Origin of the sequence: Blautia argi (genome assembly GCF_003287895.1) — a bacterium.
Taxonomy (GTDB): domain Bacteria; phylum Bacillota; class Clostridia; order Lachnospirales; family Lachnospiraceae; genus Blautia; species Blautia argi.
Genome location: NZ_CP030280.1, coordinates 1,838,600 through 1,895,990, shown reverse-complemented (window position 1 = coordinate 1,895,990; position 57,391 = coordinate 1,838,600). Strand labels below are relative to the sequence as shown.

The window sequence follows — 57,391 nt, the reverse complement described above, 5'->3', positions numbered from 1 at the left end:
GGAAGAAAGTTCCCGGATTACAACGGAAAAAGAGAAGAGACAGAAAAGAAGCTTCAGAAAGTATATGCGGAGATTTCCCGCCTGGAAGCGCTGGTGAAAAAGGGAGAAGAAAAAGCCGGGGAGACTATGGGGAGCCTGCAGCTTTTAAATAAAAAATGGTTAGAAGAAAATCTGCCGAAGCTGGAAGAGGGACTGCTGGAAAGAAGAAGATTGAGGACTTTCCTGGAAGAGCAGCTTCTTTTAAAGGAAAAGAGCCGTGAAAAACTGGAAGAGGCACTGTTGGATTTACAGACAAAAAAAACAAGGGCAGAAGCGGAACAGGTACATCAAACAACCAGGGAACAGGAAATGCAGGAAGAAATTCGTCTTTTGAAAAAAGAGGAAGAGCAGGAAATTCAAAAGCTTTCAGAATTAAAGAAAAAAAGCCAGGTGCAGGATTTTGAAATTGCCTATGAAAATTTACAGGAGAAAAATCGTATCCGGGAGGAAAAACAGCAGCAAATAAAGCTTTTGGAGGCTGCCATTACTGCCCGGGTACAAAATAAGGAAAAGGGGGAGGGACTGATTCAGGGGATAAAGGAGGAAAAAGCCCGTCTGGAGATCACGCTGGCAAAGCAGACAGAGAGAATCGAAGAGCTGGAAAAACAGGTACAGGCAAAGGCCGGTTCCTGCAAAGAACCTGAAAAGCGGTGCAGAGAACTCCGGGAAAAGACGGAGAAAATTCGGAAAGACTATGCAGAGGTTCAGAAGCGGGCAGAAAGCCTGACAAGAGAGCTGGAAGCCGTCAGCCGTGACTTTGCAGCCGGAGAAGCACTTTTAGAAGCTCTGGAGGCGGAGTTTTGTAGAAAACAGAAGATTTTACAGGAAAAAATGCAGGAATACGGCATCGCAGAGGAAAGCTGGATTGTGCTGTATCAAAGAGAGGAAGACCAACTGCTGCAGCTGAGAAAGCAGATAGAAACGTATAGAGAAACCTGTATGAAGCTGCAAGTGCGCTTAGAAGAAATCCAGAAGCAGAGGAGAGTTCTTCCCACTTTGGAGATACCCCTTAAAGTTCTAAAAGAAAAGGTCAGGAGTCTGGAAGAGGAAAATGCCGGGGGAAACCGGGAACTGGGAAGTCTGAAACAGCAGATTTGCCATTTGACTAAAGCATTGAAAGAAAAGGAAAAGCTGGAAACAGAACAGAAAGAAATTCTGCATAAGCTGGATATTCTGGCAGAACTGGAAGGGCTGTTTCGAGGAAAACGTTTTGTGGAATATGTATCCCGGTATTATCTGGAATATGTTTCCAGAGAGGCAAATGTGCAGCTAAAAGAAATGACAGGGGGCAGCTATGGTTTGGAAACAGACGGAAACGGTCTGTTTATTATACGGGATTACAAAAATGGTGGAGTTTCCAGACCGGCTTCTACCTTGTCGGGAGGAGAAACGTTTATGGCTTCCCTTGCCCTTGCTCTTGCTCTCTCATCCCAGATTCAGATGAAAGGAGCAGCTCCTCTGGAATTCTTCTTTTTAGACGAGGGCTTTGGTACACTGGACGAATCGTGTCTGGAAGTGGTGATGGAAGCGTTGGAAAAAATCAGAAATAGAAAAAGAAGTGTGGGAATCATTACCCATGTGGAGGAGATTAAGGCAAGGATTCCCATGCATCTGATTGTAGAGCCTGCAAGGCTGGGAGAAGGCGGCAGTAAGGTACGGATAGAAGAAGCCTGAGTTCCATGGATTAGCGAAACAGTCGACGTATCTGCCGTTTGTCAATGTCTGTGATTCGTTTTAGAGGAATTCCCGCAGCAGCAAAGGCTTTGTTTTTTAAGTGATCCCTTCTTTTGGCGTCTTTTGTTTCGTGGGTGGTGTCGTCCAGTTCAATGGCGAAAAGTACATACAAGTCCTTATCACAAATGACAAAATCTACATGCTTCTGGGCGATTTTGTGAAAATATTTCATATATTGCTTTTTGTCCGTGACAGCCAGCAAATCTTTGACACCAACCTTGGGACATATGATATAATGGTATTCATCTGCAACTTCCTTTAAGAGGAGGTAGAAACGATATTCTCTTTTGGTAAGCAGGTGTTTTGCTGCATAGGGGTAATAATTTCTCTTGTGCAGCAGGACAAAAAACAGGATCAGTAGCAGCAACAGAACGCTGCCCAGTATATAAGAAAGTGGATTCATCTGTAAGTACCTCCGTAGAATAAAGCGAATGTATGTTCGATATATTTTATTATAAAGGATTCCAAAGAAAAATGCAAGGAGAAAAGAAAAATGATTACACATGAGGAAATTGAAGAATTTATCTGCCAGTATCCGGTATACCAATACGCCTTTTTTGACCCGAAGGAAATTGCCTTTTCTTTCCGGGTGAGGTGGATTTGCGAAAAGGAATGTGAACGTTATAATTCCACCTGGGCCTGTCCACCTGCAGTGGGAACCGTGGAGGAGTGTCGGAAGCGCTGTCTGAGCTACAGAGAATGTTTTCTCTTTTCCACCATTGCCGAAGTTTCAGATGTGATTAATTTTGAAGAAACATTGGCTACCAGAAAAGAGCATGAGGCTATTACGGCTGCCATAGAAGGATTTATCCGACAGCAGGGCAGTGCCTGCATGGCATTGTCCACAGAATCCTGTGATATCTGCGAAGAATGTACCTTCCCTAAGGGACTCCCCTGCCGGTTTCCTGAGAAAATGCACCCGTGTGTAGAGAGTCATGGGATTATTGTGTCAGAATTGGCAGAAAAGTATGATATGGAATTTACCTTAAGTGCAAATCAGATTCTGTGGTTTGGTATTCTTTTTATAAAATAGACATATGTTGTAAGGAACAGAACTTCCGGGGGCATGAAGATGAAAGGAAAACTGCATGAACTTGCAGGAAAGCTGGGAGATTCGCTGCAGATTCCAAAGGACTTGTCTTATCAGGATCCTGTGTTGACGCTTACCGGCGCCAGGGAACTGTATATTGAGAATTATAAGTGTATCCGCCAGTATCAGGATACCTGTATTATCCTGCTGTCCGGACATCATAAAATTCAGATAGAGGGAAAAAATCTGGTGATTGCCTATTATACAGATGTAGAGATGAAAATAACTGGAGAAATCAGCGGAATTTTATTTTTATGAGGAGGTTGCACCTTGCAGGACTGGAAAGCTTACCGCAAAGGGTATGTACGCATTTGCATCTGTGCGGACAGCCCGGAGCGGTTTTTGAATTTATGCGCTTATCACAAAATCAGGGTCTGGAATCTGATGCAGAAAGGAAATAAACTGGAAATGAACTTGTCCGTAAAGGATTTTTACGGGTTGAAGAAAATATGCCAAAAGACACACACCAGAATCAAAATTACAGGAAAATATGGACTGCCCTTCTTTTTTTACCGCAACAAAAAAAGAAAGGCATTTTTTATCGGGATTTTTATAGGCTTTTTTCTGCTGGCAGTTCTTTCCCGGCATATCTGGAACATTCATGTAGAGGGAAATATACATAACAGCACCCAGAGTATTCTCCGTTATCTGGAACAACTTGATATTGAACACGGGGTTTTGAAAAAAGAACTGGACTGCGGAGCGATTGCAGAAAAGCTGAGAGGGGAGTTTCCCAATATTACCTGGGTGTCTGCACGGATTTCTGGCAGCAGACTGATTCTGGAAATCCGTGAGAATGACAATATTTATCAGGGAAAAGACAAAAAGGAGGGGAGGGCCTGCGACCTTGTAGCCTTGCGGAGCGGACGTATTGTTTCTATGATAACCCGTAGGGGAACTCCGGTAAAAAAGGCAGGGGATATCTGCACAAAAGGAGAAGTGCTGGTTCGCGGAACGCTGGATATCCAAAATGACAGTAAGGAGCTGGTGCGCCAGGAATATACACAGGCAGACGCTGATGTTTTTATTGAATACGAGTTAGAGTATTATCAGGAATTTCCCATGAAATACAGAAAACCGGTTTATACAGGAGAAAAAAAGAAGGGATATGTATTGCAGATAGGGGATTACTGTTTGGATACAAAAAGGAAAGCCTCCTGGAAGGAATTTGATACCATTACGAGCCTCAAGCAGGTACGTCTTACGGAAAATTTCCAGCTGCCTGTTTTTTATGGTACCAGTACGGATTATGCCTATCAGACAGAAATTTTCACCTATACGCCAGAGGAGGCAAGAGAGAGGGCAAAGAAGCGTCTGAACCTGGTTTTGGAAAGTTTCCGGCAAAAGGGGGTTCAAATATCTGCAAATCATGTTAAAATAGGAATACAGAACGGAATTTGCAGGGCAAAAGGCAGTATATCCGTCATTGAAGAGGCAGGAGAGGAAGTCCCGATACAGATTCCGGAGCAGCCGACAGAAAGGAATACAGACTTAAATGAGTAATATTTGTGAAGAAAAAATGGAATTACCTGCAGAGCATGAGAGAAATGTGTTCGGTCAGTTTGATGAACATGTAAAAAAGCTGGAGAGAGCTTTAGGAGTTACTGTAATTTCCAGAGATGGACAGATTAAGATTTTAGGCCCCAGACCCTCCTGTGACCAGGCAGTAAAAATACTGAAGGAATTTCTGGAATTATCCCAGAGAGGAAACACTATTACCCAGCAAAATGTCAATTATGCACTTTCTCTTGCCATGGAGGAGAGAACCTCTGCTATTACAGAGATTGACAAAGACTGCATCTGCCATACTTTAAGCGGCAGACCGATTAAGCCAAAAACTCTGGGACAGAAGACATATGTAGACGAGATACGAAAGAAAATGATTGTATTTGGCATGGGACCTGCGGGGACAGGAAAGACCTATCTTGCTATGGCAATGGCGATTACAGCCTTTAAAAATGATGAGGTGGGAAGGATTATCCTTACCCGCCCGGCTATTGAGGCAGGGGAAAAATTAGGCTTTCTGCCAGGAGATTTACAGAGTAAGATAGATCCGTATCTGCGTCCTCTTTATGATGCCCTGTACGAAATCATGGGAGCAGACAGTTTTGCCAAAAACATGGAAAAGGGGCTGATAGAAGTAGCGCCTCTGGCCTATATGAGAGGAAGAACCCTGGATAATGCCTTTATTATTCTGGACGAGGCCCAGAATACCACTCCGGCGCAGATGAAAATGTTCCTTACCAGAATTGGTTTTGGTTCAAAGGTAATCGTGACAGGCGACCTCTCCCAAAAAGACCTGCCATCAGGAACCCGTTCCGGTTTGGACGTTGCTCTGCGTGTGCTTCGCAAGGTAGAGGACATTGCTTTTTGTGAACTGACAAACAAAGACGTGGTGCGTCACCCTCTGGTGCAGAAAATTGTACAGGCTTATGATGAATACGAGAAAAAGGAGAAGCCGGAGAAAAAAGAGGTCCGAAAAGAAAAGTTCGGCAGAAATGACAGGAGAAGATAAGTATGACTTTAAATATTGAAATGGAATACGAAACCCCTCTGGATTTTGATTATGAGGAGCTGGCAAAAAAGGTAACAGAGGCGGCTCTGGATTACGAGAACTGCCCTTATGAGGCGGAAATCAATCTGGTTTTGACCGGAAATGAGGAAATTCAGAGAACAAACAGGGAATTTCGGGAGATCGACCGTATTACCGACGTGTTGTCTTTCCCCATGTTAGATTTTGAAACTCCGGCAGATTTTTCCCATGCAGAGGAAGACGCCTCCTGTTTCCATCCGGATACCGGGGAGCTTTTGCTGGGAGATATTATGATTTGTGTTCCCAGAATGCAGGAGCAGGCAGAAAGCTATGGACACGGACAGGTGCGGGAGTTTGCCTTTCTCATTGCTCACAGTATGCTGCATCTTATGGGATATGACCATATGACTCCAGAGGAAGCAGCAGTCATGGAAAAGAAACAGGCAGAAATACTGGAAGGTCTGAGAATTACCAGATAAGGAAATGAATAAAAGAGAAGAAAACAGTCGATACTATATTCTGAACAGAGGGAAACAACCATTCAGATAAGGGAGGTTCTTATGAAAAGAATAATCTACGGTGTCGGCTTTTTTCTTGCTGTGCTGTTTTTCAGTACAGGTTTTATGCTCAGCTATCAAGTGGCAGATTTAAAAGACAGAATTTATGATTTGGAGGAGAGCAGCGCCCAGGTGCAGCAGCAGGTATCCGCCTCTGTAAATCCAAAAGGGCAGACCTTTGTTTTTCAGCGCTATGACCAGGGAACATTAAAGGAGGAGCGCTACCGCATGATGTCTTATGGAGAGAAACGGGTGGTGTTGCAGCAGGAAAGAACAGAAGAAACCAGGAAACATGCAAAAGAGGGGTATCAGCTTCGTCTGGAGGAAGGCTGTGTGGTTGTGTATGAAAAGCCCGGAAATACGGTTTTTGAATATACGGATATCCCGTTGGAAGCTTTGCCAAAAGAACTGCAGTCCGAAGTGCTTTTGGGAAAGGATATAAAGACACAGGACGAGCTGTACAGCTTTTTAGAGAATTATTCCAGCTAAATGCTATGTTCCGTAAACACTGTCTGGACGAATTTTTTAAAATAGTGTACTATATACAGGACAGTATACCATAAGAAAAAGGAAAGCTTCAACGAGGTAGCATACACATGAATATTCGGGAAAAACTAAAGGATAAAAAAAGAATTGTTATCAAAATCGGCTCTTCTTCCCTGACTCATCAGGAAAACGGAAGACTGGATTTGATAAAAATGGAGATTCTGGTAAGAGAGCTGGCAGATTTGCACAACCAGGGGAAGGACGTGATTGTGGTATCCTCTGGTGCCATTGCCGTGGGAAGAGCGGTTATGGGCATACAGGAAAAGCCCACAGAGCTGGCGGAAAAACAGGCATGCGCGTCTATCGGACAGGCGCGTCTTATGATGATTTATCAGAAACTGTTTGCAGAATATAACCAGACAGCAGCCCAGGTTTTAATGACAAAATACACGATGATTAATGACATCACAAGGGAAAATGCCAGAAACACCTTTAACAGTCTTCTGGATATGGGAGCCATTCCTGTGGTAAATGAAAACGATACCGTTTCCACAGATGAAATCCAGTATGTAAATACATTTGGAGATAACGATACCCTGTCCGCTCTGGTAGCAGCGCTTACAGGAGCAGATATGCTGATTCTTCTTTCAGATATAGACGGACTGTTTACAGATGACCCTAATGTGAATCCAGATGCACAGTTCATTGATGTAGTGGAAGAGCTGGACAGACACTTTCTGGAAATGGGAAAGGGGTCTTCCGGCAGCAAGGTGGGAACCGGGGGAATGGCTACCAAGTTGGCAGCAGCTCAGATTGCAGCAGCAGCAGGCACGGACATGGTCATTGCCAACGGCAGTGATTTCCATGTGATTCATAAAATTATGCAGGGAAGAAAGCATGGAACGTTGTTCCTGTCGCGCGACAGAGAGGACGCAGAGCTTCGTAGAATGTTTGAAAATCTGTAGGACTTTTAGAAACGAAAATGGATAGGATAAAAAGGAGAAATTACATAGCATGAATCAGGAAAAAATTAACAGAATCAATGAGCTTGCGAGAAAATCCAAAGGAGAAGGACTTACACCCGAGGAAAAAGAAGAGCAGAAAAAGCTTCGTACAGAATACATTGCCAATATCCGTATGAATTTAAGGGCACAGCTTGACAACATCAGTGTACAGGAAGATGATGGAAGCATTACGAATTTAGGAGAAAAATATGGACTCAAAAAAGGAAATTAGAAAATATATTTTTGGAAGAAGAAAAGAAACTTCTGTAGAGGAAGTGGAGGAAAACAGCAGGGTTATTTGCGAAAAGATTCTTGCTCTTCCGGAATTTCAGCAGGCAGACTGTGTGTACGCTTATGCGGATTATAATAAAGAGGTTATTACAAAAGGCATTATAGAAGCTGCGTGGAAGGCGGGAAAGCGGGTAGCGGTTCCAAAGGTCACGGGAGCCCATGAAATGAAATACTACTATATTACGTCTTTTGACCAGCTCTCTCCCGGATATTTTCAGATTCCGGAGCCGAGTGAAGGAGAAGAGGCTTTAGAGGAAACGGCGTTTCTTGTGGTACCGGGTGTTGCTTTTGACATTAACCGCCACAGAGCAGGCTATGGGCAGGGATTTTATGACCGCTATTTAAGTCAGCACCCAAAGCATAAAACCGTTGCAGTTGCCTTTGAATTTCAGATTGTGGAGGAGGTTCCGGCAGAAGTAACGGATATTTTTCCTCAGAAAGTTGTGACAGAGGCGCGGGTGATTGAGTAGGCATGCAAAGCTATAAACATGAATTTATATCCCCCAATGAAATGTTGGAGGTTTATCTGGATTTTCGCATAGATACAGGAAGTGTTATAAATAAACATTTTCATGACTGGATTGAAATCGTATATCTGATTCATGGGGACTTGGAATTTCAGGACAATAACCAGGTACGTCAGTTAAAAGAAGGCGAATTTGTAGTGGTAAATCCCATGAGCATTCATTCCACAAAGTGTTTGTCCGGAAATACCGCAATTTTATTACAGATTCCGGTGACATTTTTGGAAAAACTGGTGCCGGATATTCGGCAGTATGTATTTTCTATTGATTATCATTCAAAGGATCCGCGGGTACAGACAAAGCTGCGTGAAATCGGAAGCACCTTACAAAATCTGTGGATTGCTTATCAGTTTCAGGTAGAAGGATATCAGTTCCGATGTTATAGTCTGATTTTTGAATTACTTTATATTTTGATTCATTCTTTTTCCTATAAAGTGAACCAGAAAGAATTGTATCGAAATCAGAAGAATATGAAACGGATTCAGTTTATTATGGAATATGTTACACAGCATTATACAGAAGCTATCAGTATTTCAGAAATTGCGGATAAGGTTGGATTGAATGAAATCTATTTTTCGCGCTTTTTTAAAAAGAGTATGGGAATTACATTTTTGGAGTACTTATACAGAGTGCGATTAGAAAAAATATATACAGATTTGCTGAATACGGATTTGAATATACGGGAAATCTGCGAGCGTCACGGATTTTATAACGAAAAGGTATTCCGACGTATGTTTCGGGAGTTATATGGCTGTTCTCCCAGGGACGTGTACAGAAAATAAGAGAAAACAGGTCAAAACAAATTGAAAAAGTTTGTTTTGACCTGTTTTTTGGTTTGTAAAAAGACTGTTTTCCCGAAGCTGACTGGTATATAATAAGGCTATCAAAAGAATTCATGAATTCTAAAATATCTGGATAAATCACAGTATAAATGTTTGAATGATTAGGAAATAAGAGGAGAAGAAAATGAATATCAAAGGTGTTAATTTGGGGAATTGGCTAGTGCTGGAAAAATGGATGAGTCCGGCATTATTTGAAGGAACAACTGCCGAAGATGAATATTATCTGCCCAGACAGCTGTCAAAAGAAGTTTATGAAGCCAGAATAAAGCTACATCGCAATTCCTATATTACGGAGCGCGATTTTGCAGAAATTAAATCATTTGGTCTGGATATGGTACGCATTCCCATACCGTACTTTATCTTTGGAGATTGTCTTCCATTTCTTGGCTGTACAGAAGAACTGGATAAAGCATTTGCATGGGCAGCAAAATATGGATTGCAGATTTTAATTGACCTTCATACTGTTCCGGGAAGTCAGAATGGATTCGACAATGGCGGTCTGTCCGGAGTTGTTAAATGGGCCCAACAGCCAGAAAGTGTAGAATTCACCCTGCAGGTTCTGGAAAAACTTGCGAAAAGATATGGGGAAAAGGAAGCACTGTGGGGAATTGAGATTTTAAACGAACCTTTGACAGAAAAAGCATGGGATACCTTTAATAGCTTAGAGCGATATCCGGCAGTGGATCCGGAAATGGCAAAGGGAAGCGCACCGGTACAGATAAAATTTTTGAAAGCGTTTTATAAAGAGGCATATGGACGTATGCGTAAATATATGCCTAAAGAGAAAGCAGTTGTTTTTCACGACGGATTTGATATTTATGCCTGGAAAGACTTTATGCAGGAGGAAGAATTCCAAAACGTAGTACTGGATACCCACCAATATCTTATGGTTGCAGAGATGGACGGCTGTCAACAGAACCTGGAGGCGTATACAACCTATGTAAAAGAGGTATTGGAGCCAATGATAGAAGAGATGGAGCAATATTTTCCTGTGATTTGCGGCGAGTGGTGCCTGTTTAATTCTTTGGCCTGCGGTCATGATACCAAGGGAGGACGTTCAGTGTTAAATGGTATGGAAGGCATTGCAGAAGAAGCCTTTACACCGGAAGAAAAGAAGAAAATTTACAGAACCCTGGCAGATGTACAGCTTGCCGCATGGGAAAAGGGAAGCGGATATTTCTATTGGAATTATAAACTGCTTCTTGATACGGTAAATGATTCCAACTGGATAGGCTGGGACGCCTGGGATTTGGGAAAATGTGTTGCGCAGGGGTGGTTTCCGGTGCAAGAGAATACAGAAAGCTGAGGAATGAGAAATGGAAAGAAAAAATAAACAGACGTTTGCAAGACTTGCAGAACGATTTTCATATGGCTGCGGTGACTTTGGCTGTAATATTATTTATACGGCAATGTCAGCATTCCTGTTATTTTATTATACAGATTATGCTGGAGTAAACGCTGCTGCAGTGGGAACGATTATGCTGATTTCCAGAGTGTTTGACGGAATCAGTGATATCATTATGGGGGTGATTGTAGACAGAACAAAATCAAAATTCGGTAAAGCAAGACCCTGGCTCCTTCGCATGTGTATTCCCTTTGCTATTTCCGGAATTTTGCTCTTCTCCGTCCCCACAGACTGGGCAGAAACACCAAAGCTAGTGTATGTATTTATTACCTATAATTTAGTATCGACAGTTATTTATACAGCTATTAATGTACCGTATTCGGCATTGAATGCCTTGATGACACAGGACGCGTATGAACGCTCTGTGCTGAGTATTTTCCGAAACCTTCTGGCAACGGCAGGAACCCTGCTTATCAATACATTCACTCTTCCATTAGTCGAAAAATTTGGAGATAACGCATCTGCATGGACAAAGACCTTTTGTGTATTCGGTGTGGTAGCAGTTGCAGCATTTTTAATTAATTTCTTTGGGACAAAGGAACGTGTAAAACCGGTTGCTCAGGAAAATGGGCAGGTAAAAGATGTTCCGTTTAAGGAAGGAGTTAAAGCTCTGTTTCAAAACAAATATTGGATTATGATGACAGGAATGTTGGCCTTGTTCTTTTTGATGTATTCGGTAAATGGAGGCGCTACTGTCTTTTATGCAAAAGATATCCTGGGAAGCAGAGATCTTGTGGCAACCATTAATGGTATTTTTAATGTAGTACAGATTGCGGGAATGTTTTTTATTGCCATGCTGGTAAAAAAACTTGGTAAGAGAAATGTGTTTGCGGTAGGGCTGGTTCTCGATATTGTGGGAATGCTTATTTTAAATTTTTCCGGAGGTTCTATGACGCTGATTGTTGTATCCAGTATTATCAGAGGGATTGGCAATTCCTGCGGAGGAGCAACCATGTGGGCAATGGTATCCGATACCATTGATTATGGTGAGTGGAAAACAGGATATCGTACAGAGGGCCTTGTAAACAGCGCATGCAGCTTTGGCTATAAAATCGGAAATGGCATTGGTTCTGCTTTATTAGGTGTCATTCTGGAAGCAGGAGGTTATGTGGGAGAAGCATTGGTGCAGACACCGGAAGCTCTGTTCTCTATTAAAATTTGCTTTGTGTGGATTCCGATTGTCGTTTATGTAATTGGTTTGGTTATTATGAAATTCTGGAATCTGGATAAAGAATTTGATGGAATTCTTGCAGAGCTTCAGGCGCGTAAAGCAGGAAACAGAAAATAACGGAGGAGGTTTAGCAAAATGATTCAAAATCCAATTTTACCGGGGTTTAACCCTGATCCTTGTATTTGCCGGAAAGGAGAAGATTATTATCTGGCGGTTTCTACCTTTGAGTGGCTTCCGGGAATTCCCATATATCATTCCAGAGATTTAAAAAACTGGGAATTATATACCCATGTGTTGACAGAGGAACAGGTGGATTTGAAAAAGCTGCCGAGTGCAAAGGGTATCTGGGCGCCATGTCTGACCTATTGTGAGGCAGAGGATCTGTTTTATGTGGTATATGGAGTTATGAATTCCATGAATGCGCGTTACTTTGACGTGGATAATTATTTAATTACGGCAAAGGATATTAAAGGGCCATGGAGTCAGCCTGTATACCTTCATTCTTCCGGTTTTGACGCTTCCATTCTTCATGATACAAATGGGAAAAAATACATTGTTTCTTTAGATTGGGAAACAAGAGAAGGGTATGAAAAACCGGGCGCTATTTGTATGGTAGAGTACTCTTCAGAAAAGAAGGAAATCCTGGGATACCCGAAACGTATTTGGAGAGGTGGTACAGACAGAGGCTGTATAGAGGCGCCCCATTTGTATAAAAAGGGTGAATATTATTATATTATGTGCGCGGAAGGAGGAACCGGATACAATCATTGTGTGACCATGGGGCGTTCCAAAAACGTCTGGGGACCTTATGAGAAAGACCCGCTGAATCCCATTGTAACCAGTGTGCCGGGAGAATCTTATGAGCGTCATGACCCGGATCATCTGAAGCCTAAATACTATAATCCTGAATCCATTCTGCAGAAATCCGGTCATGGAAGTTATATAGACCTTCCTACAGGGGAAACTTATCTGGTGCATCTTTGTTCCAGACCCTTTGCTCCGGAGCTTCGCTGTACCCTTGGACGGGAAACGGCAATTCAGAAGATGGTATGGACAGACGATGGTTGGCTGCGTATGGCAGACGGAAGTAATCTGGCAAAAATGGAAGTACCGGAATCCTCCCTGCCGGACTATCCGGTGGCACAGATTCCGAATATGGATCATTTTGATGAGTCAGAGCTGAGAAATTGTTATTATGCGCCGCGGATTATGCCTCAGAGTTTTGCTGATGTAAAAGCGAGACCCGGATACGTAAGAATCCGCGGACAGGAATCCAGAACCTCTCTGAATAAAGTCAGTATTCTGGCAAGAAAGCTGACAAGTGTGTATGCACGAATTACGACGAAAATGGAGTTCATACCAGAGGTTCATCAGCATAGCGCAGGACTTATCTTGTATTATGATAACATGAATTATATTAATCTGAGAAAATATTACAGTGAAACTCTCGGAGGAAGCGCCTTATCCATTATTCACCTGGAAAATGGGGAGAAAACAGAATTTCTAAATACCAGAATTCCAGTAGAGGATAAGCCTGTGTATTTAAGGCTTTATATACAGGGAAGAAAATCCTGGTTTGAATGGAGCTATGATGGAAAAAATTATGAAAAAATCGGTCGTGTCTTTGATACGACAAGATTCTCAGATGAATATTGCAAATATGGAGAATTTACCGGTACCATGGTGGGAATTACCTGTGCAGACAGGGTAAAGCATCAGCATTATGCGGACTTTGATTTTTTCGAGTATGTGGCAGATGAGAAAAAAGGGGTAGACTAAGAAAAATCGCGGAGCATTTTTATTTTATGGAACAAAAGTGATAAAAAAACGGCTAAAATCTTAATGTTTATAGAGATTTCAGCCGTTTTTTGCATTTAAGCTGAAAATGGGACTCGAACCCACGACCCCTTCATTACGAGTGAAGTGCTCTACCAACTGAGCTATTTCAGCATTACTTACAATTGATAATTTTACCGAATTTTCATCTCAATGTCAAGATTTTTTTCTCTAATGGCGTAAAGTTTTCTGTAAAGCCCAAGGTTCATTGACAGCATATGGTATTTGTGCCATTATAGAACTTGAAAATTGCATGATAACTCAAAAACTTGCACATACTATCTTTTGTACACTATATGGTTGTGCTATCTCGAGATAAGGAAAGGGAAAAGGCAATGAAAAAAAGAGTTTTCATGATTTGGTTTTGCACAATTCTGGCAGGAAGTCTGTTGGCAGGCTGTGATGAGAAAAAGCAAGAAAGCAGCACAGAACTGGTACAGCAAAGCATCAGTCATCAATTTGTTGATGGGCTTACAGATGAAACAGAGTTATAAGAAGAACAGGACTGATTTCGGAGGTGGAGGTTATGGAAAAGAACGTGAAAATTACAGTTGTGGGAATTGGAGGCGTAGGGGGATATATAAGCGGTATGTTGGCAAAAACATATGAAAATGTAACCCTGGTAGCAAGAGGAGCGCGCAAAAAATCTCTGGAGAAAGAAGGAATTTGTCTGCACAGTCAGTACAATGGGGAAATCACTGCAAAAGCAAAAAGAGTGGTAGAAAGCGGACGGGAAATAGAGGAGATTCAAGACTTCATTTTTCTCTGTGTGAAAAATTATTCACTGGAAGAGGTATGCCGGGATTTACAGAATTGTATAGATTCTCATACAGTCATTTTGCCCATTATGAATGGAGCCGATACGGCAGAACGGACGAAAAACTTTTTGAAAAACGGAATAGTAGGAGAATCAGTTATCTATATTACCGCCTTTTTTAACGAAGACTATTCCATTACACAGATTGGAAACTATGCTAAAATTCTGGTGGGAAAGACACAGGCAGACGCAGAGGAAACAGAAGGCATCAGGCAGGTTTGCAGGTGTCTTTTGGAGGCTGGTATGGACTGCAGATATGTGGTGGACAGTCAGGCGGCTGTCTGGGAAAAATACATATTTAACTGTGCTTACAATGTGCTGACAGCCTATTACATGGAGATGACGGATAGTCTGCATACCTCAGAGAAAAAATGCAGGGAATTTATGGAACTTTTAAAGGAGGCTTATGCAGTTGCTATGGCAAAGGGAATTTCCATTCGGGAAGGCTATACAGAAAGCGAGTATGGGCGTTTTATGAAGCTGGATAAAGGCTCTACCAGTTCTCTGAAGCGAGATATGGAAGCAGGCAGGAAAAGTGAATTGGAAACTTTCAGCGGATATCTTATGAAAGAGGCGGAAAGATTGCAGGTTCCGGTTCCTCTGTCAGAAAAAATGTATAAAAAATTAAAAGCAGAATATGTGACCTCCGAATCCTGATGTTGGGCTTGAAAATTTGGTATATATCAAAAAAGAATAATAAATTATCGAAAAACGATAAAAATATATTAAAAAACAGTTTCATCTATGTTATCCTGTGAAAAAGGAAAACAGATGAAGCTGTTTTTTAAATGGAGAAAGAGAGGTTTTAATATGAATTGGAATCTATGGCGTTGGTTCTGCGGGTGATAAAGAATGTATTTGCACAGGCAGAAAAAATAAAAGAAGAAAATGATTACACCATATAGAAAGGGAGTGGCAACATGCCTATTGTAGTAAATTTAGATGTGGTTATGGCAAAGAAAAAAATCAGCGCCGGGGATTTGGCAAAGGCCATTGACATTACACCGGCGAATCTGTCTGTCCTGAAAAACGGTAAGGCAAAAGCCGTTCGTTTTACAACCTTAGAGGCTTTGTGCAGAGAACTTCAGTGTCAGCCGGGTGATATTTTAGAATATGTAGAAGAGGAGTAAAACCTTTTATTTTAAAGAAGAAAAGAGGCTTGTATATGGAAAATTATGTGAAAATAGACCCGGAAATAGAGTCACTTTGTGAAGAAAAAGCTGTCTTTGAGAAACCCATGAGCAGAATGGGTATGTATATTTTTGCCTATGGATTCACTGTAAAAAGAATTCTGACCAGCGTTTTTACAGGAATTTGCGTATTGCCAATGGAAGCTTTGTTGTAATTAAATTTATAGAAAATTTCAGAAAAGAATTTCTTGAAGTGATAGAGCAAACAATGCTACAATTTGAACACAACAAGACAAGGAGGAAGCTTATGACAACAATGAAAAAGCAAAAAGCAAGCAAAAAAATCCGTTACTATGAAAATGAAAACGGACCGAAGATTGGTGTTGTATATCAACAGGTTATTTGTGAAGAAGGACTGTATTTCAGAGATATTAATGGAGATGGGAAATTAAACACATACAAGGATTGGAGAAAATCCCCGAAAGAAAGAGCCAAAGCGCTGGCAGCAGAGTTATCTGTAGAGGAAAAAATCGGTCAGTTGTTTTTGAGCTCCTGGAAAATGGGAATTGAGCAGGAAGACAAAGGGTTTGTAGATGAAACCGGGTTGTTAGACGAGAAACCTGTGGAAAAGGGAAGCTCTATTTTTGCAGTTAATTCTACAGTAGGGACAACAGAAACCATAAAGGACTGGAAAGTTCGCCATTTTATTTTAAGAGGAAATCCTAAGCCGGAGGAACTGGCAGACTGGATCAATGAGATGAATAGTGTGGCAGAAGAAAGCGAGTATTTTTTACCTGTATTGGTCATTTCTAACTCCAGAAATGAAAACGGAGAAGTTGTGTTTGGTATGAATGACGCTTCCGGTGTGTTTGCTGCATGGCCGGGGACACTGGGAATTGCAGCAGCAGTAAAGGGCGCCGGAACAGGGTTGATTGATGATTTTGCTTCCTGTATCAGAAGGGAATGGGACGCAGTCGGTATGAAAAAGGGTTATATGTATATGGCAGACTGTATGACCGATCCCAGATGGCAGAGAACTTATGGAACTTTTGGGGAAGATTCTCAGTTAATTAGCGACATTTTAGAACGTCTGATTCCGGGAGTTCAAGGCAGCGAAGAAGGGGTAACCCGGGACGGTGTCGCCATGACTGTGAAACATTTTCCGGGAGGGAGCGCCAGAGAGAACGGCTTCGATCCTCATTACAAACAGGGGCAATGGAACGTGTACCAGACGGAAAACAGTCTGGAAACTTACCACCTTCCCCCATTTAAAACAGCTGTCAAAAAGCACACTTCTTCCATTATGCCATACTATGCAAAGCCGGCAAAAGAAAAGAGCAGGGAACAGTATGACTTACAGGGAAGACCTATTGAATGGAAGCCTGTAGGATTTGCATTTAATGATTTTTTTATCAATAAGATGTTGAGGGAACAAATGGGATTTGAGGGGTATATCAACAGCGATTCCGGTATTATGCAGATGATGGCATGGGGAGTGGAAGAACTGGAAATCTGTGAAAGAGCCGCTCTTGCCATTAACGCAGGTGTAGATATTATCAGCGGTTCCTATGATTTGGAAGATGCGAAGGAAGCTTACAGAAGATGGAAGGAAGGTTATTATACAAAACAGGGACACGAAGTGCCAAAAGGGTATACGGCTGAGCAGCTCACCCTTTCTGAGGAGGCGCTCACAAGGGCTGTGGAGCGTACTCTGACTGAAAAATTTGCGCTGGGACTGTTTGAAAATCCATATCGGAATCCTCAGGAAGCAGCAGAAATTGTAAAGAATCCCAAGGACTGGGAAAACGCTCAGAAAGTACATCGTCAGTCCGTGGTATTGTTGAAAAATGATGGGACTCTGCCGCTGACTTTTGATAAAATTTCTGATAAAAAAGTTTATGCAAGATGTTTCCATAAGATTGAGGAAAATGCGGAAAAGGCGACAGCAGAATTGAAAAAACAGCTCCAGAAAGAACCATTGCTTACTTTGACTGAGAATCCCGAAGAGGCAGATGTGGCGATTTTGTTTGTATCTCCAAGTTCAGGAGAATATTTTAATGCTACACCGGGCTATCTGGAACTGGATATTTGTGACGGAAAAGAAGTCTGCGACGTCGATGAGGAGGGCAGACCGGCGAAGACAACACATCTGGAAACAACGCTTTTAAAGGTAAAAGAACTTGCTGAAATTGCAGAGGCAGTACATGCAAATCATGGAAAAGTTGTGACAAATATTAACTTTACTTTGGCATGGCAGGTGGGAAATGCAGAACCGTATGCAGATGCGTTACTGGCTGGTTTTGATACTTATCCAGGCGCTGTTTTAGATGTGATTTTCGGCAGATTCTCTCCGGTAGGAAAGATGCCCATCACACTTCCGAAAGATGACAGCGTACTGGCAGTGAATGCAGATGGTGTGTGTATTTCGCCGAATGATGTACCGGGATATGATAAAGATCAATATATGCCGGAGGAAATGAAGGACGAAAATGGAAAAGCGTATGCTTACCGGGATACAGCTGGAAATTACTACGAACTTAATTTTGGGCTTCATTATGAACAGTAATTATGGTTACTATGACAAAAAAATAGTTGACAAAATAAAAAAAGAGCCGTAAAATAAGACCAACAAAAGCGAAACCGATGAGAAAGAGGAGTAAACTTTAAAGGAAATCACAGAGAGCGGCAGGCGGTGAGATTGCCGTATGAAATTTAGAGTTGAATGGACTTTCGAGGGCGGCCCGAAATGAAAAAAGTAGGCGTCGTCGGGAACCGAACCCGTTATCAATCAGGAGCATATGTTGGTATGTGAGAGAGAGGACATTTTGTCAAATTGAGTGGTACCGCGATAGTAATGTATATTATTACCGTCTCAAGTTATTTATTAACTTGGGGCGGTTTTTTTATTGCATAGGAAATTCCTTCGGAATCCTATTGTATAGGGAACGTTACAGGAACCTGCCCGATTCTCACAGAACAGTTATAACAGCTTTTGAAAAAAGAAAAAGGAGATAGGGAACATGAAAAAAAGAGGAATTGCAATGGTATTAGCAATGGGAATGGCAGCAGGAATTCTTACAGGCTGCGGTAAGACAGAGAAAATAGCGGCAGAGGAAGGTATTTATGAAATCGGAATCTCTCAGTTTGCAGAACATGGCTCTTTAGATAACTGCAGAGAGGGATTTCTGGAAGGGCTTAGGGAAGAAGGGCTGGAGGAAGGAAAAAATCTGAAAATCCAGGTGAGCAATGCAGATGCAGATACGGGAACTGCCGCACAGATTGCTGATAATTTTGTATCTGAGGATATGGATTTAATCTGTGCCATTGCTACACCCAGCGCTCAGGCAGCCTACAATTCTGCAGTAAGCGCAGAAATCCCGGTAATCTATACTGCAGTTACAAATCCTGAGGAAGCAGAGCTTGCCACAGAGGATAAAATGCCGGTTGGAGCTGTGACCGGAACCAGCGACCAGCTTCCGGTTGAAGCACAGCTTCAGATGATTCGGGAACTGATGCCAGAGGCAAAAACCATAGGAATTCTATACACTACAAGCGAAGCAAATTCTGCATACAGTATTAAGCAATATGAAAAGTATGCGCCGGATTACGGATTTACCATTGAAACAGCAGGTGTTACCAATACGTCAGAGGTTTCCCTGGCAGCGGCAGGACTTCTCGAAAAGGTAGATTGCCTGACAAATCTCACAGACAATACGGTAGTCAGTGCGCTTCCAACAATTTTAAAACAGGCAGAGGAAGCGGAGATTCCGGTGTTTGGAAGTGAAATTGAACAGGTAAGACTGGGGTGTCTGGCTGCAGAAGGTTTAGACTATGTGAATCTGGGAAAAGCAACCGGAAAAATGGCGGCAAAAATTTTAAAGGGAGAGGCAAAAGCAGAAGAAATGAAATATGAACTGCTTACAGAGAGCAGTCTTTACCTCAATGAAAAGACTGCAGAAAATCTGGGGATTGAACTTCCGGAGAACATGAAGGAAGAGGCAGAGGAAGTCTTTACAGAGATTGCAGAGGCACAGTAAGCATACAGGAGGAGCAGCTATGGAGTTTTTAATAACCATTTTTGAACAGGGGCTGATTTATGGGATTTTAGCCTTGGGTGTGTATATCACATATAAGATTCTGGATTTTCCGGATCTGACTGTGGACGGCAGTTTCCTTTGGGCGGAGCAGTAACGGCAATGCTTCTGAAGCAGGGGATAAATCCCTGTTTCACCCTTCCGTTGTCCTTTCTGGCAGGAGCGGCAGCAGGAGTGTGTACCGGGGTAATCCATGTGAAGGGCAAGGTACGGGATTTGCTTTCCGGGATTATTATGATGACAGCTTTGTATACGGTGAATCTTACAGTTGCAGGCTCAAACAATGTGCCTTTATTCTCTAAGAAGACAATTTTTAATCAGGAGATACCGGACTTTTTTGCTTTTATTTTCATTTTTATGATAGCAGCAGTGAGTAAAATCTGTTTGGATTTGTATCTCAAAACACGTTCCGGTTACCTTCTGAGAGCCGTGGGAAGTAATGAACTTTTAGTTACTTCTTTGGCAAAGGATAAGGGAAATGTTAAAATATTGGGGCTTGGAATTTCTAACGGGCTTGTGGCGTTAAGCGGTAGTGTTTTCTGTCAGCAGCAGGGTGTTTTTGATATCTCTTCAGGTACGGGGGCTATGGTAATCGGCCTTGCCAGCGTGATTGTGGGAACCAGTCTTTTTCAGCTTTTTACAAGGGTTTTCAAAAAAAGATTCGGTGGATTTTTCAAAGTTACTACCTTTGTTTTTGCAGGAGCAATCCTGTATAAGGCCTGCACAGGAATGGCGATTCGGTACTTTGAACCAAAGGCAATGAAAATGATTTCCGCAATTTTTTTACTGGGAGTGTTAATCCTGGTTTTGTTGTTGGAACGTTCAGAAAAGAAGAGGTGAGAGCATGCTTGCATTAAAACATATTTATAAATATTACAATCCGGGAACCGTGAATGAGATGTGTTTGTTTGAAGACTTTAATTTCACAGTTCAAAAAGGAGAGTTTGTATCCGTGGTAGGAAGTAATGGTTCCGGAAAGACATCTATGCTGAATCTGATATGCGGGAGTATGGAGCCGGATAAGGGAGAAATTTTGATGAACCAGAAACCAATAACTCAGGTAAAGGAGTATCAAAGACTGGCTTCCATAGGGAGGGTTTATCAGAATCCTGCCCTTGGAACTTGCCCGGATATGACGATTTTGGAAAATTTGTCTATGGCAGAGCAAAAAGGAAAATGCTTTGGACTGCAAAGAGGAACAAATAAAAAAAGAATTCCTCAATATCGGGAAATGCTCGCGCAATTGGGCCTTGGACTGGAGGATAAGCTGCAAGTCAAGGTAGGGGTCTTGTCCGGAGGGCAAAGACAGGCATTGTCCCTGCTGATGTCTGTTATGACTCCGGTGGAATTTCTGATTCTGGACGAGCATACGGCAGCGCTGGATCCTAAGACCGCAGATGTGATTATGCAGCTTACAGACCGCATTATAAAAGAGAAAAAACTTACTGCGGTTATGGTAACCCACAATCTCAGGTATGCGGCACAGTATGGAAACCGTCTGGTAATGATGCATCAGGGAAAAGCTGTTATGGATATCAAGGGAGAAGAAAAAAAGAGGATAAAGATAGAGGATATTCTTGAAAAGTTCAATGAAATCAGCATAGAATGCGGGAATTAGGAAAAATAGAATTTTGACATTTCTTTGACAGGAAAATATGGGCTTGAACCAGCCAATATATTGTGCTACCATAGTATGTGTTGACTAAATATAGTGGAGGTCGTGCTATGACAGTAGAAGAGTGGCTGGGACAGGAGAACCAGCTTGGAATGGATATCTGGACGAAAAAATATTGTACAGAGGGTGAAGATTTCGAGGACTGGCTTTTAAGAGTCAGCGGCGGAAATGAAGAAATCAGCCGGTATATGAGAGAGAAAAAGTTTCTTTTCGGCGGAAGAATTTTATCCAACCGAGGGCTGGAAAAGCAGGGGAGAAAGGTAACATATTCCAACTGCTATGTAATTACACCGCCGGAAGATGAGATTGAGAGTATTTTTGAATGTGCCAAAAAGCTGGCGCGTACCTATAGTTATGGTGGCGGCTGTGGAGTGGATATTTCAAAACTCAGTCCACGGGGGGCAAAGATTAACAATGCGGCAAAGGAAACCAGCGGTGCAGTATCTTTTATGGAACTGTATTCTCTGGTGACGGCTTTGATTGGACAGAATGGAAGAAGAGGCGCTTTGATGATTTCCATTGATTGTTCCCATCCTGATGTAATGGAGTTTATTGAGCTGAAAACAGATTTAGAGAAGGTGACAAAAGCCAACATTTCTATTCGAATCCATGAAGATTTTATGGAAGCAGTGAAAAAGAATGAAGAATATCTGCTGCATTATACAAGAGAAACCACAGGTGAGGTAATTGAAAAAAGAGTTAATGCAAGGGAACTCTTTCGCCGAATTACGGAAACGAACTGGGATTATGCAGAGCCCGGCGCCCTGTTCTGGGATCGCATTACAGACTGGAATCTGTTAAGCAATACAAAGGAATTTTCTTATGCAGGTGTGAATCCCTGTGCAGAGGAACCCCTTCCGGCAGGAGGAAGCTGTCTTCTGGGAAGTATTAATCTGGCAAAATTTGTGGAAAATCCCTTTACCGAGGAGGCTTATTTTGATTTCGACGGATTTAAGCTCTGTGTGCAGGCTGCTGTTAAGGCATTAAATGAGGTTTTAGAGGAAGGTCTTCCCCTTCACCCTCTTCCGGAACAGCGGGAAAGTGTTGCCAAATGGAGGCAAATCGGACTGGGCATTATGGGGCTGGCAGATGCGCTGATTCAGTTAGGGCTTACTTATGGAGAAGAAGACGCAGTGCAGATGTGTGATAAAATCGGTTTTGCCATGGCAGATACCGCCATTGCTACTTCCGCAAGACTGGCAAAGGAACTGGGGGCATTTCCGGCATGTAATGCAGAGGAAATTATGGAAACGCGATATTTTGTTGCCAATACTACGGAAAAAACGAGAGAACTGGTACGCAAATATGGCCTTAGAAACTCTCAGCTTTTGACCATTGCGCCTACGGGAACCCTGTCTACCATGTTGGGAATTTCCGGGGGAATTGAACCTGTATATGCAAATTATTATGAGCGGAAAACAGAATCTCTTCACGGGACAGATGTCTATTACAAGGTGTATACCAAAATCGTGGAAAGTTATATGAAAGAACATAAGCTGACTGATGATAAACAGCTTCCGGACTATTTTGTGACAGCTATGACATTGGATTACCGGCAGCGTATTGACATGCAGTCTGTATGGCAAAAGCATATTGATGCATCTATCAGTTCTACGGTAAATGTACCGGAGAGTTTCACGGTAGAAGAAACAGAAAGCCTGTACTTATACGCTTATGAGCAGGGGTTAAAGGGCATTACAATTTTCCGTGATGGCTGTAAACGAATCGGTATTTTAAATGCAAATGCAAAGGAAAGCAAAACCGTGACTGCAGGAGAAGGGCTGAAACGCGGAGAAATTATCATGGTGTCAGACGATGTCATCGGAAAGAAAAGAAAGCTGATTACCGGCTGCGGAAGTCTGCACTGTATTGCGCTTTTTGATCCTCATACAGGAGCGCTTTTGGAAACATATTTAAGTAAGGGTTCTACCGGTGGGTGCAATAACTTTATGGTAGGACTTTCCCGTATGATTTCTATCAGCGCCAGAGGTGGGATTGATATTGAAACCATTGTGGACCAGTTGAATTCCAGTGGTTCCTGTCCATCTTATACGGCTCGCAGAGTAACCAGAAAGGATACCAGCAAGGGCGCCTGCTGTCCAATGGCTGTGGGAAATGCATTGATGGATATGTATAAAGAGATGCAGGAAGAATTAAGCCAGAGAAGTGAAAAGGAAGAAACAGGAAAGGTAAAAAAAGCCCCAAAGCCGAAGGCGGTCACAAAGAGAGAGGAATCAGATAAAATTTACTGTCCGGAGTGCGGAGAACCTCTTGTTTTTGAAGAGGGGTGCAATATTTGCAAGAGCTGTGGCTGGAGTAAATGCCACTGACAGAAAAGAAAGAAGAGGGGGAAACGTATGAAGCTACTCTTTAAACAAAAGATGTTTTCATGGCTGGACAGCTATGAGATTTATAATGAGGAAGGGGACATTGTCTATACCGTTAAAGGACAGTTAGACTGGGGGCATTGTCTGAAAATATACGATAGCAACGGACAGTATGTGGGCATGGTAAGAGAAAAGGTATTGACTTTTATGCCCAGATTTGACTTATATGTAGGTGAAGAGCAGGCAGGTTCTGTACAGAAGGAATTTTCCTTCCTGAAGCCAAAGTACAACATTGATTTTATGGGCTGGCGGGTAAGCGGAAATGTAATGGAATGGAACTACGAGATACAGGATACCAATCAGATGAGTATTGCCCTGATTGGAAAAGAAGTTTTCCACTGGACGGATACGTATGTTATGGACATCGGACGCAAAGAAGATGCTCTGTATGTAGTTATGCTGGTGCTGGCCATAGATGCGGAAAAGTGTTCTCGCCAGTCTTAAAAGAGTTCAGAAGGAGGAAGTATGCGCTTAGAGAGAGTACAGAGTTTACTGAAGGAAAAAGGCTTTCCTTTTACTTACACAGAAGAAGAGGGGTGTGGAAGTCTTGATTTTGAATACAGGGGAGTTGCCTATCATGTATGGGAGTTTTTTGACCAGGTCTGGGGTGCGGAAACCAATGTGCGGAATATGGGAAGACATGAAGACCTGTTTGGGGATTATGAAGAAGAAATTTTAAAACTTGTGAGTAAATGGAATTAAGGGCAGCAGTCAAAAAATATTTTTCACTTTTCTCTTGACATTGACGCAGCGGAAACAGATAAGATGAAAACACAGAGAGAAAGGAGAGAGAAATATGGAATATAGTATACGCCAGCTTGCTGCACTGGCAGGAGTCAGTACCCGAACATTGCGGTATTATGATGAAATTCATCTGTTAAAGCCGGCGCGGGTGAACGAAGCGGGATATCGCTATTATGGAGAGAAAGAGGTTGCGGTTTTGCAGCAGACTCCAGATTTCAGGAATATTATGACAGAAACCAGAAGGGGTGCGCCGCCTTTCTGATAAAGGCAGTGGAATTCTGGGCGGATAAACAGAAATAAAACATAGGCATAGGGAATCGCTCTTTTTTGTATTTTGACATGTCAGCGGAATGCAGGAAAGAGTGATTCTTTTATGCCTGTTTCTTTTTTGAAATTTAAAGACAGAGCCAAATCCTCTAAAGGATTTTGGATAAAATTAGTTGAAAATTCCAAACTGATACTATATACTTATAAAATAATGCCCTGAAAGGACTTGATGAAAAATGGAAAATAAAGAACTGATTTTTGACAGTAACATAGATAAATTAATAGAAAGCGCTGACCTGACAAGAGAAGCCCCCACAGAAGAGCCATATCGTCAGTACTGGTTTATGAAAAAAGCAAGGGAGCTTACAGAAGAAAAATCCAGGGAGTTAAACCGCAGGCTGACTTTTTGTGTCAATACCTTCGGCTGTCAGATGAATGCAAGAGATTCTGAGAAGCTGGTTGGTGTGTTGGAACGTATTGGCTATGTGGAAGCTCCTGACGAAAATGCAGATTTTGTTATTTACAATACCTGTACAGTACGGGAAAATGCAAACCTGCGTGTTTACGGACGTTTGGGCTATCTCCACAGCCTGAAAAAGAAAAACCCGCATATGATGATAGGTCTGTGCGGGTGTATGATGCAGGAACCTCAGGTGGTGGAAAAGCTGAAAAAAAGTTATTCCTTTGTAAATCTGATTTTCGGTACCCACAACATCTATAAATTTGCAGAGCTGGTGGTGGCAGCTCTGACGAATAACCGTATGGTTATTGATATTTGGAAGGATACCGACAAAATTGTAGAGGATTTGCCAAGTGAGAGAAAATATCCATTCAAATCCGGTGTCAATATTATGTTTGGCTGCAACAATTTCTGCAGCTATTGCATTGTGCCGTATGTGCGGGGACGGGAACGCAGCCGTAATCCAAAGGATATTATAAGGGAAATTGAACATCTGGTGGCAGACGGCGTGGTAGAGGTTATGCTTTTGGGACAGAACGTAAATTCTTATGGAAAGAATCTGGAAGAGCCTATGACTTTTGCCCAGCTTTTACAGGAAATAGAAAAAATTGAGGGCTTAGAGCGTATCCGCTTTATGACTTCTCACCCAAAGGATTTGTCTGATGAATTAATTGAAGTTATGAAAAACAGCAAAAAAATCTGCCGTCATCTGCATCTGCCCCTGCAGTCAGGAAGCAGCGAGATTCTGAAGAAAATGAACCGGAAATATGACAAAGAGCAGTATCTGAATCTGGTGGAAAGAATCCGTAAAGCCATGCCGGATATTTCTCTTACCACAGATATCATTGTGGGCTTCCCGGGTGAAACAGAAGAGGACTTTTTGGAAACCGTGGACGTAGTGGAAAAGGTACGTTATGACAGTGCTTTTACTTTTATTTATTCCAAGAGAACCGGAACTCCTGCGGCAGCTATGGAAAACCAGATTCCGGAAGATGTGGTAAAAGACCGTTTTGACCGCCTTTTGGCAAGAGTGCAGGAGATTGGAAGAAGCATGTCCGCAAGATACACGGGAACCGTGCAGGAGGTTCTTGTGGAAGAGCAGAACAGCCAGGATACACACCTTATGACAGGAAGGCTTTCCAATAATCTGGTGGTGCATTTTGAAGGAGATACTTCTCTTATTGGGAAGCTCTGTCAGGTACGTCTGGACGAGTGCAGAGGCTTTTATTACATGGGTACAAAGGTAGGATAAAGACACAATGGGAATTTCAATAAAAGATGTAACTGTGTCATCATTATCACCGATGATGCAGCATTATGTAAAGACGAAAGAAGAATACAGTGACTGTATTTTATTTTACCGTTTGGGTGATTTTTATGAAATGTTTTTTGAAGACGCTCAAACCGTATCCAGAGAACTGGAACTTACCCTGACTGGAAAAGACTGTGGTATGGAGGAGAGGGCGCCCATGTGCGGCGTTCCTTTTCATGCGGCAGAGGTTTATATAAACCGTCTGATAAGCAAGGGATATAAAGTAGCGGTCTGTGAACAGGTGGAAGACCCTAAACAGGCAAAGGGTATTGTAAAAAGAGAGGTTATTCGCGTGGTGACGCCGGGAACCACTCTAAATACTCAGGCTCTGGACGAAACAAAAAACAATTATATTATGTCTGTGGTATATCTTTCAAACCGTTTTGGCATTGCCATTGCAGATGTTACCACAGGCGATTTTATGGTTACAGAAGTGGAAAATATCCGCAAACTGTCAGATGAAATCTATAAATTCTCTCCGGCAGAGCTTTTGTGCAACGAAGCCTTTTGCATGTGCGGTGCAGATATGGACGAATTGAGAAATCGTCTGAATATTTCGATTACCACACTGGAAAACTGGTATTTTGATGACGAGCTCTGTGCCCGTACCTTGAAGGAACACTTTCATGTGGGGACCTTAGAAGGGTTGGGGTTAAAGGACTATGCCTGTGCTGTCATTGCAGCAGGGGCCCTTTTTTCCTATCTTCTGGAAACGCAGAAAACTTCTTTGGAGCATATGCGGGCAATTACCCCGTACATTACAGATAAATATATGCTTATTGACAGCTCCACCAGACGAAATCTGGAGTTGACAGAAACCATGCGGGAAAAAGGGAAAAGAGGTTCGCTTTTATGGGTGCTGGATAAAACCAAAACCGCCATGGGAGCCAGAATGCTTCGTACCTTTCTGGAGCAGCCTTTGATTGATAAGGAGGAAATCAATGCCCGTCTGGACGCTGTGGAGGAAATCAATCAGCATGAGATGGACAGAGAAGAGCTGCGGGAATACCTGAATCCTGTGTATGATCTGGAACGTTTAATCAGCCGGGTCAGCTATCAGTCTGCAAATCCCAGAGATTTGCTCTCCTTTAAAACTTCTATTGGTATGATTCCGCCTATTAAAAAGCTGTTAGAGCCTTTTAACTGTGAAGAGCTGAAGCGGATTTATGAGGAAATGGACGAACTACAGGATTTATATGCGCTTTTAGATGCGGCTATTGTAGAAGAGCCACCCCTTGCCATGAAAGAAGGCGGCATTATAAAAGACGGGTATCATGAGCAGATTGACCATTTCCGTGAGGCAAAGACAAAGGGAAAGACCTGGCTTGCCGAGCTGGAGGCATCAGAAAAGGAAAAAACGGGAATCCGTACCTTGAAAGTGAAATACAATAAGGTTTTCGGTTACTATCTGGAAGTGACCAATTCTTTTAAGGATATGGTGCCGGATTACTATACCAGAAAGCAGACCCTGACCAATGCAGAGCGTTATATTACTCCGCGATTAAAAGAACTGGAGGATATGATTTTAGGTGCGGAGGACAAGCTGTATGCTCTGGAATATGATGAATTTGTAAAAGTACGCAGCGAAGTAGCGGCTCAGGTAGAGCGGATTCAGAGAACCGCAAAGGCTATTGCCCGTCTGGACACCTATTTGTCTTTGGCGCTCGTTGCGTCCCGAAATCAGTTTGTACGCCCGAAAATCAATACTAAGGGTGTTATTGATATTAAAAACGGTCGTCACCCGGTAGTGGAAAAAATGATTTCCAATGATCTGTTTATCCCAAACGACACGTATCTGGATAATGGAAAGAACCGGATTTCTGTTATTACGGGACCAAACATGGCAGGAAAGTCCACCTATATGCGCCAGTCTGCGCTGATTGTGCTGATGGCACAGATTGGTTCCTTTGTTCCGGCTGACAAAGCAAATATCGGAATTGTGGACCGGATTTTTACCCGTGTAGGCGCGTCAGACGATTTGGCAAGCGGGCAGAGTACCTTTATGGTGGAGATGACAGAGGTTGCCAATATTCTCAGAAATGCTACGTCCAAGAGCCTTTTGATTCTGGACGAAATCGGCAGGGGAACCAGTACCTTTGACGGGCTTTCCATTGCGTGGGCAGTCATTGAACATATTAGCAATACAAGGCTTTTGGGGGCGAAAACCCTGTTCGCCACCCATTACCATGAACTGACGGAACTGGAAGGTAAACTTGCAGGTGTAAACAATTATTGCATTGCCGTAAAAGAGCGTGGCGATGACATTGTATTTTTGAGAAAGATTGTAAAAGGCGGTGCGGATAAAAGCTATGGAATTCAGGTTGCCAAGCTTGCCGGAGTGCCGGACACGGTCATTGACCGGGCAAAGGAACTGGTAGAGGAATTGGTCAGTGCGGACATTACAGCAACGGTAAAAAACATTGCTTCCGAAAACAGAAAACCAAAGGCAAAGCCGGTGGTACATTATGATGAAGTGGATATGGAGCAGATTTCTCTTTTCGATACCGTCAAAGATGATGATGTGCTGGAGGAATTAAAATCCATTCAGGTGGACGAGTTGCGTCCTGTAGATGCCCTGAATATTTTGTACCGGCTTCAAAACAAGCTGAAAAACAGATGGTGATAAAAAGTGAGAAAAATTGCGGTTTTAGACCAGAATACAATTGATAAAATTGCAGCGGGAGAGGTTGTAGAACGCCCGGCTTCTGTGGTAAAGGAATTGGTAGAAAATGCCATTGATGCAGGGGCAACTGCCATTACAGTAGAAATCAAAGAAGGCGGCATCGCCTTTATCCGCGTGACAGATAACGGCGGAGGCATTGAGAAAGAACAAGTACCTTTGGCGTTTCTGCGTCATGCCACAAGCAAAATTGAAAGGGTGGAGGATTTGCTGCAGATTTCCTCCCTGGGCTTTCGAGGAGAGGCGCTTTCCAGTATTTCTGCGGTTTCCCAGATGGAGGTTATTACAAAAACAGGAGATGCGCTGACCGGCGTACGTTATGTCATCGAGGGCGGCAGGGAAAAGCTTTTCGAGGAAGTAGGTGCGCCAAACGGAACCACGATGCTGGTGCGGAATTTATTTTTTAATACGCCTGCCAGGGCAAAGTTTTTAAAAACGGCCATGACGGAGGCAGGATATGTCAGCGGGTATATGGAGCAGCTTGCCCTTTCTCATCAAGATATTTCTTTTAAATACATGGTAAACGGGCAGACAAAGTTGCATACCTCCGGAAATTCCAATTTAAAAGATGTGATTTACGGCATTTACGGCAGAGATATTACCAGAGAACTGCTTCCCGTAAGTTTTGAAAGATTGGGTATTTCTATTGAAGGATTTATCGGAAAACCGGTGATTGCCAGAGGAAACCGGAATTTTGAAAATTATTATATTAATGGCAGATATGTAAAGAGCAAAATTCTAATGAAAGCCATTGAAGAAGCCTATAAACCTTATATGATGCAGCACAAGTATCCTTTTGTGTGTCTGCATTATGAAATTCAGGGGGAGGAAATCGATGTAAACGTACACCCTACTAAAATGGAGGTGCGTTTTCAGAATCAGGGCGCTGTATACAATGCTACTTATGATATGATAACAGAGGCACTGTCAAAAAGAGAGATGATACCAGAGGTAAAGCTGGAAAAGAGCACAGAGAAAAAAGAAGAAAAAATCACAGTGCCGGAACCCTTTGAAACAGGATATAAAAAGCAGGCAAAGCAGTGGGAAAACCAGATTCGGGAGCCAAAAAGCAGGTATATGGAAACAGAACGAAATCCTGGGGCGTCTGTTGAAGCTTCCGGGAAGCTGCAGCCAAAGCAGGAAAAAGAAGTCTTTCCAACAGGACTGCGCCCTGCAGTGGCAAGGCTGGAAAACTCAACAGAAGAACAACAGGAAGGGACAGCCTTTGCAGAAGAAAAGAAAGATGCTGGCAATTCTTTGGAAAACGATACGCCTGCTGCTTCTGAAAATGCGGTTGTTCAGGCAGAAAAACCTGTGCAGATGGAATTATTTGATGACCGTTTGCTTTCCAAAAAGTCCCGTGTTCGTCATCGGATTATCGGGCAGCTTTTCGATACCTACTGGCTGGTGGAATTTGACAATAAATTTTATATCATTGATCAGCATGCAGCCCATGAAAAGGTGCTGTACGAGCGTTTTATGAAGGAATTTGCCAATCGGGAGATTGTAACCCAGATGATTTCGCCGCCTCAGGTGGTTTCTTTGAATCTACAGGAGGATTTACTTTTGAAAACCCATATGGAACTTTTTCAGAGATTTGGGTTTGAGATTTCTGAATTTGGAGGCAGGGAATACAGCATTCACGGAGTACCGGCAAACCTTTACGGAGTTTCTGTACAGGACTTTTTTGTAGAACTTCTGGACAGTCTGGAAAATGAAAATACCAGACAGCCTCTGGATATTCTCACCGGGCGTATTGCAACAGCAGCGTGCAAGGCTGCGGTAAAGGGAAACAATATGCTCTCTGTACAGGAGGCAGATAAGTTGATTGACGAGCTTTTGGGACTGGAAAATCCATACCACTGTCCTCATGGAAGACCCACCATTATTTCCATGACGAAATATGAGCTGGAAAAGAAATTCAAGCGGATTGTGTAGGTGAATATTTTGAAAAAACCTTTGATTGTACTGACAGGCCCCACGGCTGTGGGAAAAACAAAACTTTCCATTGCCCTTGCAAAGGCAGTGGACGGAGAAATTATTTCAGCGGATTCCATGCAGGTGTATAAATATATGGATATTGGTTCCGCAAAAATTACAAAAGAAGAGATGGAGGGAGTTCCCCATCATCTCATTGATGTGCTGGATCCGGGAGAAGATTTTCATGTGGTGAGGTTTCAGGAAATGGCAAAGCAGGCTATGGAGGAAATTTATGCCAAAGGGAAAATCCCTATCCTCGCCGGAGGAACCGGATTTTATATTCAGGCAGTGGTAAAGGATATTGATTTTTCAGAAAATACAGAAAAATCTCCGGTGAGGGAAGCGTTGGAAAAGCTGGCAGAGGAAAAGGGAAGCGAATTTCTTCACGAAAGGCTGCGGGAGATTGACCCTCCTTCTGCAGACAAAATCCATGCCAACAATGTGAAGCGTGTGATTCGCGCTTTGGAGTATTATCAGATGACAGGAGAACGGATTTCAGACCATAACGCCAGAGAGGCAGAGAAGGAATCTCCTTATAATACGGCTTACTTTGTATTAAATGATGTGCGGGAAAGATTGTATGCCCGCATTGACAGCCGGGTGGACGAGATGTTAAAGCAGGGGCTTTTAGAGGAAGTCCAAAAGCTGGCAGATATGGGGTATACCAAAGATATGGTTTCCATGCAGGGGTTAGGATATAAGGAAATCCTGTCCTATCTGGATCATACATGTACGCTGGAAGAAGCGGTTTATATTTTAAAGCGGGATACCCGCCACTTTGCCAAACGGCAGCTTACCTGGTTCAAACGCGAAAAAGACGTAATCTGGGTGAATAAAAATGAATTTGCATATAAGGATAAAGAAACCCTTGATTATATATTGAAAAACTGTGAGAAAAGAGGAATTATACCATGCAGGAAATGACAGAAATGTATCAACAGCTTGGCATCAGCCAGAAGGTACTGGATTTTGGAAATAAAATTGAAGAAGATTTGAAGGAGCGTTTTCTTGCCATTGATGAAAATGCAGAATACAATCAGTTAAAAGTTCTTCATGCCATGCAGAAAAACAAGGTCAGCGAGGCATGTCTGTATTCATCTACAGGTTATGGATACAATGATATCGGAAGGGATACCCTGGAAGAAGTCTATGCCAGCACCTTCCATACAGAGGCAGCCCTGGTGCGTCCCCTTCTGGCCTGCGGAACCCATGCCCTGGCTGTGGCTCTTGCGGGAAATCTCCGTCCCGGAGATGAACTGCTCTCCCCTGTGGGAAAGCCTTATGATACCTTAGAGGAGGTCATTGGTATCCGTCCGTCCAAAGGTTCTCTGGCTGAATATGGCGTAACCTATCGTCAGGTAGAACTTTTAGAAGACGGCAGCTTTGACTATGAAGGGATTCGTCAAGCGATTAATGAGAAGACAAAAATGGTGGAGATACAGCGTTCCAAAGGCTATCTCACCCGTCCTACTTTTTCGGTCAGCCAGATTGGAGAGTTAATTGCTTTTATTAAGGGGATTAAGCCGGACGTTATTTGCATGGTGGATAACTGCTACGGTGAATTTGTAGAAAAAATAGAGCCAAGTGATGTAGGCGCTGATTTAATTGTAGGCTCTCTGATTAAGAATCCCGGCGGCGGACTTGCCCCAATCGGCGGCTATATTGCAGGAAAACAGGAATATGTGGACAATGCCGCATACCGTCTGACCTGTCCGGGCCTGGGCAAAGAAGTGGGGGCAACCCTGGGTGTAAACCCTGCCTTTTATCAGGGTTTTTTCCTGGCGCCAACTGTGACAGCCGGAGCTTTAAAGGGAGCAATTTTTGCAGCAAATATCTATGAAAAACTGGGCTTTTTGGTAACGCCAAACAGTACGGAAAGCCGTCATGACATTATTCAGGCAGTGACCTTTGGCACTCCGGAGGGCGTAGTGGAGTTCTGTAAGGGAATTCAGGCGGCAGCGCCGGTAGACAGCTATGTAGAGCCGGAGCCATGGGCAATGCCGGGTTATGACAGTGATGTAATTATGGCGGCCGGAGCTTTTGTACAGGGTTCTTCCATTGAACTTTCTGCAGACGGTCCTATTAAGCCGCCTTATACGGTATATTTCCAGGGAGGTCTTACCTGGTATCACGCAAAGCTGGGAATTCTTATGTCCCTGCAAAAGTTGGCAGACAAGCATCTGGTAACCATTCCGGAAGAATAGGAGCAATATGGAAAAAAAGCAAATCTGTGTCGTAGGCGGCGGAGCGTCAGGTATGATGGCAGCCATTATGGCAGCGCGAGGCGGCGCAGCCGTTACACTTTTGGAACATAATGAAAAAACAGGCAGAAAAATCCTGGCAACAGGAAACGGACGCTGCAATCTTACCAATCGGGTACAGACGCCTGGGTGTTATCACAGTTCAGAACCCAATACAGCCTGGGAGATTTTACAGCAGTTTTCCCTTTCGGACACCCTGGAGTTTTTTGAAGAAATCGGTATTTCTGTAAAGGAGAGGGATGGATATCTGTATCCTGCGTCCATGCAGGCAGCCAGCGTACAGGAGCTTTTGGAAATGGAGGCGCGTTATCGAAAGGTAAAAATCAAATGCAGGGAACATGTAAAGGAAATTCTTCCGGGAAAGAAAATAGCCTCCCAGTTTCCTTTTTTGGTAAAAACAGAAACCTGGCAGTATGAGGCAGATGCTGTGATTCTGGCCTGTGGCTCCTGTGCTTCCAGAATCGATGGGGCGGACGGCAGCGGTTATGTACTGACAGAGGAGCTGGGACTTTCTCTGGTGGAGCCTCTTCCGGCACTGGTGCCTTTGATTGGAAAGGAAAAATATTTTTCCAAGTGGGCAGGTGTCCGTGTGGAAGGACGGATTTCTCTTCTGAAAGGAACAGAGGTGGTAGATACGCAGGAAGGGGAACTGCAGCTTACAGATTACGGTATTTCCGGCATTCCGGTTTTTCAGTGCAGTGCTCTGGCAGCCAGACTCTTAAAGGAAGGGCAGAAACTTACTGCTATGCTGGATTTTCTGCCCGCCTGTACCATAGAGGAAATCAGACAACTTCTGGGAAAACGACGGGAGCAATGTCCCTACAAATCCACTGCTGCGTTGCTTACAGGACTTTTTCCGGAAAAGCTTTGCCAGGTGCTTATGGAGGGAAAACCGGATCTTTTTGCACTAGCAGAGAAAATCAAAGAATTTCCTGTGAAAATAAAGAAAACAAAAGGTTTTGAAACTGCCCAGGTGTGTACAGGAGGTGTTTCTCTTTCAGAGGTCAATCCCCGTACCCTGGAATGTAAGCGCATACCCGGACTGTATCTGGCAGGAGAACTGCTGGACACAGACGGCATCTGCGGAGGATATAACCTGCAGTGGGCATGGACAACCGGCGCCTGTGCAGGAAAGGAGGCGGCAAAATGTTAAGCGTTTGTCAGATTAAGCTTCCAGTCACTCATACACGGGAGGATTTGGAAAAGAAACTGCTGTCAGTTCTGCGGATTCCAAGAGAAGAGCTTCTTTTCTGGAGGATTGCCAGACAGTCATTAGATGCAAGGAAAAAACCGGATTTATTTTTTGTCTATACGCTGGAGGCTTCAGTAAAAAAAGAGAGTAAGGTGCTGAAAAAAATACGTTCAAAAAATGTAAGTCTGCTGGCTGCAAAAAAATTCAATTATCTTTGTGTACAAAAGGATTCTTTTTACCGTCCGGTTATTGTAGGCAGCGGCCCGGCGGGGCTTTTTTGCGCCTATTATCTGGTAAAGGCAGGATTAAAGCCCCTGCTTCTGGAACGGGGAGAAGACGCGGACAGCCGTAAAAAGACAGTGGAGCATTTCTGGAAAACAGGCGAACTGAATCAGGAATCGAATGTACAGTTTGGAGAAGGCGGTGCAGGAACCTTTTCTGACGGAAAACTGAATACTCTGGTAAAAGACCCTGCAGGTAGAAACAGGGAGGTTTTAAAGATTTTCGTGGAGGCAGGAGCGCCAGAGGAAATTCTCTATCAGCAAAAGCCTCACCTTGGCACAGATACCTTGATAAACATTGTAAAAAATATCCGGAGTTTTATTGAGCAGGCAGGGGGAGAAATTCGTTTTTCTTCTAAAATGACGGATTTGAAGATAAAAGATGGAAGGATTTCTTCCATTACTATAAACGATACAGAAGAAGTTTCCACAGACACACTGGTGTTGGCTGTGGGGCACAGCGCCAGAGATACCTTTGCCCTTTTAAAGGAAAAAGGGATCCATATGGAAGCCAAAGCATTTGCTGTAGGACTTCGCGCAGAGCACCCTCAGTCCCTGATTAACGCTTATCAGTACGGACAGGAAACAGAGGGCGTTCTCGGCGCAGCCAGTTACAAGCTGACCCATAAAGGAGAAAATGGAAGAGGTGTGTACAGTTTTTGCATGTGCCCGGGAGGGTATGTGGTCAATGCATCGTCAGAACAGGGAAGACTTGCAGTAAACGGTATGAGTTATCAGGACCGTGGCTCTGTAAATGCCAACAGTGCGTTGATTGTAACTGTGACGCCGGAGGATTTTCCGGGAGAGGATATACTTTCCGGTATGGAATTTCAGCGAAAGCTGGAAGAAAAGGCGTACAGACTGGGAAAAGGCAAAATTCCCGTGCAGCTTTATGAAGATTTTTGTAAAAATCAGGTTTCTGCTGCATTGGGCGCGGTAAAGCCCTGTATGAAAGGGGATTATGCCTTTGCAAATCTGAGAACTCTGATGCCGGAAGTATTAAATGAAACCCTGATACATGGAATTGAGGCATTTGGACATATCATTCCGGGATTTTCCAGGGGAGATATGGTATTATCCGGAATTGAAAGCAGAACTTCTTCTCCGGTGCGAATCTGCAGAAACGAAGCCTTTCAGTCCTCTGTATCCGGGATTTATCCCTGTGGAGAGGGCGCAGGCTATGCAGGAGGCATTACATCTGCTGCCATGGACGGACTGAAAGTTGGAGAAGCAATTATGAAAAATCTCATAAATTTTTCGTAAGGCATATACAGTTTTTGCAATCTGTGCTACAATGAATCTGCGAAAACCCTATGCTATAAAATGTGCCAAAGAAATCATAACATAGAGTATGGCAGAATTGAAAAAAATGAAACAGATACCAGAAGAAGAACGGCCCTATGAAAAGTGCGTGCGTCTGGGCGCAGAAGCCCTTACAGACGCAGAACTTCTTGCTGTTCTTTTACGAACCGGAACGAAGGGAAGCCCTTCTGTTCATATGGCGGAGGAAGTTTTGAATCTGTCCAGAGAAAAAGAAGGACTTTTAGGGCTTCACAGCTTAAGTCTTACCCAGTTAAAATCCGTAAAAGGTATCGGAAAGGTGAAAGCAGTACAGATTAAGTGTATCGGGGAGCTTTCCAAACGCATTGCTCAGACAACGGCAAGAAAAGGACTTCAGTTTACAAAGCCCTGGAGTATTGCGGATTATTATATGGAAAGACTTCGTCATAAGGAGCAGGAGGAGCTTATCTGTATGATGCTGGATACTAAAAATCATTTGCTGGGGGAGGAAATGATTTTTAAGGGGACGGTAAACGCATCTTTAGTCAGCCCAAGGGAGGTTTTCCTTGCTGCCATGTCTTATCATGCAGTGGGAATTCTTCTTGTACATAATCACCCCAGCGGCGACCCTGCTCCAAGTCAGGCTGATTTGGATTTTACACAGCGGATACTGGAAGCAGGAGAGCTTCTAGGGATTTCCCTTTTAGACCATATTATTATCGGGGACTGCAGATATCTGAGTTTTCGCCAGCAGGGGATTTTTTAAATGTTAAAAAGTTAAAGGGGACAAGTTTACATGCCATTGCATAAAACGTTTGGAGTAGACCTGGGAACCAGTACGGTAAAAATTTATTCACAGGACCAGGATACTGTTTTAACGGAAAAAAACATGATAGCCATTCGCAACCAGAAGCAGATTCTGGCAGTCGGAAATGAGGCATATGGGATTTTTGAAAAAAATCCGTCTAATGTATCTGTGATTTCGCCCATGGCTTATGGGAAGATTGCAGATGTCACTCACACAGAGATGGTTTTACAGGCTTTACTGGATAAGATAAATGCCGGCAATGTTTTCAGCAATATTTTATATCTGGCGGTTCCTTCGGATTTGTCAGAAATTGAACAGCGGGCCTATTATACCATTGGAAATTCCAACAGAAAAAATAATATTTATATGGTGAACAAAACCATCGCAGATGCGGTGGCGCTTGGAATTCCCATTAATCACACAAAGGGAAGCATGATTGTCAATATCGGGGCTCAGAGTACAGAAATTTCTGTTATCGAAAAGGGACGGGTGGTACTGAGTAAAATTGTAGAAATCGGCGGCAAGCAGTTAAACGAAGCGATTGTCAACGAGGTACGCAAACAGTACAATCTCTACATTGGGAACCGGACAGCCAGAAGACTGAAATTTTCTCTTGCCTATCTGAAGGAGGATATCCGGGAAGCGAGAAAAATCGTGGGAGTTGACAGCTTAAGCGGTTTGCCAAGAGAGGGGATTATCCCTTCAGATATGATATATGAAACAATTTTAGGTCCTATCCGCTCTATCTGCGAGGAAATTAAATTTTTTTTAGAGAGAACGCCGCCCCAGATATATCAGAATATACAGGAGCAGGGGATTTTCCTTGCAGGCGGAACTGCCAGAATTCCGGATATGGACTGGTTTTTAAGCCAGGCAACCGGAGAAAAGGTACGTCTGTCAGGATATTACGAACTCTGCACCATTTATGGGTTGAAAGAAATTATTGGAAACCGTACCCTGCAAAAATGGGTCAGGTAGCCGGAAAGAAAAGCTGAGGTTTTGAGAATGAAAAAAAAGCATAATTGGACGATTAAAAGCAAGCATGTGCTTGCTGCCATGGTTCTGGGCTGTGTAGGTCTGATGATTTTTGCCGCTGCCGTAAAATTTCCCATTGAACCGGTGAGAAATGCGGCGGGTTATATTATCGTACCCTTCCAGAAAGGCATTAATAAGGTGGGAGCTGCTCTTGATGATGCCACAGCAGGCTTTCAGAATAAGCAGACTCTTGTAAAAGAAAACAAAAAACTTCAGAAAAAGGTAGATGAGCTGACCGCAGAAAACAGCCGTCTTACCCAGGGGCTGACAGAGTTGGAGCGTCTTCAGGAGCTTTATCAGTTAGATCAGGATTACAGCCAGTATGATAAAGTGGCTGCCAACGTAATATCCAAGGATACAGGAAACTGGTTCAACAGTTTTACGATTAACAAAGGCACTGATGACGGGATTCAGAAAGACTGCAACGTAATTGCAGGAAGCGGTCTGGTGGGCATTGTCACAGAGGTAGGAAAAAACTGGGCGACAGTCCGTTCCATTATTGATGATACCAGCAATGTCAGTGCCATGACCATGAGTACCTCTGACCGCTGTATTGTGGCAGGGGATTTACGTCTGATCGATGAGGGCAAGCTGCAGTTTATTCATCTGAAGGACAAAGACAACAAAATCCAGGAGGGAGAAAAGATTGTGACCTCTGATGTCAGCGACAAGTTTTTAAAGGGGATTCTCATCGGCTATGTCAGCGAAATCAAGGAAGACCCCAATAATCTGACAAAGACGGGAACTTTGACACCTGTCGTTGATTTTGAGCATTTAAGCGAGGTACTGGTAATTAAAGAATTAAAACAGCAGAAAGGGGATTCCTGATGCGAATAAAAAGAAGAGCAGTACAGGGTCTGGTAATTCTGGTATGCTTTATACTCCAGAGTACCGTATTTCAAGGCCTTTCCATTGGATCCATTGTACCCAATCTGTTGCTGATTGTTACAGTGTCCTTTGGATTTATGCGAGGAAAGCTTTCTGGTCTTTGGACCGGACTTTTCTGCGGACTTTTAAAAGATGTTTTCTACGGAAACCTGCTGGGTTTTTATGCCCTGATTTACCTGTGCATCGGGTATGTGGCAGGGTGCTGCTGCAAAATTTTTTATGATGAAGAGATTCGTGTGCCCCTGTTTTTGGTGGCTGCCGGAGATTTGATTTACGGCGGTCTTGTATATGGTATGCAGTTTCTCATGCGGGGAAGACTGCAGGTTTTCTATTATTTCGGACGTATTATGATTCCGGAAATGATTTATACCGTGCTGGTTACCGTTGTACTTTACAAGTTGCTGTTTCGATTAAATAAGAAACTGAGCGAACTGGAAATGAAAGAGAGAGATTCCATTTGGTTAAGAAAATAAAGAAGTTTATCAAAAAAGTAGGGCTGAAAAGAACAACCGTTGTTATTCTTGTATTCTGCGTCATGTTTGGGGTGCTGATTCAAAGACTTTTTGCTCTGCAGATCATTCATGGCGAGGAATACGCAGATAATTTCAATCTGAGTATTACCAAGGAGAGAACTCTGAAAGGAACCAGAGGAAATATTCTGGACAGAAACGGAAAGCCTCTGGCCTATAATCAGCTTTCCTATTCCGTAATTTTAGAGGATAACGGAACCTATGATTCCACCAGAGAAAAAAACCTGACTCTGAATCATGTGGCCTATGAGATTTTGAAGATTTTAAAAGCACACAATGAAACTACAGATATCCCTTTCCACATTGTATTGAATGAAGAGGAAAAATATGTCTTTGACGCAACAGGCTTTACCTTAAATCGTTTTAAAGCAGACGTATATGGGGAAGCACAGATTGAAAATCTGACGAAAAAGCAGTTAAAATCCAGTGCAGATGAAATTATGGAGTATCTGTCAGGAAACAAACGCTTTGCTCTGACAGATGAAAAGAAGCCGTATACAAAAGAAGAACTGAAGACCTATGGGCTTCCGGAAAGCTTTACAACGGAGGAAACCTTAGAACTGGTAAAAATCCGTTATATTTTGTCTACCAACAGTTTTAAAAAATATGTGCCTGTTACCATTGCTACCAATGTCAGTGAGGAAACTGTGGCAGAAATTATGGAACAGAAAGATGATCTTCAGGGCGTGGATATTATGGAGGATTCTATCCGTGTATACGATGAAGCAGAGAGCTTTGCACCTATTATCGGATATACAGGAAAGGCAGATGCTGAGGAACTTCAGAATCTCCGTGACCAGGGAGGAAAGTATTCTGCTGATGCAGTTATCGGAAAGTCAGGTATTGAAAAGGAAATGGAAACAAAGCTGCAGGGAAAAGACGGATCTGAAACAGTTTTTGTAGATACTATGGGAAAGGTTTTAAAGATTGACAGTAATTCCAGAAAAAATCCAAAGTCCGGAAATGATGTTTATCTGACGATTGACAAGGATTTGCAGAGAGTCTGTTATGACATTCTGGAACAGAAGATTGGCCGGAATTCTGGTAGCGAATATTATCAATGCCAAGGAGTTTAAGGTGGAAGATGGCATGGATACGGCTGCCATTAAAACACCGATTTACGATGTATACAATGCTTTGATCAATAACAGTGTTCTGGATATCTCCCATTTTAAGGAGGAAGATGCTACAGAGCTGGAAAAACAGGTTTACAGTCTGTTTCAGCAAAAACAGGAAGAGGTTTTTGCACAGGTAAAGGAAGAATTGACAAAGGAAAATCCTGCGGCTTATAAGGAGCTTCCAAAAGAGATGCAGGAATACCAGAGCTATATTGTGAATGATTTCCTGATGAACCAGAAAGGAATTTTATCCAGGGATTCCATTGATTCCTCTGATGAGGTGTATAAGGCATGGACAAAGGAGGAGTCTATCAGCTTAAAAGAGTTTCTGACTTATGCTGCAGGAAAAAACTGGATTGATATTTCCCAGTTCTCTTCCGAGGAGGAATATCTGGATTCCAATGAAGTTTATACAGCTTTGGCAGAGTATCTGACAGAATCTTTGGCAGAGGACGAGGGATTCTCAAAAATCCTCTATAAATATATGCTGCAGGCAGATACTATTTCCGGCACTCAGCTTTGTATGCTTTTATATGATCAGAAGGTACTGGAAAAGGACGAGCAGACTTATAATGCTTTAAAATCAGGTTCTATGAGAGCCTATGATTTTTATGATAAATAAAATTCGGAATCTGGAAATCACACCAGCTCAGTTGGCTTTAGACCCCTGTTCCGGTTCCGTGGTTATCACAGATGTTAATACAGGAGAAACCCTGGCATGTGTTACTTATCCGGGCTATGACAACAACCGGCTTGCCAATAATATGGATACCGAGTATTTTGCCAAGCTGTCACAGGATTTATCCGGTCCTTTTTACAATAAGGCGACCCAGCAGCTTACTGCTCCGGGTTCTACATTTAAAGTTATTACCGTAGTTGCAGGTATGGAGGAAGGTATTGTTAATGACAATTACGGTGCAGTCTGTGACGGACAGTTTGACAAAATTGCAAATGCCCCCTGGTGCTGGCTGCATTCCGGTCATGGCTATATGAATGCAGTTTCCGGTATCACCAATTCCTGTAACGTGTTTATGAACCAGGTTGCCTATGATTTGGGTATGGATGCAAACGGAAAATATTCCGATTCTCTGGGCGTTGAGAAGCTGATGAAATATGCAAATCTGTTCCGTTTAAATGAAAAGTCAGGTCTGGAAATTACAGAGGTATCTCCGACAATGTCTACCTCTGATGCGCTGAGAACCTCTATCGGACAGAGTGATTTGTCTGTTACCACCTCTCAGCTTGCCAGATATGTCACTACCATTGCGAGCCGGGGAACCAGCTATGAGCTGTCCCTTCTTGATAAAGTAACAGACTCCAAGGGAGAGGTAATCGAGGATTACACTCCGGAAGTCAAAGGAGATATGGACGTTGCAGATTATACCTGGACAACTGTGCAAGCAGGTATGCGGGGAGTTGCCCAAAACAATGCTTCTTTAAGCTCTCTCGGCATTTCCGTTGCCGGTAAAACAGGTACTGCACAGGAAGACTTAACCCGGCCCTCACATGCTCTGTTTATGGGCTTCGCACCTTACGAAAACCCGGAAGTGGGTATTGCTGTCCGCATTGGAAACGGCTATGCTTCCAGCAATGCAGTTGATGTGGCAAAAGATATCCTCCGCTATAAGTACGAGCTTGCAGATGAATCTGATATTGTCACAGGAGCAGCATCTTCTGTTGACACAACTGCAGTACGAAACGATTAACCACAGATTTGCGAAGTACACAGGAAGTACAAAAAAGATCAGGAGGGTTTGGTATGAGTGAAATTATTGTAGTAACGTCCGGTAAGGGCGGCGTGGGAAAGACCACAGTTACAGCCAATATTGGTCTGGGTCTTGCCAGGCTTAACAAAAAGGTTGTGGTAGTGGATACGGACATCGGGCTTCGAAATCTGGACGTGGTGCTGGGGCTTGAAAACCGCATTGTTTACAATCTGATTGACGTTATTGAGGGAAGTTGCAGGCTGAAGCAGGCGCTGATAAGAGATAAGCAGTGCGATAATCTGTTTTTGCTGCCGTCTGCACAGACAAAGGATAAAACAGCCATTACGCCGGAGCAGATGGTAAAGCTTACAGAGGATTTGTCCAGCGAATTTGACTACATTATTCTGGATTGTCCGGCAGGAATTGAACAGGGTTTTAAAAATGCCATTGCCGGGGCTCAGAGAGCTATTGTAGTTACCACTCCGGAGGTTTCTGCAATCCGCGACGCAGATCGTATTGTAGGACTTTTGCAGGCAAATGAGATGCCGCAAATTCAGCTTATTGTGAACCGGCTGCGTCCGGATATGATTAAGCGCGGTGAGATGATGTCCATTGAAGATGTAACGGAAATTCTGGCAATAGACCTTTTAGGCGCTATACCAGACGATGAGGCTGTGGTGATAGCCACCAACCAGGGAGAGCCTCTCTGCGGAAAGGATTCTATGTCCGGCAGGGCTTTTGAAAATATCTGCCGCAGAATTTCAGGGGAGGAAGTGCCTCTTTTGAAATTTCAGAAAAAACAGGGTGTTTTCGGGCGGCTTTCAGGCATTTTCAGAAAATAAAAGGAGGGCATGGAATTGTTGAGATTTCCGGGCAGACGTTCCGGTCTTGTAGCCAAAGACCGTTTAAAGCTGCTTCTGACATCAGAACGGCTGGACTGTACTCCACAAATGATGACCATGCTGCAAAACGACGTGATTCGGGCTGTGAATAAATATTTTGCCGTAAAGGAGCAAAAAGTAGAAATCCGGTATCGAAAAGATACAGCTACTTTTATGGCAAAGATTCCCCTAAAGACCGATATCGAACATTCTTCTCCGGGAATTACCTTCTGGAGATAATAACTGAGATTAGGAAAAAGGTGTTTTCATGATTAGACAATACAAATTAAAGGACTACAATTTCAGACTGGTACTGGTGCTTATGGTGCTGACCTTTATCGGAGTGCTTCTGGTGGGAAGTGCAGAGCCTTCTCTTCAGAAGAAGCAGTTTGCAGGTATGATTTTGGGACTGACAGTTATGGTGATTGTATCCCTGATGGATTACAGTTGGATTTTGAATTTTAACTGGATTATGTATGGAGGCATTTTGATTTTGCTTCTTCTGGTTATTTTTCTTGGAACTGATGCCAATGGCGCTACCCGTTGGATTAATATCGGCGGTTTTCAGTTCCAGCCTACTGAGCTTTGCAAAATTGTACTTATTCTCTTTTTTGCCAAATTCTTTATGGATCATGAGGAGGATTTGAATACACTGAAAACTCTGGCAAAATCAGCAGTGCTGATGGCAGTTCCTCTTGCCCTGATTCTGAAACAGCCGGACTTGAAAAATACCATAACTATTGCTATAATTTTCTGTATACTGTTATATATTGCAGGATTAAGCTATAAAATTATAGGAGGAGCACTGATGATTGTCGTTCCTCTTGCAGTTGTATTTCTCTTTATTGTTGTCCAGCCGGATCAGAAACTTATAGAGCCTTATCAGAGAAATCGAATTATGGCGTTTTTAAATTCTGAAGACGAGGAATATTCAGACGCGGTAAATCAGCAGGAAAATTCGGTGATGGCAATTGGATCCGGACAGCTTACAGGCAAAGGTCTGAACAACAATGAGGTGGCATCTGCAAACAAGGGAAACTTCGTATCCGAAAACCAGACAGACTTTATTTTCTCTGTAGCAGGAGAGGAACTGGGATTTATCGGATGTGTGGCAATTTTGCTGCTGTTGCTTCTGATTATTTTTGAATGTATCAGGACAAGCCTGCGGGCAAAGGATATGGCCGGAAAACTGATATGCTGCGGAGTCGCGTCCATTGTAGCAGTGCAGGGCTTTATCAATGTAGCGGTTGTTACAAAGATACTGCCAAATACCGGGACGCCGTTGCCCTTTGTCAGCTATGGTCTGACTTCTATGGTCAGCCTTTATATTGGAATGGGGCTTGTGCTGAACGTGGGTCTACAGAGATACAGAACTTACAGGGAGGTAGAAAAATCATGAACATCGGTTTGATCGCACACAATTCAAAAAAGAAATTAATGCAGAATTTTTGCATTGCTTACAGGAATATTTTATCAAAGAATAATCTTTATGCCACCGGAACTACAGGAAGACTTATCGAGGAAGCTTCCAATCTGACAGTACACAAATTTCTTGCAGGGCATTTAGGCGGCGAACAGCAGTTAGGCGCTATGATCGAACAAAATGATATGGATTTGGTGATTTATTTAAGAGAGCCTTTGGAGCCGCAGAAGCATGACCCTGATGTAAAGCGGATTTTTATGCTCTGCGATACACATAACATTCCTATGGCAACCAATCTGGCAACTGCGGAGATGATGATTCGTTCTTTGGGAAGAGGAGAATTGGACTGGCGTGAAATGTATCGATAAATTCTCCAAAAAACAAAAAAAGAAACCTTCCAGATACCAGAAGCGGCATCAGCAGAAAATGATAAAGACTCTGTTTCTGGTAGTCCTTCTGATTCTTGTTCTGCTTTTTGGGGCATTGGCAATTTTTCTGGTTTCGGGGAACAGGAAGCTGAAGGAGGTTCTTCCCTATAACAGAAGCCAGCAGATTTTTGGAACCATGGCAGGGGAGGATTATCCGGTGGGCAAGGGTCTGGCTGATACACTCTGTGTAGGAGAGGCCGAAACTCCCTTAGAGGGTGTGGAGGCAAAAGAAGGAGAGCGGGCCGGGTTGTTTGCCGTACAGGAAAAAGAGATTCCTTTTGCAACCGGTCTTTATGAGAGGATATCTCCCGGTAAGGTGACACAGCTTATGACAGTTTTAACAGCTTATGATAAGTTGAATCCTGAGGACAGCATAACCATTGCTTCCGAGGACATGGTATACGGAAATGATTTCCGTTCCTGCGGATTATCTTCGGATACTCAGGTTACAGTAAATCAGCTTTACAATGCAGTACTGGTATCTTCTGCACAGGACGCCTGTCTGGCTCTTGCAAGAAGCGCAGGAGGCAGCGCAGAAGCCTTTGTAGAGTTGATGAATCAGAAGGCACAGGAGCTTGGCATGACCAATACTCATTTTGCTAATGTTACAGGTGTATCTGATGAAAATCAATACAGTACCGTGTATGATCTGTATCTTTTGATGAATCGATTTTTAGAATATCCGGATATTTTAAATGCCATGGGACTGCCGGAGTTTATTCTGAATTACAGCAAAGCAGACGGTACAGAAAACCAGCAGTGGTTAAACTGTGATAACCTCTATACTGCAGGAAGAATTTCCGTTCCTAAGGGCATAACAATACTGGGAGGAAAGTATTTTTCCAGTGAAGCTGAGCATTATACCGTGCTTTTGGCTCAGAATAATTATGGCGATGCCTATGCGATTCTTGTTTACGGGGCAGAAAATGAAACCCGAGATGAACAATCGTGTCCGTCAGATGCTGGAAAAAATAAATTCTTAAAATTTTACCTGAAATTTTTAATTTACCATTGTATTTTTGAACGATATGCACTATAATTAATTCAACGATAACCACGTTTTTAGTAAAAATACATACTACGTGCGGCTAAGGAGGAAATTGCGATGGTTCAGTTAATTGTAGGAGAAAAGGGTAAAGGAAAAACAAAGGTACTTCTGGATAAGGTAAATACAGAGGTGAAGGAAGCCAGGGGAACACTGGTATATCTGGATAAAAGCAGAAAACATATGTATGAGCTGAATAACAAAGTACGTCTGATTGATATGTCTGACTATGACATTCAGAACAGCAGCGAATTTCTGGGTTTCCTTTCCGGTGTTGTTTCTCAGGATAATGATTTGGAAAAAATGTACCTTGATAGCTTCATCAAAATTTCAAAGGTAAAAGACGAAGAATTTGCAGAGGTTCTCACACGTCTGAATACCATGGGTGAAAAGTATCACGTTTCTTTTGTATTAAGTGTTTCTAAAGATGAAAAAGAATTGCCTGAAAGTGTAAAAGAGATGATTCTGGTTTCCATTTAATCGGTTTTCCTGCATTGCAATGGGTATGAATGGGGCTGTGATTTTAAGCAAACTTACAAATGCTTAAAATCACAGCCCTTTTTTCTCCCTTTTACAGGTGTTCTGTACTGTCTGAAAAGGAAGAGATTCTTCCAAAAAGACTGAGCAGGTACAGACCGCATATGCCCACCAGAGTGTAAATAATTCTGGAAATCCAGGTCATATCGCCAAACAGGAAGGTAACAAGATTAAAACGGAAAAGTCCGATTAATCCCCAGTTTACTGCGCCAATAACGGGTAATAACCAGTGCCGTATAATCTAAAATTCTGCTGTTCATAAATATAAGCCTCCTTTTCACGGTATTAGTATTTCCTTTTAAAACTCCTTTATACACAAAATTTAGCTATTGTGATTCTACAGTGAAAATGGTAAAATATAAAATAGTGCAGAAAACGAACGGATTAAAAAGGAGATTCAGATTGGCAGGCAAAAAAAACAGTTTTGGTAAAAAATTAAAAGAATTCTTTTCCGCCATAAAGCGGGTGCTGACCTTTAATATTACAACCATGATGTTTGGCGCCCTGTTTATCTATATGGTGATTACCGTGATTTTGTATGCGACCTCGTCCCATGTGACTTCTTATCAGGTTACCTCCGGTCCGCTTACTAAGAATCCGGTCTGTACAGCTTTGGCGCTCCGGGAGGAGCAGGTGGTACAGGCAGGCGGTACGGGATATACCAGGTATTATGCCCGGGAAGGCATGCAGGTGCGGAAAAACGGCTCTGTCTATGGGCTGTCTGCAGCAAAACAGGAAGCACCGGATATTCAGCTTACAGAGGAACAACTGGAAAAACTTCGTTCCAGTATGGCAAAGTTTGCCTATTCCTTTGATGGCAGTGATTTTTATGATACCTACAGCTTTAAATATGAACTGGAGGGAAGCATTCTGCAGGCGGCAGGTGTGACAGAGCAGGTTAAAGACGAGGAAGAAGATGAAACTTCCCAGGTGATTGCAGGACAGGCAGTAGGCTCTGCTGTTTCTCTGGGAAGTCAGACCGTATACACAGCTCCGGAGGCAGGTGTTGTGGTATATTCTACGGATGGATATGAACAAAAAACAGCAAAAGACCTGAAAGAAGAAGATTTTAACGAGAGAGCTTATAAAAAGACAGACCTTCTGACCAGTGAGAAGATAAAGGCGGGAGATTCGGTTTATAAGGTAATCACCAGTGAAAAATGGACGCTTATGGTGCCAATTACCGATAAGCTGGCGGCAGCCATTGCAGATCGTACCAGCATCAAGGTCAGATTTACAAAGGACGGAGAAAGTCCAGAACGGCTCTCTTTCCATTGTCAATGTGGGAAATCAGAAGGTGGCAAAAATTCAGCTTCAGAATGGTATGATACGCTATGCCTCTGACCGCTTCCTGGAGATTGAGTTGGTTGTAAATACCCAGAGTGGATTAAAAATACCGGTAAGTTCTATTGTGACAAAGGAGTTTTATCTGATTCCAAGAGATTTTCTGGCAAAGGGAGATAACGGAGAAGGACGGGGCTTTATTCGTGAGGTAGATAACCGCAAAGGTTCTCCTGTTACTGAATTTGTAGAAGCAGTTATTTATAAGGAAATTGATGAGGATGGAAATGAGATTACTGCCGAAACCCAGGCAGATCCGGGAGGGTACTGTTATGTTGACGAAAAAACCTTCCGGGAGAACGATGTACTAAAGAAACCAGATTCCTCCGAAACCTTTGTGGTGGGTGAGGTGGATTATCTGGAAGGGGTTTATGGCATGAATAAAGGCTATGCAGTTTTCCGGCAGATTGAGATTTTAGACCAGAATGAGGAATACTGTATTGTTGCGAAGGGAACCTCCTATGGTCTTCAGCCTTTTGACTATATTGTTCTGGACGGAGAAAGCGTTAAGGAAGAGGAAATTCTCCATTAAAGAGAAGGAAACAGATTTTTGAGTTACCAACGAAAGGGGTAGGAAAATGAGCGTTTGTGACAATTATAAAAGCGTAGAAGAAAAAGTAATACAGGCATGTAAAAGAGCAGGAAGAGATCCCTCAGAGGTCACCCTGATTGCAGTGAGTAAGACAAAACCCATATCCATGATAGAGGAACTTTTGCCCTTAGGTGTCAGGGATTTTGGAGAAAATAAGGTACAGGAACTGACTGAAAAGGCGGAAATCCTGTCACCGGAGATTCGTTGGCATATGATTGGGCATTTGCAGAGAAACAAGGTAAAATACGTGGTAGATAAAGCATGTCTGATTCATTCTGTGGATTCTTTGCGTCTGGCAGAGGAAATCAGCAAGGAGGCAGGGAAGAAAAATAGAACTGCGTCTGTTCTATTAGAGGTAAATGTGGCAGGGGAGGAAAGCAAATTCGGAATTGCGCCAGAAGAGGCTCTGCCTCTTGCAAAAGAAATCGCCGGACTTCCGCATATTCAGATAAAAGGGTTGATGACCATTGCACCTTATACAGAAGATCCGGAGAATAATCGGAACTTTTTTCGGGATTTAAGAAAATTAAGTGTTGACATTGCACAGGAAAATATTGATAATGTTACTATGAATGTCTTAAGCATGGGCATGACTGGTGATTATGAAGTTGCCATTGAAGAAGGCGCTACCCACGTCCGCGTCGGGACAGGCATCTTCGGAGAAAGAAATTACAGTATATAAAGGGATTGGAGATTGCTAGTATGAATATCTTAGATAAATTTTTAGATGCAGTGAAGGTAAATGAAGACTTTGATGATGACGAGTTTTTAGATGATATGGACGAGGATTTTGAGGACGAAAAGCCGAAAAAGAGATTCTTTAAAAAGTTGGATGAGGATCTTGATGATTTTGATGAGGATTATGTTTCCTCCTCCAAAAGCCATAAAAAAGCAGAAAAACAGACTGCTGCCACAAAAGCTCCGAAGCCTCAGAAACAGCCAACCGCTTCTTCTTCAAGTAAGGTGACGCCTATGTATAATGTAAAAAAGAAAACATCTTCCAATGAGGTGTGTGTGATTAAGCCTAAACAGTTTGAAGATTCCACAGAAATTGTAGATGCACTTCTGGATAGCTGTACCGTTATTTTGAATCTGGAAGGACTGGATATCAATCTTGCACAGCATATTATTGATTTTACCTCAGGTGCAAGCTATTCAATTAATGGAAGTATCCGTAAGGTATCTTCTTATATTTTCATTCTGACACCAGAAGGCGTGGATATTACCGGAGATTCTCAGGAGCTTTTAAATGATATCACCGGCGGTTCTATTTACGAGGGACTTTAATGACAGCTTATGGAAAAAGACGATTTATTTAAAAAGCGTATGACGGAGTTGAGTAAGAAGGCTTATTTTCGGGGAATTCTTACCTTCTCCGATTTTCTTGATTTAAACGAACAGAATATGCTTCAGAGCCTTTCCATGAAAGATACGGGAGTGACCGTGAAGCTGTGGGGAGGATATGAAACCGCAGAGCGTCAGATGGCAGCCTTCGTCCCTGATGCTTTTTGTTGTAAAGAAGATTATCCTCTGGCCTGTTTAAGAATTGAACCCCTGAATCGGAAATTTTCGGATAAGCTGACACACAGGGATTATCTGGGGGCTATCTTAAATCTGGGTATTGACAGGAGCAAAATCGGAGATATTCTCATGGAAGAGGATAGTGCCTGTGTATTTTGTCATACTTCTCTTTGTGAATTTCTCAAAGAAGAAATCTGCCGTATCCGCCATACCTCTGTAAAGGCAGAGCAGATTACGGAAATCACGGATTTTCCGGTTCCCAAAAGAGAGGAAGTGTCCGGTACAGTGGCCTCTGCCCGTCTGGACAGTATCATTGCCCTTGCTTTTAAAACCTCAAGAAGCAGTGTAATTCCCTTTATAGAGGGAGGAAAGGTTTTTGTAAACGGCAAAAGTGTGGTATCAAACGGATACACCATAAAGGACGGAGATATTATTTCTGTTCGAGGCAAAGGGAAATTTCAATTTGGTTCTGTTACCAATAAGACGAAAAAAGATCGCTATCATGTGATTTTGTACAGATATTGTTAAACAAGCAAAAGGAGGAAAAACAGCTATGACGGGAGAACGCTTACTTGTTCAGCGCATCGGGGATTTTCACTATCCCATTGTTTTCCGAAAGGATTTTGCTTCCCTTGCGGACGAGGTGCTGACTCTGCAAAAAGAAAGCCGCCGCATCTGTATTGTTTCAGACAGTCATGTGGCGCCTCTGTATCTGGAGGAAGTGAAAAGAGAGCTGAAAAAGTGCAAAATGGAAGTAATGTCCTATATCCTTCCGGCCGGGGAAGAAAATAAAACGCTGGAGCAGATACAGGGAATCTATGAATATCTGATACAGCAGCATTTTGACAGAAAGGATATGTTGGCAGCTTTAGGCGGTGGTGTGACCGGAGATATGACTGGTTTTGCGGCAGCCACATATTTGAGGGGCATAGATTTTATCCAGATTCCCACCACACTTCTTTCCCAGGTAGACAGCAGTATTGGCGGAAAAACAGGGGTAGATTTTAAACAGTATAAAAATATGGTGGGAGCTTTTCATCAGCCTCTTCTGGTGTATACCAATGTATCTGTCCTAAAAACTCTTCCTGATACAGAGTTTTCCAGCGGTATGGGAGAGGTTATCAAACACGGACTGATTCGGGATAAGGATTACAACGTATGGCTTACTCTGCACAGGGAAGAAATAATGCAGAGAGAAAACGACATCTGCCTGGAAATGATCTACAGAAGCTGCGTGATTAAGAAAACCGTGGTAGAAAATGATCCTACAGAGCAGGGAGAACGTGCAGTCTTAAATCTGGGACATACCATTGGGCATGCGGTTGAAAAACTGAAAAATTTTACTATGTCCCATGGCGCGTGTGTGGCAGTGGGCTGTGCGGCGTCTGCCTTTCTTTCTATGAAAAGAGGCTGGCTTACAAAAGAAGAATATGAAGAAATTTTAGAACAGATAAAGGCGTTTGACCTTCCTGTGTACACAGAGAACCTATGTGCAGAAGAGATTCTGCAGACTACGAAATCGGATAAAAAAATGGACGGAAAGGCCATAAAATTTATTCTGCTGCAGAAAAAAGGATATGCGGTTGTGGATAAAACTCTGACAGACGCTGATTTGCTGGAAGGGATTCGGTCTGTGCTTCCTGCAGGAGGAAAGGAGTAACAAATGGAAAAGAAAAGAAGAATAGAATCTTTTTTAGAGCTTGTTTTATCCGTAGCGGTTCTCACAGGACTGGATCAGTGGACAAAGCTACTGGCAGTAGAGCATCTGAAGAATCAGGCGGATATTCCCCTGATTCCCAATGTGTTGTCCCTGCATTATCTGGAAAACCGAGGCGCTGCTTTTGGTATTTTTCAGAACCAGAAGGTTTTTTTAGTGTTGCTTACGTCCGCTATTTTGCTAGGCGTGTGTTATATACTTTGGAAACTGCCTGAGGGAAAACGGTTTCTCCCCATGAAAATCCTTTGTTTTCTTATTACAGCAGGAGGAATCGGAAATCTGATTGACCGTTTGCGTTTGAATTATGTGGTGGACTTTATTTATTTTTCGCTTATAGATTTTCCGGTGTTTAATGTGGCGGATATTTATGTCACAGTCAGCATGGTGCTGTTGTTTGTTTTAGTTTTGTTTTATTATAAAGATGAGGAGTTTCAGTTCTTGAAATGGAAATCATCTAAAGAGCAGGAGTAGAGAGCATGAAGCAGATTTGTTTGCAGGCAGATGCCGTATGCGAAGGAGAACGGATTGATAAGTATCTGGCGGAAGTAATGAAGGATTACTCCCGCTCTTTTTTGCAAAAGCAGTTTCGGGAAGGGAATATTACAGTAAATGAAAAGCCGGTAAAGGCCAGCTATAAGCTGTCTGATGAGGATGAAATCACTGTGCAGGTTCCAGACAGTCAGGAGCCGGATATTTTGGCAGAGGAGATTCCTCTGGACATTCTCTATGAAGATGAACAGGTGTTAGTGGTAAATAAGCCCAAAGGCATGGTGGTACACCCAAGTGCAGGGCATTATACAGGAACTCTGGTAAATGCTTTGATGTTTCACTGTAAAGACCACCTTTCCGGCATTAACGGCGTTCTTCGCCCTGGAATTGTCCATCGCATTGATATGGATACTACAGGAGCGCTTGTGGTATGTAAAACGGATTTGGCGCACCAGAGTCTTGCAGAACAACTGAAAGTTCACAGTATTACCCGTAAATACCGGGCCATTGTTCATGGAAATCTGAAGGAGGATACAGGAACCATAGAGGGAGATATTGGCAGACACCCCATAGAGCGAAAAAAAATGGCGGTGCATGTGAAAAATGGAAAACCTGCGGTAACGCATTACCGTGTCCTGGAACGTTTCGGAAATTTTACCTACGTGGAGTGCCAGCTTGAAACAGGGCGTACCCATCAGATACGCGTACATATGAGTAGTATCGGGCACCCGCTTTTAGGGGATATGCTGTACGGACCGAAGAAATGTCCCTATGCAGGACTTGAGGGACAGACTCTTCATGCCATGGTTTTGGGATTTCTCCACCCAGTGACAAAGGAATATATGGAATTTATGGCGCCTTTGCCGGAGTATTTTGAGCAGTTATTGAAAAAGCTGCGGTAAAAAGATAATCTTATCTTGTTACTTTTAAATTATCGGTGAATATATGAAAAAATCCCTTTAAATTCCTAAATTATATATACATTTCCTCCAAAATAGATTATAATGAATACAAGATATGAAATTTCAGGAGAGGAGTGTATGGTTATGGCAGCAAATACAGTTATAACAATCGGACGTCAATATGGAAGTGGAGGACGGGAAATCGGTATGAAGCTAGCACAGGATTTAGGTATCAAGTGCTATGATAAGGAGCTGTTGGACCGTGCAGCCAAGGACAGCGGTATATGTCAGGAGTTGTTTGAGCATCATGATGAAAAGCCTACAAGCAGTTTTTTATATTCCCTGGTTATGGATACTTATTCTTTTGGTTATTCTTCCGCAGCCTTTGCAGATATGCCCATTAATCACAAAGTTTTTCTGGCACAGTTTGACACCATTAAGAAACTGGCACAAGAGGAGTCCTGTGTTATGGTAGGACGTTGTGCGGATTATGCATTATCTGATTTTGAGGGAGCCTTCAGTGTCTTTGTTCATGGAGATATGGACAAACGCATCCGCAGAATTGCAGATAAATATAATCTTTCTGATGCAGCGGCAAAGGATAAAATTCACAAAACGGATAAGCAGAGAGCCAGCTATTATAATTATTATACCAGTAAGAAATGGGCAGATGCGGACAGCTATGACCTTTGTTTGAACAGTTCTGTTTTGGGAATTGACGGCTGTGTGGAAATGATTAAGAAAATGCTGGAAATTAAGAAACGAGTGATAAAATAAGGGATTGATGCAAAAATCAAGATTCTTGGAAGGCGCTCCTTTGTGGGGCGTCTTCTTTCGAAGCTATCTTTGCCAAAAGGATAGAGGTATCAAAAGAAAGGACGATATTTTTATGCAATATAAAATTGGTATTGTTGGAAGATGATATAAATAGCAGAATTATTGAGTGAGCATTTGAAAAAGTACGGATTTGCAATATGGGTATGTAGTGACTTTACCAATGTTGCTGAACAAGTTTTAAATCATCAATTACAACTGGTGTTACTGGATATAAATTTACCATGTTATGACGGTTTCTTTTGGTGTAAAAAATTCGTCGGCATAGCATGATTCCAGTTATTTTTCTATCAGCACGAAACATGGACTTAGACCAGATATATGCAATCGAATGTGGTGGCGATGATTACTTGACGCAACCATTTTCCTATGATGTAGTGACTGCTAAAATCAATGCCCATTTAAGAAGAATTTATGGGGAGTATGCTTTGCAGGAAAGAAAAACTGTAGAATTAGACCATGTGGTTCTAAATACAGAAACGCTAAAATTAGAATATTTGGAACATACCATAGCATTAACGAAAAAGACATTTTGGAATGCTTGATCCGGGCATACCCAACTCCTGTAAAGCGAAATGAATTATTACAACTCCTATGGGATACAGATGTTTTTGTAGAAGAAAATACCTTAAATGTGAATATAGGAAGGGCAAGAAAAAGGCTTCGAGAATTAAAATGCCCCTTTGAAATAAAAGCAATACGAAATGTAGGGTATGTTTTGGAGAAAATAAAAGATGAAGAAAATGATTAAACTATATTTGAAAGAACATCTTTCAAACCTTATTTCTGTATTTCTTTCCTCTTTCATAATCAGCGGAAGTCTTGCGTATCTTGAAAGAGATTTTGACTATTTTTATTAAGGTATTAAATTATTACAATACAGAATCTTTAATGAGGAAATTATGTACTTTCGTTGGATTTTCCGTAAGTTTAATTTTCCTGATTGCGTCTGTAAGCCTTATTTACTTTAGACTTTATACCTCTTTGGAAAGAGAAAAAAGAAATATGAATCTATGTACAAATTAGGCTTTTCTCAAAAAGAAATGTACCGTACTATAGGAAGAAAAAAAGTGTTATTGTGGATACCATTTCTTTTTGCAATCATAATTATGTGGGCTGGAATCCTCTATATTGATTCGCAAAGTGCTGTCAGCAGTTTTGGAATGTCGATAAAATATAGTATTATCTTTATTGTTGTATATTTCATTTTCTACTACTTTGTAAATATCATCTATCGAAGAAAATTTTTGCTTGATATATAAAAAAGTAAAAACAGGAAAATATTCGACAGTTATTAAAAAATCTAAAATTATAGAACTGAATAAATTACCACTTTAGTTCATGTAAACCATTAGTTTTGTGTGGGCTTTTTTAATGCTCACTTTTCGTATTTCTAAAAGGTATGAACGGTATTTCCGTTTATATATTTCAACGTATGCGGAAAGGAGGTGAGATTGTGAATACATCTTCTTTCGAGCATATCGTCAGAATACAGTTTAATGCTTTGATGATGACTGTCATTAAATGCACAGTAAAAAGCAGGAACAGGCAGTTTGCAAAACGTTCCAAGAGGGGGGATCAGAAAAGCGCCGCAAGAAGTCGATCTTTGGCAATGGGGAAAAATTCAGTACAAGTCTGATCCAACATAGTTTCACGGGCAAGAATAAAATCAAATAGACCGGACAATAGACCGGACAGCAGTTCTGATTCTTCTGCTTCATGAATTGAAAGCGGAATTTTCGGGTATTGATTGGTAAAATGGTGAAGAAGCGAAGTAAATCCATATTGTGATAAGAACGGAAGCGTTCCAATATTCAAAGCGTGAGCCGGGGTTTCACGGAAGCGCTGCATATGTGAGTTCATGATAGATAGTCTATAACCTTCCCCAAATAGCGGTCAATTTGACCGCTATAAAGATTCAAAACAATTTTGCATATTGCTTGACAAATTGGTAAGAGGATTAGGAATAAGTTTTAATAATTTCTTCGGCAATGGTTCGTTTTGCAATACAGCGATTCATTGCCTGTTTTTCTATGTAATGATGAGCATCAGGTTCACTCATGGACAGTTCGCTGATTAAAAGCCATTTTGCCTTATTGACCAGACGGATTTCAACCATTTTTTCCTCAATAGACAGAGACTTCTTTTCTAATTGTCTCAGCCGTTCTCTGGCACTTTCCATCCAATCGAGGGCATGTAATATGGTTAGCTTTGAAATTGGTTTTGGCAGAGTAAAAACGCCATATTCAGCAACCTTATCGTGGATATCAGCATGGATATCACTTTTTACTAAAAGTAACACAACGGACAGTTTTGTGGTACAAGTGTCAATCGCAAAACGAATACCCACATCATCATGTAGTGGAGCGTTGATGATAACAAAATCAAATGTTTTTTCAGCAAGCGTTTGTTTGGCAGCACTGACACTTGTAACAGAATGGACAGGGTAGTATCTTGTTTCAGGGAGCAGGTCAGCAAAGGCAGAGGTGAAGCTATCTGTTGCAGACACGATGAGTATACTGTAAAAGCGTTCTCTTAAACTCATTTGACACCTCCTCCTTTTTCGTTGGTTTTAATTATTTATTGCAATAAATATCTAATATAGCATCTGGTATATATTTTTTAATAAACTTGCTATTTACGGCCAAAGCGCATGCGGATTTGAAATCGCCAGGCAATTGTTCAAATTTTGCAAGAACATCAGCATCTGATTTATACAGGTTTATATCAGCCGGGCGTGCTAGTTCTAGTTTATTCTGGATACCATCCAGAATTGCATAAATTAGCAGGGCAAATGCCAGATAAGTATTTGCGGATGGATCTGGAGAACGAAGCTCTACACGTTGATATTTACCTACAGCAGCAGGAACCCTGACAAGCTGAGAACGATTCTCACTGGACCAGGAAATATATCCTGGAGCTTTATTAGTGCCAAAACGTTGATAAGAATTTTCCGTTGGGTTTAAAAATACGGTTATATCGGAAATCTTATCCAGAATAGCAGCAATCATATAATTGGTATTATCTGTATTATCAGAAGATTTTACAGATATATTAATATGAAACCCATTTCCGGGCTTATCTTTTAGCGGTTTTGGACTAAAGTCAGCAAAAAGGCCGTTGCGATTGGCTATTGTTTTCACAACAGTTTGGAAGGTCATGGCATTGTCTGCCGCAGTCAGTGGAGCGGAGTAGCGAAAATCAATTTCGTTTTGTCCCGGACCTTCTTCGTGATGAGAGCTTTCCGGCTGTATTCCCATTTGTTCAAGGGTAAGACATACTTCACGTCGGATATTTTCACCTTTGTCTTCCGGAGCAATATCCATGTAGCCAGCGTTATCATAGGGTTTTTTCGTTGGGTTTCCATTATCATCCAGAGTAAATAGATAAAATTCCTGTTCAGCACCAAAGAAGAACTGATATCCTAAATCCTGTGCATCCTGAACTGCTTTTCTCAGAATAGAACGGGTATCACATTCAAAGGTTTTGCCGTCTGGATGGGTAATGTTGCAATACATTCGTA

60 protein-coding genes, 1 tRNA gene, 3 pseudogenes and 1 other annotated feature (2 of these 65 cut by a window edge) are annotated in these 57,391 nt (G+C 42.4%); of the genes and pseudogenes, 58 read left to right on the top strand and 6 right to left on the bottom strand.

Features of this window, described 5'->3' with window-relative positions:
• Both DQQ01_RS09255 and DQQ01_RS09250 read left to right on the top strand, forming a co-directional pair.
• Positions 1–97, top strand: partial view of an AAA family ATPase gene (locus DQQ01_RS09255; RefSeq protein WP_111919793.1) — the 3' portion only. The gene continues 1,763 nt to the left of window position 1, outside the view; only the last 97 of its 1,860 coding nucleotides appear in the window; its start codon lies beyond the left edge, outside the window; its stop codon occupies positions 95–97.
• Positions 94–1,713 carry an SbcC/MukB-like Walker B domain-containing protein gene (locus DQQ01_RS09250; RefSeq protein ID WP_111919792.1) on the top strand — a complete coding sequence of 540 codons (1,620 nt, stop codon included), beginning with the start codon at positions 94–96 and terminating at the stop codon, positions 1,711–1,713. The genes DQQ01_RS09255 and DQQ01_RS09250 overlap by 4 nt, the downstream gene beginning before the upstream one ends.
• A gap of 10 nt (positions 1,714–1,723) precedes the next feature.
• Here DQQ01_RS09250 and DQQ01_RS09245 read toward each other — a convergent pair whose 3' ends face one another.
• Positions 1,724–2,176 (bottom strand): DUF2726 domain-containing protein, encoded by a 453-nt coding sequence (locus tag DQQ01_RS09245; protein ID WP_111919791.1) that lies wholly within the window; start codon positions 2,174–2,176, stop codon positions 1,724–1,726.
• A gap of 90 nt (positions 2,177–2,266) precedes the next feature.
• Between DQQ01_RS09245 and DQQ01_RS09240 the strand changes: the two genes are divergently transcribed.
• The 13 genes from DQQ01_RS09240 to DQQ01_RS09180 all read left to right on the top strand — a co-directional run bounded on the left by DQQ01_RS09240 (position 2,267) and on the right by DQQ01_RS09180 (position 13,455).
• Complete coding sequence (locus tag DQQ01_RS09240) at positions 2,267–2,806, top strand: DUF2284 domain-containing protein (protein ID WP_111919790.1); 540 nt, start codon at positions 2,267–2,269, stop codon at positions 2,804–2,806.
• Positions 2,807–2,845: 39 nt separating this feature from the next.
• On the top strand, positions 2,846–3,121 hold the full coding sequence (locus DQQ01_RS09235) for a YabP/YqfC family sporulation protein (RefSeq protein ID WP_111919789.1): 276 nt from the start codon (positions 2,846–2,848) through the stop codon (positions 3,119–3,121).
• Between the two features lie 12 nt (positions 3,122–3,133).
• A complete protein-coding gene (gene yqfD, locus DQQ01_RS09230; protein ID WP_111919788.1) occupies positions 3,134–4,366 on the top strand; it encodes a sporulation protein YqfD in 1,233 nt (410 codons plus the stop codon).
• Positions 4,359–5,378, top strand: coding sequence for a PhoH family protein (locus tag DQQ01_RS09225; RefSeq protein WP_111919787.1), 1,020 nt, complete (start codon positions 4,359–4,361; stop codon positions 5,376–5,378). The genes yqfD and DQQ01_RS09225 overlap by 8 nt, the downstream gene beginning before the upstream one ends.
• A gap of 2 nt (positions 5,379–5,380) precedes the next feature.
• Positions 5,381–5,875 carry an rRNA maturation RNase YbeY gene (gene ybeY, locus DQQ01_RS09220; RefSeq protein WP_111919786.1) on the top strand — a complete coding sequence of 165 codons (495 nt, stop codon included), beginning with the start codon at positions 5,381–5,383 and terminating at the stop codon, positions 5,873–5,875.
• An 81-nt stretch (positions 5,876–5,956) separates the two neighbouring features.
• The gene (locus DQQ01_RS09215) at positions 5,957–6,442 is read left to right on the top strand and encodes a hypothetical protein (protein ID WP_111919785.1); all 486 of its coding nucleotides are present in this window, start codon (positions 5,957–5,959) and stop codon (positions 6,440–6,442) included.
• 107 nt (positions 6,443–6,549) lie between these two features.
• Positions 6,550–7,404: a glutamate 5-kinase gene (gene proB / locus DQQ01_RS09210; protein ID WP_111919784.1), complete on the top strand. Its 855-nt coding sequence runs from the start codon at positions 6,550–6,552 to the stop codon at positions 7,402–7,404.
• Positions 7,405–7,453: 49 nt separating this feature from the next.
• Positions 7,454–7,675 carry a DUF896 domain-containing protein gene (locus DQQ01_RS09205; protein WP_111919783.1) on the top strand — a complete coding sequence of 74 codons (222 nt, stop codon included), beginning with the start codon at positions 7,454–7,456 and terminating at the stop codon, positions 7,673–7,675.
• Positions 7,653–8,204 (top strand): 5-formyltetrahydrofolate cyclo-ligase, encoded by a 552-nt coding sequence (locus DQQ01_RS09200; protein WP_111919782.1) that lies wholly within the window; start codon positions 7,653–7,655, stop codon positions 8,202–8,204. Before DQQ01_RS09205 ends, DQQ01_RS09200 begins: the two co-directional genes overlap by 23 nt.
• Positions 8,205–8,206: 2 nt before the next feature.
• Positions 8,207–9,040, top strand: coding sequence for an AraC family transcriptional regulator (locus DQQ01_RS09195; protein WP_111919781.1), 834 nt, complete (start codon positions 8,207–8,209; stop codon positions 9,038–9,040).
• 184 nt (positions 9,041–9,224) lie between these two features.
• A complete protein-coding gene (locus DQQ01_RS09190) occupies positions 9,225–10,406 on the top strand; it encodes a glycoside hydrolase family 5 protein (protein ID WP_111919780.1) in 1,182 nt (393 codons plus the stop codon).
• Between the two features lie 10 nt (positions 10,407–10,416).
• The gene (locus tag DQQ01_RS09185) at positions 10,417–11,793 is read left to right on the top strand and encodes an MFS transporter (protein WP_111919779.1); all 1,377 of its coding nucleotides are present in this window, start codon (positions 10,417–10,419) and stop codon (positions 11,791–11,793) included.
• Between the two features lie 18 nt (positions 11,794–11,811).
• Positions 11,812–13,455: a glycoside hydrolase family 43 protein gene (locus DQQ01_RS09180; RefSeq protein WP_111919778.1), complete on the top strand. Its 1,644-nt coding sequence runs from the start codon at positions 11,812–11,814 to the stop codon at positions 13,453–13,455.
• Between the two features lie 98 nt (positions 13,456–13,553).
• Here the strand turns inward: DQQ01_RS09180 and DQQ01_RS09175 are convergent.
• Positions 13,554–13,626 (bottom strand) — tRNA-Thr (locus DQQ01_RS09175).
• Between the two features lie 221 nt (positions 13,627–13,847).
• Between DQQ01_RS09175 and DQQ01_RS15900 the strand changes: the two genes are divergently transcribed.
• The 32 genes and pseudogenes from DQQ01_RS15900 to DQQ01_RS09020 all read left to right on the top strand — a co-directional run bounded on the left by DQQ01_RS15900 (position 13,848) and on the right by DQQ01_RS09020 (position 46,415).
• Positions 13,848–14,006 (top strand): hypothetical protein, encoded by a 159-nt coding sequence (locus DQQ01_RS15900; protein ID WP_162624293.1) that lies wholly within the window; start codon positions 13,848–13,850, stop codon positions 14,004–14,006.
• 32 nt (positions 14,007–14,038) lie between these two features.
• Positions 14,039–14,986 (top strand): ketopantoate reductase family protein, encoded by a 948-nt coding sequence (locus DQQ01_RS09170; protein ID WP_111919777.1) that lies wholly within the window; start codon positions 14,039–14,041, stop codon positions 14,984–14,986.
• Positions 14,987–15,249: 263 nt separating this feature from the next.
• Positions 15,250–15,459 (top strand): helix-turn-helix domain-containing protein, encoded by a 210-nt coding sequence (locus DQQ01_RS09160; RefSeq protein WP_111919776.1) that lies wholly within the window; start codon positions 15,250–15,252, stop codon positions 15,457–15,459.
• A 35-nt stretch (positions 15,460–15,494) separates the two neighbouring features.
• Positions 15,495–15,674, top strand: coding sequence for a DUF4153 domain-containing protein (locus DQQ01_RS09155; RefSeq protein WP_111919775.1), 180 nt, complete (start codon positions 15,495–15,497; stop codon positions 15,672–15,674).
• A 101-nt stretch (positions 15,675–15,775) separates the two neighbouring features.
• A complete protein-coding gene (locus DQQ01_RS09150) occupies positions 15,776–18,025 on the top strand; it encodes a glycoside hydrolase family 3 protein (RefSeq protein ID WP_111920879.1) in 2,250 nt (749 codons plus the stop codon).
• A gap of 68 nt (positions 18,026–18,093) precedes the next feature.
• Positions 18,094–18,337 (top strand) — a binding site (T-box leader).
• 142 nt (positions 18,338–18,479) lie between these two features.
• Positions 18,480–19,496 carry an ABC transporter substrate-binding protein gene (locus tag DQQ01_RS09140; RefSeq protein ID WP_111919774.1) on the top strand — a complete coding sequence of 339 codons (1,017 nt, stop codon included), beginning with the start codon at positions 18,480–18,482 and terminating at the stop codon, positions 19,494–19,496.
• A 19-nt stretch (positions 19,497–19,515) separates the two neighbouring features.
• A pseudogene (locus tag DQQ01_RS09135) lies at positions 19,516–20,393 on the top strand (ABC transporter permease).
• Between the two features lie 4 nt (positions 20,394–20,397).
• Positions 20,398–21,171, top strand: coding sequence for an ABC transporter ATP-binding protein (locus DQQ01_RS09130; RefSeq protein ID WP_111919773.1), 774 nt, complete (start codon positions 20,398–20,400; stop codon positions 21,169–21,171).
• A gap of 107 nt (positions 21,172–21,278) precedes the next feature.
• Positions 21,279–23,558 (top strand): adenosylcobalamin-dependent ribonucleoside-diphosphate reductase, encoded by a 2,280-nt coding sequence (locus DQQ01_RS09125; protein WP_111919772.1) that lies wholly within the window; start codon positions 21,279–21,281, stop codon positions 23,556–23,558.
• A 27-nt stretch (positions 23,559–23,585) separates the two neighbouring features.
• Positions 23,586–24,059: an LURP-one-related/scramblase family protein gene (locus DQQ01_RS09120; protein ID WP_111919771.1), complete on the top strand. Its 474-nt coding sequence runs from the start codon at positions 23,586–23,588 to the stop codon at positions 24,057–24,059.
• Positions 24,060–24,080: 21 nt separating this feature from the next.
• Positions 24,081–24,317, top strand: a complete 237-nt coding sequence (locus tag DQQ01_RS09115) for a kinase (protein ID WP_111919770.1) — start codon at positions 24,081–24,083, stop codon at positions 24,315–24,317.
• A 94-nt stretch (positions 24,318–24,411) separates the two neighbouring features.
• A pseudogene (locus DQQ01_RS09110) lies at positions 24,412–24,579 on the top strand (MerR family transcriptional regulator); the annotation flags it as partial.
• Between the two features lie 283 nt (positions 24,580–24,862).
• Entirely contained in the window at positions 24,863–26,338 is a 1,476-nt protein-coding gene (gene miaB, locus DQQ01_RS09105; protein WP_111919768.1) for a tRNA (N6-isopentenyl adenosine(37)-C2)-methylthiotransferase MiaB, read from the top strand.
• 7 nt (positions 26,339–26,345) lie between these two features.
• The gene (gene mutS, locus DQQ01_RS09100; RefSeq protein ID WP_111919767.1) at positions 26,346–29,021 is read left to right on the top strand and encodes a DNA mismatch repair protein MutS; all 2,676 of its coding nucleotides are present in this window, start codon (positions 26,346–26,348) and stop codon (positions 29,019–29,021) included.
• Between the two features lie 6 nt (positions 29,022–29,027).
• Positions 29,028–31,016, top strand: a complete 1,989-nt coding sequence (mutL, locus tag DQQ01_RS09095; RefSeq protein WP_111919766.1) for a DNA mismatch repair endonuclease MutL — start codon at positions 29,028–29,030, stop codon at positions 31,014–31,016.
• Between the two features lie 9 nt (positions 31,017–31,025).
• A complete protein-coding gene (miaA, locus tag DQQ01_RS09090; RefSeq protein WP_111920878.1) occupies positions 31,026–31,982 on the top strand; it encodes a tRNA (adenosine(37)-N6)-dimethylallyltransferase MiaA in 957 nt (318 codons plus the stop codon).
• Positions 31,979–33,262, top strand: a complete 1,284-nt coding sequence (locus DQQ01_RS09085; protein WP_408607861.1) for a methionine gamma-lyase family protein — start codon at positions 31,979–31,981, stop codon at positions 33,260–33,262. The genes miaA and DQQ01_RS09085 overlap by 4 nt, the downstream gene beginning before the upstream one ends.
• Before the next feature lie 7 nt (positions 33,263–33,269).
• Positions 33,270–34,472 (top strand): BaiN/RdsA family NAD(P)/FAD-dependent oxidoreductase, encoded by a 1,203-nt coding sequence (locus DQQ01_RS09080; RefSeq protein WP_111919764.1) that lies wholly within the window; start codon positions 33,270–33,272, stop codon positions 34,470–34,472.
• On the top strand, positions 34,466–36,055 hold the full coding sequence (locus DQQ01_RS09075) for an NAD(P)/FAD-dependent oxidoreductase (RefSeq protein WP_111919763.1): 1,590 nt from the start codon (positions 34,466–34,468) through the stop codon (positions 36,053–36,055). The genes DQQ01_RS09080 and DQQ01_RS09075 overlap by 7 nt, the downstream gene beginning before the upstream one ends.
• Before the next feature lie 106 nt (positions 36,056–36,161).
• Positions 36,162–36,839: a RadC family protein gene (gene radC / locus DQQ01_RS09070; RefSeq protein WP_199798006.1), complete on the top strand. Its 678-nt coding sequence runs from the start codon at positions 36,162–36,164 to the stop codon at positions 36,837–36,839.
• 30 nt (positions 36,840–36,869) lie between these two features.
• Complete coding sequence (locus tag DQQ01_RS09065) at positions 36,870–37,859, top strand: rod shape-determining protein (protein ID WP_111919761.1); 990 nt, start codon at positions 36,870–36,872, stop codon at positions 37,857–37,859.
• Positions 37,860–37,886: 27 nt separating this feature from the next.
• Entirely contained in the window at positions 37,887–38,744 is an 858-nt protein-coding gene (gene mreC, locus DQQ01_RS09060; RefSeq protein WP_111919760.1) for a rod shape-determining protein MreC, read from the top strand.
• Positions 38,744–39,277 carry a rod shape-determining protein MreD gene (gene mreD, locus DQQ01_RS09055; protein WP_111919759.1) on the top strand — a complete coding sequence of 178 codons (534 nt, stop codon included), beginning with the start codon at positions 38,744–38,746 and terminating at the stop codon, positions 39,275–39,277. The genes mreC and mreD overlap by 1 nt, the downstream gene beginning before the upstream one ends.
• A complete protein-coding gene (locus DQQ01_RS16545; protein ID WP_242980289.1) occupies positions 39,262–40,410 on the top strand; it encodes a penicillin-binding protein 2 in 1,149 nt (382 codons plus the stop codon). The genes mreD and DQQ01_RS16545 overlap by 16 nt, the downstream gene beginning before the upstream one ends.
• Entirely contained in the window at positions 40,343–41,074 is a 732-nt protein-coding gene (locus tag DQQ01_RS16540) for a hypothetical protein (protein WP_242980288.1), read from the top strand. The genes DQQ01_RS16545 and DQQ01_RS16540 overlap by 68 nt, the downstream gene beginning before the upstream one ends.
• Positions 41,055–42,158, top strand: coding sequence for a penicillin-binding transpeptidase domain-containing protein (locus DQQ01_RS16535; RefSeq protein ID WP_242980286.1), 1,104 nt, complete (start codon positions 41,055–41,057; stop codon positions 42,156–42,158). The genes DQQ01_RS16540 and DQQ01_RS16535 overlap by 20 nt, the downstream gene beginning before the upstream one ends.
• Before the next feature lie 53 nt (positions 42,159–42,211).
• On the top strand, positions 42,212–43,000 hold the full coding sequence (minD, locus tag DQQ01_RS09045; protein ID WP_111919758.1) for a septum site-determining protein MinD: 789 nt from the start codon (positions 42,212–42,214) through the stop codon (positions 42,998–43,000).
• Between the two features lie 9 nt (positions 43,001–43,009).
• Entirely contained in the window at positions 43,010–43,279 is a 270-nt protein-coding gene (gene minE / locus DQQ01_RS09040) for a cell division topological specificity factor MinE (RefSeq protein WP_242980285.1), read from the top strand.
• Between the two features lie 28 nt (positions 43,280–43,307).
• Positions 43,308–44,438 carry an FtsW/RodA/SpoVE family cell cycle protein gene (locus DQQ01_RS09035; RefSeq protein WP_111919757.1) on the top strand — a complete coding sequence of 377 codons (1,131 nt, stop codon included), beginning with the start codon at positions 43,308–43,310 and terminating at the stop codon, positions 44,436–44,438.
• Positions 44,435–44,830, top strand: coding sequence for a methylglyoxal synthase (locus DQQ01_RS09030; RefSeq protein WP_111919756.1), 396 nt, complete (start codon positions 44,435–44,437; stop codon positions 44,828–44,830). Before DQQ01_RS09035 ends, DQQ01_RS09030 begins: the two co-directional genes overlap by 4 nt.
• The gene (locus DQQ01_RS09025) at positions 44,814–45,929 is read left to right on the top strand and encodes a D-alanyl-D-alanine carboxypeptidase family protein (protein ID WP_242980282.1); all 1,116 of its coding nucleotides are present in this window, start codon (positions 44,814–44,816) and stop codon (positions 45,927–45,929) included. The genes DQQ01_RS09030 and DQQ01_RS09025 overlap by 17 nt, the downstream gene beginning before the upstream one ends.
• 66 nt (positions 45,930–45,995) lie before the next feature.
• Positions 45,996–46,415, top strand: coding sequence for a twitching motility protein PilT (locus DQQ01_RS09020; RefSeq protein WP_111919755.1), 420 nt, complete (start codon positions 45,996–45,998; stop codon positions 46,413–46,415).
• Positions 46,416–46,506: 91 nt separating this feature from the next.
• Here DQQ01_RS09020 and DQQ01_RS18135 read toward each other — a convergent pair.
• Positions 46,507–46,732: pseudogene (locus tag DQQ01_RS18135) on the bottom strand (DUF378 domain-containing protein).
• 142 nt (positions 46,733–46,874) lie between these two features.
• Here DQQ01_RS18135 and DQQ01_RS16530 point away from each other — a divergent pair.
• The 11 genes from DQQ01_RS16530 to DQQ01_RS08960 all read left to right on the top strand — a co-directional run bounded on the left by DQQ01_RS16530 (position 46,875) and on the right by DQQ01_RS08960 (position 54,619).
• On the top strand, positions 46,875–47,816 hold the full coding sequence (locus DQQ01_RS16530) for a biotin/lipoyl attachment domain-containing protein (RefSeq protein ID WP_242980281.1): 942 nt from the start codon (positions 46,875–46,877) through the stop codon (positions 47,814–47,816).
• Positions 47,770–48,345 carry a hypothetical protein gene (locus tag DQQ01_RS16525; RefSeq protein WP_242980279.1) on the top strand — a complete coding sequence of 192 codons (576 nt, stop codon included), beginning with the start codon at positions 47,770–47,772 and terminating at the stop codon, positions 48,343–48,345. The genes DQQ01_RS16530 and DQQ01_RS16525 overlap by 47 nt, the downstream gene beginning before the upstream one ends.
• Positions 48,346–48,391: 46 nt before the next feature.
• Complete coding sequence (locus tag DQQ01_RS09005; RefSeq protein ID WP_111919753.1) at positions 48,392–49,087, top strand: YggS family pyridoxal phosphate-dependent enzyme; 696 nt, start codon at positions 48,392–48,394, stop codon at positions 49,085–49,087.
• A 20-nt stretch (positions 49,088–49,107) separates the two neighbouring features.
• A complete protein-coding gene (locus DQQ01_RS09000; protein ID WP_111919752.1) occupies positions 49,108–49,692 on the top strand; it encodes a cell division protein SepF in 585 nt (194 codons plus the stop codon).
• Between the two features lie 9 nt (positions 49,693–49,701).
• Positions 49,702–50,454, top strand: coding sequence for a YlmH family RNA-binding protein (locus DQQ01_RS08995; RefSeq protein WP_111919751.1), 753 nt, complete (start codon positions 49,702–49,704; stop codon positions 50,452–50,454).
• Positions 50,455–50,479: 25 nt separating this feature from the next.
• The gene (aroB, locus tag DQQ01_RS08990) at positions 50,480–51,586 is read left to right on the top strand and encodes a 3-dehydroquinate synthase (RefSeq protein ID WP_111919750.1); all 1,107 of its coding nucleotides are present in this window, start codon (positions 50,480–50,482) and stop codon (positions 51,584–51,586) included.
• Positions 51,587–51,589: 3 nt separating this feature from the next.
• Positions 51,590–52,114: a signal peptidase II gene (gene lspA, locus DQQ01_RS08985; RefSeq protein WP_111919749.1), complete on the top strand. Its 525-nt coding sequence runs from the start codon at positions 51,590–51,592 to the stop codon at positions 52,112–52,114.
• Positions 52,115–52,119: 5 nt separating this feature from the next.
• Positions 52,120–53,034, top strand: coding sequence for an RluA family pseudouridine synthase (locus tag DQQ01_RS08980; RefSeq protein WP_111919748.1), 915 nt, complete (start codon positions 52,120–52,122; stop codon positions 53,032–53,034).
• A gap of 144 nt (positions 53,035–53,178) precedes the next feature.
• Positions 53,179–53,811 (top strand): cytidylate kinase-like family protein, encoded by a 633-nt coding sequence (locus DQQ01_RS08975; RefSeq protein WP_111920876.1) that lies wholly within the window; start codon positions 53,179–53,181, stop codon positions 53,809–53,811.
• A gap of 407 nt (positions 53,812–54,218) precedes the next feature.
• Complete coding sequence (locus tag DQQ01_RS08965; RefSeq protein ID WP_207657620.1) at positions 54,219–54,413, top strand: response regulator transcription factor; 195 nt, start codon at positions 54,219–54,221, stop codon at positions 54,411–54,413.
• Complete coding sequence (locus tag DQQ01_RS08960) at positions 54,401–54,619, top strand: winged helix-turn-helix domain-containing protein (protein ID WP_162624291.1); 219 nt, start codon at positions 54,401–54,403, stop codon at positions 54,617–54,619. Before DQQ01_RS08965 ends, DQQ01_RS08960 begins: the two co-directional genes overlap by 13 nt.
• 827 nt (positions 54,620–55,446) lie before the next feature.
• Here the strand turns inward: DQQ01_RS08960 and DQQ01_RS08945 are convergent.
• The 3 genes from DQQ01_RS08945 to DQQ01_RS08935 all read right to left on the bottom strand — a co-directional run.
• Complete coding sequence (locus DQQ01_RS08945) at positions 55,447–55,719, bottom strand: LysR substrate-binding domain-containing protein (RefSeq protein ID WP_207657619.1); 273 nt, start codon at positions 55,717–55,719, stop codon at positions 55,447–55,449.
• A 109-nt stretch (positions 55,720–55,828) separates the two neighbouring features.
• Positions 55,829–56,413: an ANTAR domain-containing response regulator gene (locus DQQ01_RS08940; protein WP_111919742.1), complete on the bottom strand. Its 585-nt coding sequence runs from the start codon at positions 56,411–56,413 to the stop codon at positions 55,829–55,831.
• Between the two features lie 31 nt (positions 56,414–56,444).
• Positions 56,445–57,391, bottom strand: partial view of a glutamine synthetase family protein gene (locus DQQ01_RS08935; protein ID WP_111919741.1) — the 3' portion only. 265 nt of this gene lie beyond the right edge of the window; 947 of the gene's 1,212 nt are visible here — the last part of the coding sequence; its start codon lies beyond the right edge, outside the window; its stop codon occupies positions 56,445–56,447.

Bases quoted from the DNA above. Each gene is read 5' to 3' on its own strand.
- DQQ01_RS16535 (WP_242980286.1), top strand. From the start codon at position 41,055: ATGATTTTTATGATAAATAAAATTCGGAATCTGGAAATCACACCAGCT.
- DQQ01_RS09125 (WP_111919772.1), top strand. From the start codon at position 21,279: ATGACAGTAGAAGAGTGGCTGGGACAGGAGAACCAGCTTGGAATGGAT.
- DQQ01_RS09180 (WP_111919778.1), top strand. From the start codon at position 11,812: ATGATTCAAAATCCAATTTTACCGGGGTTTAACCCTGATCCTTGTATT.
- DQQ01_RS09080 (WP_111919764.1), top strand. From the start codon at position 33,270: ATGGAAAAAAAGCAAATCTGTGTCGTAGGCGGCGGAGCGTCAGGTATG.
- DQQ01_RS08975 (WP_111920876.1), top strand. From the start codon at position 53,179: ATGGCAGCAAATACAGTTATAACAATCGGACGTCAATATGGAAGTGGA.
- DQQ01_RS09065 (WP_111919761.1), top strand. From the start codon at position 36,870: ATGCCATTGCATAAAACGTTTGGAGTAGACCTGGGAACCAGTACGGTA.
- DQQ01_RS09115 (WP_111919770.1), top strand. From the start codon at position 24,081: ATGCGCTTAGAGAGAGTACAGAGTTTACTGAAGGAAAAAGGCTTTCCT.
- DQQ01_RS15900 (WP_162624293.1), top strand. From the start codon at position 13,848: ATGAAAAAAAGAGTTTTCATGATTTGGTTTTGCACAATTCTGGCAGGA.
- DQQ01_RS09075 (WP_111919763.1), top strand. From the start codon at position 34,466: ATGTTAAGCGTTTGTCAGATTAAGCTTCCAGTCACTCATACACGGGAG.
- proB (WP_111919784.1), top strand. From the start codon at position 6,550: ATGAATATTCGGGAAAAACTAAAGGATAAAAAAAGAATTGTTATCAAA.
- DQQ01_RS09000 (WP_111919752.1), top strand. From the start codon at position 49,108: ATGAATATCTTAGATAAATTTTTAGATGCAGTGAAGGTAAATGAAGAC.
- DQQ01_RS09170 (WP_111919777.1), top strand. From the start codon at position 14,039: ATGGAAAAGAACGTGAAAATTACAGTTGTGGGAATTGGAGGCGTAGGG.
- minD (WP_111919758.1), top strand. From the start codon at position 42,212: ATGAGTGAAATTATTGTAGTAACGTCCGGTAAGGGCGGCGTGGGAAAG.
- DQQ01_RS09240 (WP_111919790.1), top strand. From the start codon at position 2,267: ATGATTACACATGAGGAAATTGAAGAATTTATCTGCCAGTATCCGGTA.
- DQQ01_RS09200 (WP_111919782.1), top strand. From the start codon at position 7,653: ATGGACTCAAAAAAGGAAATTAGAAAATATATTTTTGGAAGAAGAAAA.
- DQQ01_RS09190 (WP_111919780.1), top strand. From the start codon at position 9,225: ATGAATATCAAAGGTGTTAATTTGGGGAATTGGCTAGTGCTGGAAAAA.
- DQQ01_RS09140 (WP_111919774.1), top strand. From the start codon at position 18,480: ATGAAAAAAAGAGGAATTGCAATGGTATTAGCAATGGGAATGGCAGCA.
- DQQ01_RS09130 (WP_111919773.1), top strand. From the start codon at position 20,398: ATGCTTGCATTAAAACATATTTATAAATATTACAATCCGGGAACCGTG.
- DQQ01_RS09205 (WP_111919783.1), top strand. From the start codon at position 7,454: ATGAATCAGGAAAAAATTAACAGAATCAATGAGCTTGCGAGAAAATCC.
- ybeY (WP_111919786.1), top strand. From the start codon at position 5,381: ATGACTTTAAATATTGAAATGGAATACGAAACCCCTCTGGATTTTGAT.
- mreC (WP_111919760.1), top strand. From the start codon at position 37,887: ATGAAAAAAAAGCATAATTGGACGATTAAAAGCAAGCATGTGCTTGCT.
- DQQ01_RS16540 (WP_242980288.1), top strand. From the start codon at position 40,343: ATGACATTCTGGAACAGAAGATTGGCCGGAATTCTGGTAGCGAATATT.
- DQQ01_RS09035 (WP_111919757.1), top strand. From the start codon at position 43,308: ATGATTAGACAATACAAATTAAAGGACTACAATTTCAGACTGGTACTG.
- DQQ01_RS09215 (WP_111919785.1), top strand. From the start codon at position 5,957: ATGAAAAGAATAATCTACGGTGTCGGCTTTTTTCTTGCTGTGCTGTTT.
- mutS (WP_111919767.1), top strand. From the start codon at position 26,346: ATGGGAATTTCAATAAAAGATGTAACTGTGTCATCATTATCACCGATG.
- DQQ01_RS09030 (WP_111919756.1), top strand. From the start codon at position 44,435: ATGAACATCGGTTTGATCGCACACAATTCAAAAAAGAAATTAATGCAG.
- DQQ01_RS09020 (WP_111919755.1), top strand. From the start codon at position 45,996: ATGGTTCAGTTAATTGTAGGAGAAAAGGGTAAAGGAAAAACAAAGGTA.
- aroB (WP_111919750.1), top strand. From the start codon at position 50,480: ATGACGGGAGAACGCTTACTTGTTCAGCGCATCGGGGATTTTCACTAT.
- DQQ01_RS08980 (WP_111919748.1), top strand. From the start codon at position 52,120: ATGAAGCAGATTTGTTTGCAGGCAGATGCCGTATGCGAAGGAGAACGG.
- miaB (WP_111919768.1), top strand. From the start codon at position 24,863: ATGGAAAATAAAGAACTGATTTTTGACAGTAACATAGATAAATTAATA.
- DQQ01_RS08995 (WP_111919751.1), top strand. From the start codon at position 49,702: ATGGAAAAAGACGATTTATTTAAAAAGCGTATGACGGAGTTGAGTAAG.
- DQQ01_RS09185 (WP_111919779.1), top strand. From the start codon at position 10,417: ATGGAAAGAAAAAATAAACAGACGTTTGCAAGACTTGCAGAACGATTT.
- minE (WP_242980285.1), top strand. From the start codon at position 43,010: ATGGAATTGTTGAGATTTCCGGGCAGACGTTCCGGTCTTGTAGCCAAA.
- DQQ01_RS09155 (WP_111919775.1), top strand. From the start codon at position 15,495: ATGGAAAATTATGTGAAAATAGACCCGGAAATAGAGTCACTTTGTGAA.
- DQQ01_RS09235 (WP_111919789.1), top strand. From the start codon at position 2,846: ATGAAAGGAAAACTGCATGAACTTGCAGGAAAGCTGGGAGATTCGCTG.
- radC (WP_199798006.1), top strand. From the start codon at position 36,162: ATGAAACAGATACCAGAAGAAGAACGGCCCTATGAAAAGTGCGTGCGT.
- DQQ01_RS09245 (WP_111919791.1), bottom strand. From the start codon at position 2,176: ATGAATCCACTTTCTTATATACTGGGCAGCGTTCTGTTGCTGCTACTG.
- DQQ01_RS09120 (WP_111919771.1), top strand. From the start codon at position 23,586: ATGAAGCTACTCTTTAAACAAAAGATGTTTTCATGGCTGGACAGCTAT.
- DQQ01_RS08940 (WP_111919742.1), bottom strand. From the start codon at position 56,413: ATGAGTTTAAGAGAACGCTTTTACAGTATACTCATCGTGTCTGCAACA.
- mreD (WP_111919759.1), top strand. From the start codon at position 38,744: ATGCGAATAAAAAGAAGAGCAGTACAGGGTCTGGTAATTCTGGTATGC.
- DQQ01_RS09160 (WP_111919776.1), top strand. From the start codon at position 15,250: ATGCCTATTGTAGTAAATTTAGATGTGGTTATGGCAAAGAAAAAAATC.
- DQQ01_RS09005 (WP_111919753.1), top strand. From the start codon at position 48,392: ATGAGCGTTTGTGACAATTATAAAAGCGTAGAAGAAAAAGTAATACAG.
- DQQ01_RS09150 (WP_111920879.1), top strand. From the start codon at position 15,776: ATGAAAAAGCAAAAAGCAAGCAAAAAAATCCGTTACTATGAAAATGAA.
- DQQ01_RS08945 (WP_207657619.1), bottom strand. From the start codon at position 55,719: ATGCAGCGCTTCCGTGAAACCCCGGCTCACGCTTTGAATATTGGAACG.
- DQQ01_RS09085 (WP_408607861.1), top strand. From the start codon at position 31,979: ATGACAGAAATGTATCAACAGCTTGGCATCAGCCAGAAGGTACTGGAT.
- DQQ01_RS09195 (WP_111919781.1), top strand. From the start codon at position 8,207: ATGCAAAGCTATAAACATGAATTTATATCCCCCAATGAAATGTTGGAG.
- lspA (WP_111919749.1), top strand. From the start codon at position 51,590: ATGGAAAAGAAAAGAAGAATAGAATCTTTTTTAGAGCTTGTTTTATCC.
- DQQ01_RS09225 (WP_111919787.1), top strand. From the start codon at position 4,359: ATGAGTAATATTTGTGAAGAAAAAATGGAATTACCTGCAGAGCATGAG.